General features: G+C 55.1%; 18 protein-coding genes and 11 tRNA genes (1 of these 29 cut by a window edge). 28 read left to right on the top strand and 1 reads right to left on the bottom strand.

Going from position 1 to position 55,954, the window contains the following annotated elements:
• Positions 1 to 152: 152 nt before the first annotated feature.
• The 20 genes from DNH61_RS06675 to DNH61_RS06585 all read left to right on the top strand — a co-directional run bounded on the left by DNH61_RS06675 (position 153) and on the right by DNH61_RS06585 (position 13,811).
• Positions 153 to 228 (top strand) — tRNA-Asn (locus tag DNH61_RS06675).
• 3 nt (positions 229 to 231) lie between these two features.
• Positions 232 to 307 (top strand) — tRNA-Thr (locus tag DNH61_RS06670).
• Positions 308 to 314: 7 nt separating this feature from the next.
• Positions 315 to 389, top strand: a tRNA-Glu gene (locus tag DNH61_RS06665).
• 25 nt (positions 390 to 414) lie between these two features.
• Positions 415 to 490 (top strand) — tRNA-Val (locus tag DNH61_RS06660).
• A 3-nt stretch (positions 491 to 493) separates the two neighbouring features.
• A tRNA-Gln gene (locus DNH61_RS06655) sits at positions 494 to 568 on the top strand.
• 5 nt (positions 569 to 573) lie between these two features.
• Positions 574 to 646 (top strand) — tRNA-Lys (locus tag DNH61_RS06650).
• 7 nt (positions 647 to 653) lie between these two features.
• A tRNA-Leu gene (locus DNH61_RS06645) sits at positions 654 to 736 on the top strand.
• A gap of 128 nt (positions 737 to 864) precedes the next feature.
• Positions 865 to 1,152, top strand: coding sequence for an HXXEE domain-containing protein (locus tag DNH61_RS27215; protein ID WP_425452224.1), 288 nt, complete (start codon positions 865 to 867; stop codon positions 1,150 to 1,152).
• Positions 1,153 to 1,603: 451 nt separating this feature from the next.
• Positions 1,604 to 1,678 (top strand) — tRNA-Gly (locus DNH61_RS06640).
• 10 nt (positions 1,679 to 1,688) lie between these two features.
• Positions 1,689 to 1,765, top strand: a tRNA-Arg gene (locus tag DNH61_RS06635).
• Positions 1,766 to 1,781: 16 nt separating this feature from the next.
• Positions 1,782 to 1,858 (top strand) — tRNA-Pro (locus DNH61_RS06630).
• A gap of 9 nt (positions 1,859 to 1,867) precedes the next feature.
• Positions 1,868 to 1,941 (top strand) — tRNA-Gly (locus DNH61_RS06625).
• A 259-nt stretch (positions 1,942 to 2,200) separates the two neighbouring features.
• Positions 2,201 to 5,008, top strand: a complete 2,808-nt coding sequence (gene ppc, locus DNH61_RS06620; protein WP_111145877.1) for a phosphoenolpyruvate carboxylase — start codon at positions 2,201 to 2,203, stop codon at positions 5,006 to 5,008.
• Positions 5,009 to 5,189: 181 nt separating this feature from the next.
• On the top strand, positions 5,190 to 5,747 hold the full coding sequence (gene sigW / locus DNH61_RS06615; protein ID WP_425452222.1) for an RNA polymerase sigma factor SigW: 558 nt from the start codon (positions 5,190 to 5,192) through the stop codon (positions 5,745 to 5,747).
• A 123-nt stretch (positions 5,748 to 5,870) separates the two neighbouring features.
• Positions 5,871 to 6,506, top strand: a complete 636-nt coding sequence (locus DNH61_RS06610) for a zf-HC2 domain-containing protein (protein ID WP_111145875.1) — start codon at positions 5,871 to 5,873, stop codon at positions 6,504 to 6,506.
• A 172-nt stretch (positions 6,507 to 6,678) separates the two neighbouring features.
• A complete protein-coding gene (gene cdaA / locus DNH61_RS06605) occupies positions 6,679 to 7,512 on the top strand; it encodes a diadenylate cyclase CdaA (protein ID WP_111145874.1) in 834 nt (277 codons plus the stop codon).
• Complete coding sequence (locus DNH61_RS06600; RefSeq protein WP_111145873.1) at positions 7,505 to 8,956, top strand: CdaR family protein; 1,452 nt, start codon at positions 7,505 to 7,507, stop codon at positions 8,954 to 8,956. The genes cdaA and DNH61_RS06600 overlap by 8 nt, the downstream gene beginning before the upstream one ends.
• Positions 8,957 to 9,011: 55 nt before the next feature.
• Positions 9,012 to 10,367, top strand: a complete 1,356-nt coding sequence (gene glmM, locus DNH61_RS06595) for a phosphoglucosamine mutase (protein ID WP_111145872.1) — start codon at positions 9,012 to 9,014, stop codon at positions 10,365 to 10,367.
• A gap of 663 nt (positions 10,368 to 11,030) precedes the next feature.
• The gene (glmS, locus tag DNH61_RS06590; protein ID WP_111145871.1) at positions 11,031 to 12,863 is read left to right on the top strand and encodes a glutamine--fructose-6-phosphate transaminase (isomerizing); all 1,833 of its coding nucleotides are present in this window, start codon (positions 11,031 to 11,033) and stop codon (positions 12,861 to 12,863) included.
• A gap of 312 nt (positions 12,864 to 13,175) precedes the next feature.
• Positions 13,176 to 13,811, top strand: coding sequence for an FMN-dependent NADH-azoreductase (locus tag DNH61_RS06585; RefSeq protein WP_111145870.1), 636 nt, complete (start codon positions 13,176 to 13,178; stop codon positions 13,809 to 13,811).
• A gap of 154 nt (positions 13,812 to 13,965) precedes the next feature.
• Here DNH61_RS06585 and DNH61_RS06580 read toward each other — a convergent pair whose 3' ends face one another.
• Complete coding sequence (locus tag DNH61_RS06580; RefSeq protein WP_111145869.1) at positions 13,966 to 14,757, bottom strand: helix-turn-helix domain-containing protein; 792 nt, start codon at positions 14,755 to 14,757, stop codon at positions 13,966 to 13,968.
• Between the two features lie 235 nt (positions 14,758 to 14,992).
• Here DNH61_RS06580 and DNH61_RS06575 point away from each other — a divergent pair, with 235 nt between their 5' ends.
• From DNH61_RS06575 to DNH61_RS06535, 8 genes are all read left to right on the top strand, one after another.
• Complete coding sequence (locus tag DNH61_RS06575; RefSeq protein ID WP_111145868.1) at positions 14,993 to 16,114, top strand: glycoside hydrolase family 88 protein; 1,122 nt, start codon at positions 14,993 to 14,995, stop codon at positions 16,112 to 16,114.
• Between the two features lie 103 nt (positions 16,115 to 16,217).
• Positions 16,218 to 17,360, top strand: coding sequence for a DUF2264 domain-containing protein (locus DNH61_RS06570; protein WP_111145867.1), 1,143 nt, complete (start codon positions 16,218 to 16,220; stop codon positions 17,358 to 17,360).
• A 752-nt stretch (positions 17,361 to 18,112) separates the two neighbouring features.
• Complete coding sequence (gene ectB, locus DNH61_RS06560; protein ID WP_111145866.1) at positions 18,113 to 19,396, top strand: diaminobutyrate--2-oxoglutarate transaminase; 1,284 nt, start codon at positions 18,113 to 18,115, stop codon at positions 19,394 to 19,396.
• Between the two features lie 395 nt (positions 19,397 to 19,791).
• Positions 19,792 to 34,806 (top strand): non-ribosomal peptide synthetase, encoded by a 15,015-nt coding sequence (locus DNH61_RS06555; protein WP_111145865.1) that lies wholly within the window; start codon positions 19,792 to 19,794, stop codon positions 34,804 to 34,806.
• 41 nt (positions 34,807 to 34,847) lie between these two features.
• Entirely contained in the window at positions 34,848 to 38,159 is a 3,312-nt protein-coding gene (locus tag DNH61_RS06550) for a non-ribosomal peptide synthetase (protein WP_111145864.1), read from the top strand.
• Complete coding sequence (locus tag DNH61_RS06545) at positions 38,149 to 39,975, top strand: ABC transporter ATP-binding protein (RefSeq protein ID WP_111145863.1); 1,827 nt, start codon at positions 38,149 to 38,151, stop codon at positions 39,973 to 39,975. The genes DNH61_RS06550 and DNH61_RS06545 overlap by 11 nt, the downstream gene beginning before the upstream one ends.
• Entirely contained in the window at positions 39,972 to 41,705 is a 1,734-nt protein-coding gene (locus DNH61_RS06540; protein ID WP_111145862.1) for an ABC transporter ATP-binding protein, read from the top strand. Before DNH61_RS06545 ends, DNH61_RS06540 begins: the two co-directional genes overlap by 4 nt.
• Before the next feature lie 39 nt (positions 41,706 to 41,744).
• A protein-coding gene (locus DNH61_RS06535) for a non-ribosomal peptide synthetase (RefSeq protein ID WP_111145861.1) crosses the window boundary here: on the top strand, positions 41,745 to 55,954 show its 5' portion. It continues 4,723 nt past the right edge of the window; 14,210 of the gene's 18,933 nt are visible here — the first part of the coding sequence; its start codon is at positions 41,745 to 41,747; its stop codon lies off the right edge, out of view.

Below are 55,954 nucleotides of genomic sequence, written 5' to 3'. Positions count from 1 at the left end.
CGGGGTGGAAGCGCAGCAATGCGTGCAGCTGACGAATACTAATCGGTCGAGGGCTTATCCTATTAAGAACAAACAAACCAGCTAAGTTCTACAACTTCATTCGCATCCGGTTTTCAGGGTGTAACACCCTGAAAGTAACAACTTTATATTGTTCCCTGATAGCTCAGTTGGTAGAGCACTCGACTGTTAATCGAGTTGTCACAGGTTCGAGTCCTGTTCGGGGAGCCATTTGCTCTCATAGCTCAGTAGGTAGAGTGCATCCATGGTAAGGATGAGGTCACCGGTTCGATCCCGGTTGAGAGCTCCAGTCTTGTGGCCCGTTGGTCAAGGGGTTAAGACACCTCCCTTTCACGGAGGTAACAGGGGTTCGAATCCCCTACGGGTCACCATTTCAGTTTCACTTGTATTAGTTAAGGACGCTTAGCTCAGCTGGGAGAGCATCTGCCTTACAAGCAGAGGGTCGGCGGTTCGATCCCGTCAGCGTCCACCATGTTGGGGATTAGCCAAGCGGTAAGGCAACGGACTTTGACTCCGTCATGCCTAGGTTCGAATCCTAGATCCCCAGCCATTTTTGAGCCATTAGCTCAGTTGGTAGAGCACCTGACTTTTAATCAGGGTGTCGTAGGTTCGAGTCCTACATGGCTCATGTTTATGCGCGTATGGCGGAATTGGCAGACGCACCAGACTTAGGATCTGGCGGGAGACCGTGGGGGTTCAAGTCCCTCTACGCGCACCATACATACAAATGTACTCACAACCTTTTAGGGTGTGAGTTTTTTGTTGTTATAAGGGTTTAATTTTGGACTACACAACATTAAGCAAACAAACAGAGGATTACGTTCGTTTAAGTAGCTTGCAAGTTGGATATGGAGTTTCTGGAACGTAAACTCCTACACCTTTGCCAAGAGGGACGTTATAATTTTTCGTCATGTCTGTAATTGTGTTCCTGAAAGCTCAAATCGCCGAAAGTTCATGGAGTTTGGTGCTTTTTATCAGTTTTTTTGTTTTGGTTTAGCTTATCATGCAGCTCATCTATTACTAACGTTGGTTATACGGAAAAATACTCCAGGGTTATACACAGGTTTATTTCTTGTAACTCCCTACATGACTTATTACTTTACCGTCTTTATAAAACTGCACTCAGCTGCTTAAAATGGCTTTAAAGAGATGTTATGGCACCTGAGGGCCCCAATATCGGGAGAGGCCGCTCAGAGCCTATAGAAAGCCTTCTGAGAAGCCAATCATGACGTCTAAGGTATAAAAAGACCTCTAAGACTTGTTAAGAGGCTATTCCACAGACACAGTTTTCAACTTAATTGAGATTTTGCTCCTTAACTTTGTTGAGTAAGGGGTATAACAACAGCGTGTCCCGGTAACAATTGACTTAGCGGGAGAGCAGGATTCCCCAGTCAGCATCATTTCCTTAAAAATTCGAGTCAGCGAAAGCGAATTTATAATAGACGGAAAATCCGCGTCAATACAGGATTTTTTAGAACTCCAAAAGAAAAAGTAAAACTTTTTTTAAAAAACAGTTGCATTTAGTTTGAGGAGGTGGTATATTATCAATTGTCGCCTCTGACAAAACGTTATGAGAGCAACACAAGCGGAAGTGGCTCAGCGGTAGAGCATCGCCTTGCCAAGGCGAGGGTCGCGGGTTCGATTCCCGTCTTCCGCTCCATTATAAATAAGTGCCCTTAGCTCAGCTGGATAGAGCGTTTGACTACGAATCAAAAGGTCGGGAGTTCGAATCTCTCAGGGCACGCCATTAAGCTTTACAATGTCGGGACGTAGCTCAGCTTGGTAGAGCACCTGGTTTGGGACCAGGGGGTCGCATGTTCAAATCGTGTCGTCCCGACCATATCATCACGCGGGTGTAGTTCAATGGTAGAACTCCAGCCTTCCAAGCTGGTAGCGTGGGTTCGATTCCCATCACCCGCTCCACTACATATGCTCAAGATCCTGAGAAGAAATCAGGATCTTTTTTTGTTTTTCAGTTCATAGTATTGAATAAATATACATATACAAGCTGCTGCAGATTTTCTAATTTTCCTTGCTGTTAAGCGGCTTGGTAACTATAAAGCCTTGAATATCAAGGCTTTTTCATACGACCAAAAGGCGAAAGGACTTCAACCTTGTTGTAATTTGTAGTATGATAAAGAAAGTATGTTTTTACGAAAGTTATGAAGTCAGGAGGAAGGGTATGTCCGAACAGGTGGTTTCACAACAAGCGGCGAGCCGTCCGCAAACTAGCAATTTGCTGCGGAGGGACGTCCGGTTTCTAGGAAATATATTGGGCGAAGTGTTGATCCATCAGGGCGGACAAGAGCTGTTTAACGAGGTAGAGAAGATCCGTGAGATGAGCAAGGCGCTTCGTGCGGAGTTCACCACAGAACGGTATGAAGCATTCAAACATGTGATTGAGTCGCTTAGCCCGGAGATTCGTCATCAGGTCATTCGTGCGTTTGCTATTTACTTCCAGCTCGTTAACATTGCCGAGCAGAATCATCGGATCCGCAGAAAACGGGATTACGAGCGCTCGGCAGGAGAAGCTGTTCAGCCGGGGTCAATTGAAAGCGCAGTTCAAGATTTGAAGGAAAACAACATTCCGGTTGAAGATGTTCAGACCATCATGTCCGAAATATCGCTAGAACTGGTTATGACAGCTCATCCGACTGAAGCCACGCGCAGAGCGGTGCTGGATATTCACAAACGGATGGCAAACGATGTTATGGAGCTCGATAATCCGACACTTACATTCCGTGAGCGGGAGAAGCTTCGTGAGAAGCTGTTGAATGAAGTGCTGACCCTATGGCAGACGGACGAGCTGCGGAGCCGCAAGCCAACCGTAATTGATGAAGTGCGTAATGGATTGTTTTATTTTGATGAGACGCTCTTCGATGTGCTCCCAGAGGTATATGAGGAGCTTGAACGGTGTCTGGATAAATACTATCCGGGAGAACACTGGCATGTTCCAGCCTATCTCAGATTCGGTTCCTGGATCGGCGGAGACCGTGACGGTAATCCTTCCGTAACATCAGATGTCACTTGGGAAACACTGACACTCCACCGTAAGCTGGCTGTGAAGAAGTACCGGGAAGCGTTCCGGGAGCTTATGCAGCTGCTGAGCTTTAGCACCACGATTGTAGATGTATCCGATGAGCTTCTGAAGTCGATCGAAAAGGATAAGCAAGTCCTGGATACAAGCAAATGCAAAGAACTGTGGCGTAACGAAAAAGAGCCATACCGCATTAAGATTGGCTTCATGCTCGAGAAGCTCGCCAACACTCTCTCGGACGAGAAGAAGGGCCAGCTGCAGCGCTACAATAATCCGGAGGAACTGAAGCAGGACCTGCTGGTCATTGACCGGAGCCTGCGCCAGCACTTTGCTGATTATGTTGCAGATACACAGATTCGCAAGCTGATCCGGCAGGTTGAATTGTTCGGCTTCCATATGTCAGCGCTTGATATCAGGCAGCACAGTAAAGAACACGAGAATGCCATGACGGAGATTTTGAGTCAGATGCATATAGTGGATGACTATTCGGCTATGGATGAGGAGGCTAAGATTGAGCTTCTCAATAAGCTGCTGAACGATCCGCGGCCGTTGACAGCCAGTCATCTGGAGTATTCGGATTCGACCAGAGAGTGCCTGGATGTATATCGCACGGTATACCGGGCGCAGCAGGAATTCGGCGAGCATTGTATCTCAAGCTACCTGATCAGCATGACACAAGGCGCGAGTGACCTGCTTGAAGTTATGGTGTTTGCGAAGGAAGTTGGCTTGTTCCATAAGGATGCCAACGGCAATGTCAGCTGCACCCTGCAGTCTGTGCCGCTCTTCGAGACGATTGATGATCTGCATGCGGCGCCGGACATCATGAAGCGGCTGTTCGAGCTTCCGATCTACCGGGCGGCTGTTACAGCACGTCAGGACCTGCAGGAGATCATGCTGGGTTACTCCGACAGCAACAAGGACGGCGGGGTAGTAACCGCTAACTGGGAGCTGCGGGTAGCGCTTAAAGAGATTACGAAAGCGGCTAAGGCCTATAACGTAAAACTCAAGTTTTTCCACGGCCGTGGGGGCGCACTTGGCCGGGGCGGCATGCCGCTGAACAGAAGTATTCTTGCTCAGCCGCCTCATACGATTGGCGGTGGCATTAAGATAACTGAGCAGGGTGAGGTTCTCTCATCCCGGTACGCTATGCAGGGCATTGCATACAGAAGTCTGGAGCAGGCCACATGGGCGCTGATCACAGCAGCGAAGCAGGCAAAGTTCCCTGAAGCGAGACTGGGCAACTTTGACCGTTTTGAGGAAATGGCCAAGTCGATATCCGAACTGGCACAGGTGAAATACCAGGATCTGATTTTCCGTGATCCGGATTTCCTTACCTTCTTCAAGGAATCCACGCCGCTGAACGAAATCGGTGAGCTTAACATCGGTTCCAGACCTTCGAAGCGTAAAAACAGTGACCGCTTCGAGGATCTCCGGGCTATACCTTGGGTGTTTGCGTGGACGCAGAGCCGTTATCTGCTCCCGGCCTGGTATGCGGCAGGTACGGCAATGGTTCAATACGCTGCCGGCAGTGAAGAGAAGCTGAGCCTGCTGAAGCAGGCGTATAATGAGTTTCCGTTCTTCCGCTCGCTCATCGACAATCTTCAGATGGCTCTTGCCAAGGCAGATCTTCACATTGCCGAGGGCTATGCGGGTATGATCCAGGAAGATTCGGTCCGCAGCCGCATCTTCAGTCTGATCGAGCAGGAATATGAGCTTACTTCACAGATTATCCTGCAAATTACCGGTCAGGATGAAATTCTCGATAATGTGCCGGTGATCCAGGAATCCATTAAGCTTCGTAATCCTTATGTAGATCCCCTGAGCTATCTGCAAGTGCAGCTGCTGAAAGAGCTGCGTGCACTTCGGTCTGCGGAAGAGGATGACGCTGAACTGCTGCGGGAAGTGCTGTTGACAATCAACGGCATTGCAGCTGGTCTTCGGAATACAGGCTGATTGGACAGATGAACATTTATAGATTACACACCGGGTATGAATGGTTCTCCATTCATCCCGGTTCTTGTATTACAGCCGAATTTCTAATACGATTCTTGCGTATTGAAGTGTACGGTATTGCCGAACGGTCGGCCAAGATCCGGCCATGCGGCACGTCTGGAGGAACGATGGTGTGATATCCATGGAAGCGCGACTGGCGCGGCTGGCTTTGAAAGGCGATCAGCGGGCTTTTGCCGAGATCGTCGGGCTATATCAGGACAAGTTGTACCATATGGCATATCGGATGCTTAACAACCGGCAGGAGGCCGAGGATGCGGTTCAGGACACCTTCCTGCGCGTGTATAAGAATCTTGACCGCTACGATGAGAATATGAAGTTCTCGACATGGATTTATCGGATCGCGACTAACCTGTGTATAGACAGGCTGCGCAAGCGCAAGCCAAGCTATTCGCTTGATGCCGAGTCGAATGACCATGAAGGGCTGGATGGCTACTCTATGATTCCGAGTGACAACCGGACGCCAGAGAGCGAGACACTGCTATCTGAAGTGCAGCAGACGATACATAAAGCGATAGATACCTTGCCAGCCAAGTATAAGACTGTGATGATTCTCCGCTATCTGCAGGAGCTGTCGCTTCAGGAGATTGGGGATGTGCTGGATATGCCGGTTACAACCGTCAAGACAAGAGTTCACCGGGGAAGAGAGTTTTTACGTAAGCGGCTGGATCGGGAATTGTAATGATTTATCGCTTTTCTAAAATTTTCTTAAAAGCTTTTCTAAAAAAGTTGAAACGGTTGCCTTCCTGGCACGTATCGTATAGCACAAGCTTGTGTTCAGCAAACTAGGAAAGGACTGGCTGCCATGAATTGCAATGTCGCCACGTCATGGATTCACGACTACTTGGACGGCGAGTTGCCGCGGGAAGAAGCGATTCAACTGAAAGCCCACTTGCTCGCTTGCCCGGCATGCAGGTCCCGATTTGAACAGCTTGAACGAACGGAGGCGTACGTTCAGGCGGCGTTCTCTGCGGATACGAGAAGCCTGGCTGGCTCAGAGGCCTATAATGCGGCCGCGCTTACAGACCGGATTATGGGAACCCTGCCGGCAGCGCCACAGAAGCGCTCATGGACCCGCTGGCTCCGAAATCATCCGGCAATAGCGGTAGCGAGCGTTTTTGCTATGGTCATGCTGTCAAGCTTCATCACAATGTGGGAGCAGCATGGAGAGCTTGTTGTACGCGGAACAGACCTCGACCAGGTTGTGATCACGGGTAACAGAGTCATCGTCCCTGAGGGGGCGCGTGTTAGCGGCGATCTAACGGTGGAGAATGGTATAACCGAAGTCGCAGGAGAAATACAGGGCAACTTGACTGTCATCGACGGGACGTTGAATATGGCGTCTACTGCCAAGATTATCGGAGAAGAGAAGACCATTAACCAAGCACTGGATTGGGTATGGTACAAGTTGAAACGGACGGTAAATGATCTAGCATCATGATAAATAACAGCCTCCCGGACAATTCGGGAGGTTTTTTTTCTATATATGAGCTACAATAGTGATTAAGGGATGCCTTGGGAGGATTTCAAGCGGTGAATCCCGAATGTAAAACCAATGGTTCTTAATACAGACAGATGCAGATGCAGGTGCAATCGCCATAGGAGGCGGGTGTGTGAATTATTTTGCAAATTTGACTTGGAATGAATGGATTAAGGATATCATCGATGTTGGCATTGTTAGTTACATCATATATAAGTTGATTCTGCTAATCCGGGGAACCCGGGCCGTACAGCTGATTAAGGGCATATTCGTACTGGTTGCCACTTGGGCGATCAGCACCTGGCTGAATCTCTATACGCTCAAGTGGCTGATGAACCAGATGTTCACGTTTGGTGTCGTAACCGTGCTGATTATCTTTCAGCCGGAGCTGAGGCGTGCGCTGGAGCAGTTGGGAAGGGGCAAGCTCTTTGGCCGGACAACCTATGTCGATCGGGATATCAGCGACCGGATAAGTGAAATTATTAAAGCCGTGAATTATTTATCTGCCAGAAAGATTGGCGCATTAATTGTTTTTGAACGGGACACCGGCCTGAATGAATATATTGAATCTGGCATCTCGATGCAATCCAGGATCAGTTCGGAACTGCTCATTAATATCTTTATCCCGAACACGCCGCTTCATGACGGGGCGGTAATTATCCGAGGGAACCAAATTATGGCAGCCGGCTGTTATTTGCCGCTCTCCGAGAATCCCTTCATCAGTAAGGAGCTTGGGACCAGACACCGGGCGGCTATCGGGGTGAGTGAGGTTTGCGATGCGATCTCCGTCGTTGTGTCCGAAGAGACTGGTCAGGTATCGCTGGCAGTCCACGGCATGGTCGTGCGCGACATTAAGGAAGAGTCATTGATCTCGAAGCTGTTCGAAGAATTGAGCCCGAAGCGGGCAGCCGAGCGGGTTAAACCGAAAATGTCCTTCTGGAAACGGAAGGGGGATCAGAATGGATAAATGGCTGAATCATCCGACGTCACTGAAGATCATTTCCCTTGCCCTGGCACTGCTGCTGTGGGCGGTTGTGCATTTTGATCCAGAATCACCTAGTACAGTCACAGCAACAACAGATACCAAAATCTACGAAGCCGTCACCATTCATGCGGAAGGGCTGGATGAGAAGGCTATGGCGCTAAGAGTCATGGAGCCTTCGGTTGTGCGCATGATGGTAGAGGGAAGCCGATCAGACCTCCTGTCTGCATCTCCGGATGCATACAAGGTATGGGTGGATTTAAGCGGACTGTCTGAGGGTGAACACGAGCTTACCCTGCGTTATGAGCTGCCTTCGCGGGTTAGGCTGCGTGATATTTCACCATCAAGAGTTAAAGTTGAGTTAGTATCTGTGCAGACGAAGGAATTTGTAGCTGAGGTCAAAACAAGCGGACAGCCTGCGAATGGGTATAAGGTCGGCACACCGATCGTGAAGCCAAACAGCCGTGTGTTTGTCACACTGCCGAAGGACCGGCTGGACAGAGTGGCGATGGTTGGCGCTATCGTGAACGTAGATGGAGTCGACGAGAATCTCGTTGAGAAGAAGGTGCGTCTAGCTGCTTATGATGCAAATGGCAAAGAAATCAGTGATGCAGTTCTTAATCCGAATGTTGTAGAGGTAGAGGTTCCAATAACACTGCCTTTCAAATCACTGCCGCTGCAGCTCAGTTATACAGGTAAACTGCAGAATGGCTTAAGCATTGCATCCATACAGCCATCAGTGGATACTGTGACCGTATACGGACCGCAGGAGGTACTTGATCAGCTTGAATTTTATGATGGTGCGGTCATTAATCTGGCTGCCGTTAAGGAATCAGGCACAATCCCGCTGGAGCTGAAACCGACGAATGGATTAACGGCGGTAGAGCCTAAACAAATTGAAGTGAATGTGGAACTGGAGCCATCTGAGACGGTAACCCTTCCACAGCTTGAAGTAACAATGGCAGGGTTATCAGAAGGACTTGAAGCAGCATTTGCAGAGCCTGCAGACGGCACGATTGATATTCAGGTTACCGGAGCACCAAGTGTTCTCGCAGAACTTACAGCCAAGGATGTGCAGGTGATCGCGGATTTGAACGGCCTTCCGCCAGGCCAGCATGAGGTCCGGTTGGATGTTCACTTGCCTTCGTCTGTAACGCCAGGCTTCGCTCAGCCGCCCGTTGTGAGCATTCATATAACGGACCCTGCGAAGGAAGCGTCGGCTGAAGCAGAACCGCAGGAGCCCGCTCCAGAAGGAGAACAAGCTGAACAGCCGCAGGCGGAAATGGAAGGCGGCAGCCAAGCTGAAGGCGGAGAAGCTGCCGGTACAGGGAACTCAAGCGGGAAAGCTGCTGACGGAACAGGAGAGGCAGCCGCTGAACCGAGACAAAATGGGACTAATGAAGGGCAGGAATCCGGCAACGCGGGTTGAATAGAATGATAAGGTAAACAACGCCTTTCATGACAAAAGGAGATTGGATCTGACAATGGGGAAATATTTTGGAACTGACGGTGTGCGCGGTGTCGCGAATCGTGAGCTGACACCGGAGCTTGCTTACAAGATCGGACGCTGTGGCGGATATGTTCTGGCGGGGAAAGTGGATAAGCCAAAGGTAATTATTGGTCTTGATACTCGGATATCAGGTCCGATGCTCGAAGCGGCGCTAACGGCAGGACTGCTGTCGATTGGCGCGAGTGTGATCCGGATCGGTGTTGTCTCTACACCGGCAGTGGCTTACTTAACTAGACTTCTCAGGGCGGATGCGGGCGTAATGATTTCGGCTTCTCACAACCCTGTTGCCGATAACGGCATCAAGTTCTTCGGTGCGGATGGATTCAAGCTGTCCGATGAGACCGAACTTGAGATAGAGCGTTTAATGGATGCCGAAGCCGATGAGCTGCCGCGTCCAGAAGGCGCAGGAATTGGTTCGGTCACTGTCGATGACAAGGCCAAGTACCGCTACCTGGACTACTTGAAGACAACGGTAGAGCAGTCCTTCAAGGGCCTCAAGATTGTTCTGGATTGCGCTCATGGGTCGGCATATGAGCTGGCTCCAACTGTATTCCGCGAGCTCGGAGCCGAAATCATCACGGTTGGTGCAGAGCCGAACGGCTTGAACATCAACGATGGCGTAGGCTCCACTCATCCTGAATATTTGAAGGAGCAGGTTCTTGCGCATGGTGCAGACCTGGGCCTGTCATTTGACGGGGATGCGGACCGCCTGATTGCCATTGACGAGCAGGGCGAGGAAGTGGATGGCGACTTTATTCTCTGCATATGCGGCGATGCGATGAAACGCAGCGGCAAGCTGAAGCATGATACAGTTGTAACGACGGTTATGAGCAATATCGGATTCTTCAAGGCAGCAGAAGGACTGGGTCTAAAATCGGCACGAACAGCTGTGGGCGACCGGTACGTGATGGAGGAGATGCGCCGGGGCGGGTTTAACCTGGGCGGTGAACAGTCCGGCCATGTTATTTTCCTGGATTACAATACGACCGGAGACGGCATTCTGACTGCGCTGCAGCTTGTAGACACGCTGGTGGCGTCTGGCAAGAAGCTGGGTGAGCTCAAAACACTGATGCGCAAGTTTCCTCAGGTTCTGGTCAATGTACGTGTTGGCGACAAGAGTCTGTACAAAGGCAATGCAGCCATTGCGGCAGCTGTCGAGAAGGTGGAGCTGGAGCTTGGCGACAACGGCCGGGTACTGGTTCGCCCATCCGGTACAGAATCACTGATCCGCGTGATGGCGGAAGGTCCTGACAAGGATCAGATCGAAGGCTATGTCAATCAGATCGTAGAAGTGGTAAAGGCGGAGCTGGGTGCTGCTGCGGCAGTATAAGGCCCCCGCCTGATTCGGACACCCCTCTGCATGTGTACTCATGTGCATAGGGGTTTTCATTTGCTCCGCTAAATGACAGCGAACGATAGCCAGGGGGATCTGTTTTCAGAAAAATAGGTCTAATTGCGCATCATATCAGCTGTTATATCTTGTTTGTTCGACCAGGACTGACAAAAATCTTGGTTGCGCCCGAAGCGGAAAATGAATATGATAGGATAAGTGATTCGAGAAGGAAAGGCAGGGTAGAGGTTGACCATAAAGCTTCATAAGCGCCAGAGCTTGTGCGGGTATCATGGAAGGGTAAGCAGGTTGGCCCGACTGATGATACGGCAAGCTGACGAGGTGGAGGTGTTCGAATTGTTCGGCGGGGACCTCCCGGCTATTCATTCAAGCCGTAAGCTGAAACGCAAAACGTCCGGGCGACCGGGTGGACAACGAATCAGCGGAATGCCAGCTAGGTAAGTTACGATACGGAATCGTTAAATTATATGCATTTCTCGAATGTCCCCGCTGCCGTGGAGCATGGTTAGGACAGCTGGTTGTTGCGCACCGGAACACGTTCGGGAAATAACAATTGAATGTATGTCTTAAGCAGCTATGCACGGTATCCGGGACTTCGGTATGTTCACACAAAAAAACCGAACAAGCGGAGGTCTATTAAACATGTGCGGAATAGTTGGCTATATTGGTAAGAGAGATTCACAGAGCATCTTGATCGAAGGTCTGAAGAAGCTGGAGTACCGAGGCTATGATTCGGCAGGTATTGCTGTATTTACGGAACAGGGACTGGTTGTGAAGAAGTCGAAGGGCCGTCTTGCGGTTCTCGAGGAGAAGCTGACAGGTGCACCGCTCGAAGGCTCTGTAGGGATCGGGCACACACGCTGGGCGACACACGGCAAGCCGTCGGATGAGAACTCTCATCCCCACACGGACAATTCCTTCAAGTTCTCCGTTGTTCACAACGGTATCGTAGAGAACTACCTGGAGCTTAAGGAAGAGCTGATGATGGACGGACACAAGTTTGTATCCGAGACGGATACAGAGGTCATCTCTCATCTGGTTGCTTCCGAATACGACGGTGACATCGTCAAAGCCGTTCAGCGTGCGGTGAAACGTATGCGCGGCGCATTTGCGCTTGGCGTGCTGACCGAATACGAACCTGATCGTCTGGTTGCTGTTCGTTTTGCCAGCCCGCTCGTTATTGGTATCGGAGAAGGCGAGAACTTCATCGGCTCCGACATTCCGGCCATTCTGGAGCATACACGTGATGTGTATATCCTGAACGACGGCGAAATGGCCATTCTGACACGCGGTGGTGTCGAGCTGATGACGACTGAAGGCGAAATTATTTCCAAGGAAATATTCCGTGTCGATTGGGATCTGATTACCGCGGAAAAGTCCGGTTTTGACCACTTTATGCTGAAGGAAATTCATGAGCAGCCAAAGGCTTACCGTGACACGATGCGCGGCCGTATTTCGGATGATTCCCGGAAGGTTGTGCTGCCAGAAATCGGCATGACACACGAGCAGATCAAGGGGATCAACCGTGTGCATATCGTTGCCTGCGGGACGGCCTACCATGCCGGCCTGATCGGCAAGACGGTTATCGAGTCGCTGGCTCGCATTCCGGTGGAGACGGATGTCGCTTCGGAGTACCGTTACCGCAACCCGATCATCACGCCGGACACGCTGGTTATCGTAGTCAGCCAATCGGGTGAAACCGCCGATACGCTTGCGGCACTGCGTGAAGCTAAGCGCTGCGGAGCTCGCGTGCTTGCAATCACGAACGTAGTGGGCAGCTCGGTAGCCCGCGAAGCGGATGATGTTATTACAACCTGGGCTGGACCGGAAATCGCGGTTGCGTCCACGAAAGCATACACGTCACAGCTTGTGGCATTCTATCTGCTGGGCCTGTATCTGGCACAGACGATTGGCACACGTGATGAAGAGTTCATTGCGGGTGTGCTGGGTGCAATGAACGAGCTTCCAGAGCAGGTTGAGCTGATTCTGGAGCAGTCTGAAGTATTGAAGAAAATCGCCGAATCGATGGCGAAGCACAGCAGCCTGTTCTTCATCGGCCGCGGCCTGGACTGGGGCGTTGCGCAGGAAGGCTCGCTCAAGCTGAAGGAGATTTCTTATATCCACTCCGAGGCTTATGCGGCAGGCGAGCTGAAGCATGGCACGCTGGCTCTGATCGAAGAAGGCACACCGGTTATCGCACTGGTAACGCAGGAGGATCTCTACGAGAAGACGCTGAGCAATATCAAGGAAGTAACGGCCCGCGGAGCTTATGTGCTGGGTGTAACTAACCAGAACAACCAGCTCGAAGTAGGCAAGTCCGTTGACGAGCTGTTCGCCATTCCGAACACGCTGCCGCTGCTGACACCGGCCCTGTCGGTTGTACCGCTGCAGCTGATCTCCTACTACGCATCTCTTGCACTCGGCCATGACGTCGACAAGCCGCGTAACCTGGCGAAGAGCGTTACGGTTGAGTAGGAACAGGGGTTCAGAGCGATTTGTTAACAGCTAATAAACCCCCGCTTCCTGCTTATTATAACCCTGCACAAAGCTTATAAAGTATGACTACAAGTCGAGTTGATTTCAGGAATTCGTTCCTGATTTCACTCGGCTTTTTTTATATGAATTCGCTTGTTGATGCATTAAACCACTGGCGGTCGCCTAAATTTCTTGTGCTTGCACGCAGTAAATCTATACAAAATTTACTGTGCGGATGAGCATTAAAACCAGTCTTATTGTTCATAATAAGAGAGTAATATGACTTGATAACAGAAGGGAAATAAACAAATAATGGCAAAAGTATTATATATTACAGCACATCCACATGATGATACTCAGTCTTATAGTATGGCGGTAGGTAAGGCTTTTATCGATACTTATAAACAAGTAAATCCAAGTGACGAAGTGATCCATATTGACTTATATAAAGAAAATATTCCACAAATTGATGCAGACATTTTTAGTGGATGGGGAAAGCTTCAATCAGGTTCAGGTTTTGAAGAGCTATCCGAACAAGAGAAAGCGAAAGTGGGTCGTCTTGGGGAATTAAGTGACCAATTTGTCACAGCTGACAAGTATGTTTTTGTTACACCGCTCTGGAATTTCTCTTTCCCTCCGGTCATGAAAGCATATCTAGACTCCGTATCAGTTGCAGGTAAATCATTTAAATACACAGAGCAAGGACCAGTAGGATTATTAACCGACAAGAAAGCCTTACATATCCAAGCGCGCGGTGGTATTTATTCTGAAGGCCCCGCAGCAGAAATGGAAATGGGGCATCGTTACCTTGGTATTATGATGAGATTTTTTGGTGTGCCGTCTTTCGATGGAGTCTTTGTGGAAGGACACAACGCTATGTCTGATAAAGCACAGGAAATCAAAGAAAATGCAATTGCTCTTGCAAAAGATGTAGCACATACTTTTTAGCTACATCAATTTTGAAATAAGCAGGCATCAAGCAAGTAAGTCCCGATGAGATATCATCGGGGCTTATTATATTTGGGGGTGAAACCGCGTTGTCAGTCTCCAAAATCAGGTTAGATATACGCTTAGAAGCTTCATTTGTCAGATCTTCGTATAATTACGGGTGCTGCCTCGATTTATATTGACTGGGGGTTACACCTACGTATTTCTTAAATTGACGCATGAAATGAGATTCATTTGCGTAGCCGCACATTTTGGAGACAGCGGCTACGGATAATAGACTGCTGTCTAAAAGAAATTTGGCATATTCCAGTCTGCTTTTGATAATGTCCACAGTCACGGGGCATCCAAATAAATCTTTATAGATGTGTTGGAAATACGACTTGCTCAAATTTAATTGTGCAGCAAGCGAGTCTACGGATTGCTGAATTTGTGGGGTGAGATAGATCTGATTGCGAAGTTCGCTGAACTCGGAAAGGTAACGGTTGGATAACTCGGGAAGTGCGGCTCTTTGCTGCTGCATATTGCTTAGCTTAAGGAAAAATGACTTTAAATCAGCGTCAATAATTTGCTCGCACAGCGGTCCTCCCTGAAAATTAATATGATGCAAATCGAATATGTATTTGGACAAGTGAAGCGGGTCCACTGCTCTCATTGGCGTATCGACCGGGATATCTAGATGCGATAGTAAATCTGCCAGATCCTCATCGCCATTACAATGGAACCAGTCGTTGATGAAGGGCTTCTCCAGGTCGCAATAAAGATAACTGGTGGAGGGGCGAATCAGAATATAGGAGTTTCTGTCGACGACATAAGACTGGTTGTTGATGATCACATTTGTCTTGCTCTTGAAAAGCACAAAAGCATAGTGTTCGATCCCATTTGGACGATCGATCGTAACGCCATCCGGATGCGTAAAATTGTAGCCCCCTTGGATAATTTGAAGCATGAAACTCCTCCTTTTCAATATCGCGGTGGATGTCAATTATTATATCTCAAAAAGCATATAAGATCAGTAAATTGCTATTATCGTTTATTTACTTGCCGCATCATGGGAGCCTATAATTAATGAAATAATGTAAGCCCTTACCTGGACAGGAGCGGCCGATCCATGCTGATCGATCATGCTTGGTTTGATTACATCATCTAATTGATTACATCATCTAATAAGGGGTGGAAAAGAAATGGTAACGGAAACGAACACGACGTATTTTACTGAAGTATGGAGCAAGCTTGAGGAGAAGGTTGACCGAATGGCTTCACAACTGGGTGACCGTTGTCCCCACGCAGCAGGAGCAGACGGTAAATACGACGATAATCCAGCTGGATGGTGGACCTCGGGCTTCTGGCCGGGCATTCTGTGGCTGATGTACGATATAAATGGAAAAGCCCATCTGCGGGAGCTCGCTTGGAAATGGGATGAAACGATAGAAGCGGTCATGAATACGAGCCTTAAATTAGATCATGACGTGGGCTTTCAATTTCTGAATACGGCGGTTATGAAATATTGGATTACAGGAGACAAAGAGGCTCAGCGCCGCGGAATTGCCGCCGCTAATTACTTGGCCGGCCGATTTAACCCTGTGGGGAATTATATCCGTGCCTGGAATGATAACTTATCCGGGTGGGCCATTGTAGATTGCTCCATGAATTTGTCCCTGCTGTTCTGGGCTTCGGAGGAAACCAAGGACCCCCGGTATAAGCATATTGCGATGAAGCATGCCGATACGGTGCTGCAGTGTTTTATCCGTCCGGACGGTTCATGCAATCATATCGTCAATTTCAATCCCGAAACTGGAGAAATGGTGGAGTCGATAGGCGGGCAAGGTTATGGGCCGGAATCAGCTTGGAGCCGCGGGCAGTCGTGGGCACTTTACGGAATGGCCAATACCTACCGGTATACGAAAGACATTCGATACCTGGATGCATCCAAGAGGGTAGCCCATTATTTCCTTGCCTCATTGCCTGAAGATCATGTTCCGTACTGGGACTTCCGTGTTCCGAACCAGGAAGGTGAGCCGCGAGATACTTCAGCCGCGGCGATTGCGGCCTCAGGGCTGCTGGAGCTTGCAGAGCTGGTCCCTCAGGAGGAGTCTTCCTTGTACTACCGGAGCGCGTGCAGAATCCACGAGGCACTGACGGAGCAGTACGGCACTTGGGATATGCCGGACCATGAGGGTATTCTGCTTGGCGGTACCAGTCATAAGCCGGCCAACGCGAATGTGAACGTCTCGCTGATCTATGGGGATTACTACTATGTAGAAGCTCTCGCCAAATTGAAAGGCTGGAAGCGTAAAGTATATTAGAAATAGAGTGTCGTTAAAGTTTCGAGCGAAGTAACCAGTAGACAACGTACAGCGCTGGTATATCCCAGTGCTGTGCTTTGTTTTGCAAAAGGAGAGATCAGGGATGGAAGGAAAAGCGGATCGTCAATATTGGATCGATACGATGCTGCAAATCGTATCACCAGTGCTGGAGTCATGCTCACGCAGACAATTAAAAGCGAATATGCCCGTTCATGGGAAATTGGAGGACAGGCCATCGTATACCTATCTTGAAGCGGTCGGTAGGTCCTTGATGGGGGTGGCCCCCTGGCTGGAGGGGCAGGCACAGGACTCGGAAGAGGAGCGGACAAGAGCGCATTATGCGTCACTTGCTCGAAAGACGATTGAATCGATAGTCGATCCGGACTCCCCTGATTATTGTAATTTCACAGATGGCCATCAGCCTATCGTTGATGCGGCATTTCTGGCTCACGCGATTTTAAGAGCCCCCAACGAGCTGTGGGGAAAGCTGGATGAGCCGGTTCAGCAACATGTCGTACGCGCACTTGAACAGACCAGAACCAGGAAGCCTTTTTTCTCCAACTGGCTCTTATTTGGTGCGATGATTGAGTCGGCTTTGTTCAAGATGGGAGCCGCATGGGACCGCATGCGGGTAGACTTCGCTTTAAAGCAGCATGATCAGTGGTACCTGGGAGATGGCATGTACTCGGACGGACCAGAATATCACGCCGATTATTATAACAGCTACGTCATTCAACCGATGCTGGTGGATATTATAGAGACCGTAGGGGACCTGGAACCAGATTGGACGGCTCTCCGTGAGCCGATTCTTAGAAGAGCAGTGCGATACGGAGATATTCAGGAGAAGCTAATTTCTCCTGAAGGCGCTTTTCCTGCCTATGGCCGTTCTATTACGTACCGTTTCGGCGCCTTCCAGCATCTAGCCCAGATGGCACTGCAGCATCGGCTGGCCGATCATATACATCCCGCTCAGGTGAGGTGCGCGCTTGGCAAAGTGATTCGCAGGATGATGGAGGTTCCCGGTAATTTCGATGATAATGGCTGGCTTCAAATTGGATTTTGCGGTCATCAGCCCGATCTCGGGGAAGTGTATATATCAACCGGCAGTTTGTACCTGTGTTCGGCGGTATTTCTTCCGCTCGGCTTGCCGGAGGAGGATCCGTTCTGGAGCGGGGAGCCTTTGCCATGGTCTTCATGCAGGATTTGGACCGGCGGGCCAGTACCGATCGATCGGGCTCTTGTTTGAAGGACAAAATAGACCGGATGGCTTCACAGCTGTAGGAGATATGGTCCTTCAGCATTTTATACAGCCGGACGGGTTGTTTCGCTAATTTATGGTGACTGCTTCTATGTCGAGGGTTCACCAAATTAATGGGTTGGAATCGTATGGTTTATCATATAACGCTGTAGGTAAGAGGCACAAGGAGCCCACCGTTTCTTCAGAAGCGGTGGGCTTCTCATCGTTTTCGACCAGGCCATGCACATTCAGTCACGTTTCCAGCAGGCTCCCGGAAATTCGTCGGGTTCATGTTAATTTATCGCAAAGCGCAAGGATTCGGAGCATCGGAAGAGAATGTGTACGAGGAAGATCTCCCAAATTTTCCGTAACACCGCCTGAATGTCTACACGCGTCGAATTCCTCAATTGACAGCAAACCATTCCCAGTGTTTCTTCTATATTCACTATTTTAAAGAAAAATGTTAACACATTATGTTGGATAGGTCGATTTTAACTAAAGATTTATTATACATTATATGAAATTTTGATATAATCTTACATGGGGCTAGTTTCCTTCTATGTTACCAAATGGAATCGGAGGTTTTATTATCTTTATTTAAGCTGTGCACGTGAGACGAGTCCACTGGCTACCCAGCAAGCTGGCATGCGGGAATCGACAATTGCGCCAAATGACAGCCAAGAATATGTTGCTCCATGACATCAGAAGGTTCAGAACGGATGAACCCAATCTTATTCCAATTCCGATGGGGGATGAAGCGCATGAGCATTTTTGAAAAGCTGGAATCCAACGTAAGATCTTACTGCAGAAGCTTTCCGATGGTATTCGACCGGGCAAAGGGGGACCTGTTATATTCTGAGGATGGAAAGGCATATATTGATTTTTTTGCAGGTGCAGGCGCACTGAATTACGGTCATAACAATGATTATATCAAGGACCGGATTCTCGATTACTTGACCTCCGACCGGATTATGCACGGTCTGGATATGTACACAAAGGCCAAGCGTGAATTTATCCAGAGTTTCTCAGAGCGGGTCCTGGAGCCGAAGAAGCTGAATTACAAGCTTCAATTCTGCGGTCCGACGGGGACGAACGCGGTGGAGGCGGCCCTGAAGCTCGCACGCAAGGCGAAGAAGAGAACCGGGATATTCGCATTCATGGGCGGCTTCCACGGCATGTCACTCGGCAGCCTGTCGGCGACAAGCTCCAAGTCCATGAGGGAAGGGGCAGGGCTTCCGCTAGGCGGAATCACGTTCATGCCCCACCCGAGCGGGGCTCGCGAGGGAATGGATACGCTCGGCTATATTGAGGATATCCTGACTGATTCGCACTCCGGAATCGACAAGCCGGCCGCCATCCTGCTTGAAACGGTACAAGCCGAAGGCGGAGTTTACGTCGTCGACGAGCAGTGGCTGCGCGGGCTGCAGCAGCTTTGCCGCAGGCACGATATCCTGCTCATTACCGACGAGATTCAAGTCGGCTGCGGCCGGACAGGCGAATTCTTCTCCTTCGAACGCGCGGGGATCGAGCCGGATCTCATTACCCTGTCGAAGTCGATCAGCGGGTATGGACTGCCAATGTCCCTCTTGCTGCTGAAGCCCGAACTGGATCTCTGGACACCGGGCGAGCACAATGGCACCTTCCGCGGCAACCAGCTCGCTTTTGTAGCCGCCAAGGCCGCTCTCGAGTTTCGGGACAAAGCCGCCCTGGAAGCCCAGGTGAAGCAGAAGGAAGAGTTTGTGCGCTCGTTCCTTGATCAAGAAATCAAGCCTCTGCATTCGTCTATTGACATCCGCGGACTCGGCCTGATCTGGGGCATTGACGTCTCGGGCTTCACGGACGAAGCCGGGGCGAAGCGTATGACGGAGATCTGCTTTGAGAACGGGCTCATCATTGAAAGAGTCGGCAGAGGAGACCGTGTGCTGAAGATCATGCCTCCGCTGACCGTCTCGATGGAGCATCTGGCCGCCGGCTGTGATATTATCAAGTCCAGTATGCAGCATGTGATCTCCCAGGAGACCCGCGATTTACTGGTAACGACTTAAGATCGGCCAAGCCCGTTGGCCGTCCCGGACAGAGGTACGGTACTACCTTCCGGGGATCATACGGGGCGTTCTTTGAGCCTTATGCAGCACCATCGCTACATCTAATCGTCAGGAAAAGCGCACAACCCCGCAGCCGGATCTTTTATTTATCCATACCAGGTCTGCGGGGGAATACATAAACCGTACATTGAGTGTATCCATACCCCTTAAACATAGGTTTCGACAAAGGCAGCTTCGGTGCTGAATCGGGAGGTATGACCAACCCCTGCTGGCCGGCCGGAACCCAACAGCAAGCCTTACATCGATTGGAGGAACATCCCTTGTTCACCCCCAAATCCAATTCCAACCCCAATGTTATACCAAAGCCCGTCAAAAGCCATTGACATTGTTGTCACATGTTGAAAGGCGGGAGCAAGGCTGGAGCTTTGCTGCGGCATAAGCTCCGCCTGATTGCTTTTACCGATGAAGAGAGGGGAACGATCCAGGTGGCTTTTGATAAAGAAACGTTGTTTTGGAACGAGAAATTCAGTAGCGACGATTATACCTTAACGCGGCTGCCTTACAGCAAAGCGCCAAGCTCTCTGGTGCCCATTGTGAAAACCGTCGGCGGTACGCTTTCGGAAGAAGCAGCACAGCGTGTGCTTCAAATGAGCAAGGGTGCTCCGCTGGCCGCTTTTATGATTTTGCTTGCCGGTGTTCAGTCGCTCTTACATAAATATACAGGCGCTTCTGACATTCTGGTCGGCATGCCGGTTGTACGGAAACGGGAAGAGACGCGCCGCTCCGTTAATCATACGGTCATTTTGAAAAACTCGCTTTCGGCGGGTGCGACTTTTAAAACGCTTTTGAGCGAGCTGAGGACTTCCTTGCCGGAAGCGATTCAGCATCAGCATATTCCGTTCTTGAAAATGACGGAGAAGCTGGACCTGCAAGCTGCAGACGGGATACCCGTCGTTCATACGCTAGTCTCTCTGAAGGAGCTGCATCTGGACGAAATCGGGCAAAACGTGGTCACGTATTGCTCCTTTGCATTCAGCTTAACCGGCGGATCGATACAGCTAGCGCTGTCCTATAACGAGCACTTATATGACGCTGAGTTCATGACTCGGGTCGTCGGCCATCTGGATCGCCTGCTGGCCGTGGGGCTTCACGAGTTGGAGCTGGACATCGTTAGGGCAGACATGCTGCCCGAGGATGAGAAATTTCAATTGCTCCGTAGCTTTAACGATACCGAGAAGGACTATCCCCGTGACCGGACGATCCATCAGCTCGTGGAGGAGCAGGCGAACCGGGTGCCTGAAGCGACGGCGGTTGTCTATGAGGGGCGCCGGCTTTCGTATGCGGAGCTGAACGAGCGGGCGAACCGGCTGGCTCGGACGCTCCGATCGGTCGGTGTGCTGCCCAATCAGCTGGTAGGCTTGATGGCCAGGAGATCGCTGGAGACGGTCGTTGGCATTCTGGCAGTTCTGAAAGCTGGCGGTGCCTACGTGCCAATCGACCCGGAATACCCGGAAGAACGCATCCGCTACATTCTCGAGAACTCGAATACGCAGCTGCTGCTGACTCAGAGGGAGCTGCTGCAGCAGGTAACGTTTGAAGGAAGCGTGGTGGCGCTGGATGACGAGCAGGCCTACAGCGGCGATGGCTCGAATCTGGACCCGGCCAGCGGTCCGGACGATCTGGCTTATGTCATCTATACATCAGGCACGACGGGCCAGCCCAAAGGGGTCATGCTGGAGCATCGCGGGCTGGTCAGCCTGAAACTGACGTTTGCCCATACGCTTCACACGACCGAACAGGATCGAGTGCTGCAATTCGCCAGCCTGTCGTTCGATGCGTCGTGCTGGGAGATGTTTAACGCTCTGTATTTCGGGGCTGCCTTATATATCCCTTCAACCGAGACGATTATGGATAACCGGCTGATCGAACGTTTCATGAACGAGCATGCCATTACAATCGCGACTTTGCCGCCAACTTATGCGGCTTATCTAAATCCAGACCGCCTGCCCAGTCTGAGCAGGCTCATCACGGCGGGCTCCGCCGTTTCAGCCGAATTCGTGCAGCAGTGGAAAGGCAAGGTACAGTACTATAATGCGTACGGTCCGACAGAGGCTTCGATCGCCACATCCGTGTGGGCGGCGTCTGCGTATGACACCGAACGCACAGCGATTCCGATCGGACGTCCGATCTGGAACCATCGCCTGTATATACTGGGCGCACAGAATCAGCTGGCGCCTATCGGAGTGGAGGGAGAATTATGCATCGCGGGCGTCGGCCTCGCCCGGGGATATTGGAACCGGCCGGATCTGACGGCGGAGAAATTCATCGAGCACCCGTTTGAGCCGGGAGAGAGACTGTACCGGACGGGCGACTTGGCCCGCTGGCTGCCGGATGGAAATATAGAGTACTTGGGCCGGATCGACCACCAGGTGAAAATCCGCGGATTCCGGATCGAGATCGGCGAGATTGAAGAGCAGCTTCTGAAGATCGACTCCGTGCAGGAGACGATTGTAATCGCGCGGGAAGGCAAAAGCGGGCAAGAACTGTGCGCTTACCTGGTCGCAGGCCGCCCGCTTGCGCTAGGCGAACTGAGAAGCACGCTGGCGCAACAATTGCCGAATTACATGATACCGGCTCATTTTGTTCAGCTACAGCAGATGCCGCTCACGCCGAACGGCAAAATCGACCGCAAGGCTTTGCCCGCTCCGGAAGGAAACGCGCTGACCGGCGGCGCTTACACAGCTCCCCGCAATGAAGCCGAGCGGACGCTTGCCGATGTCTGGCAGGCGGTATTGAACACCGATCGCGTCGGGATAACGGATCATTTCTTCGAGCTGGGCGGAGACTCGATTAGGTCCATTCAAGTATCCTCGCGGCTTCATCAAGCCGGGTACAAGCTGGAAATCCGGGATTTGTTCAAATATCCGACGATTGCACAACTCAGTCTGCATGTGAAACCGATTGGACGTACCATCGATCAAGGTGAAGTAACGGGTGAAACGGCGCTGACGCCGATTCAGCATTGGTTGTTCGAGAGCTCCTTTGCGGACCCGCATCATTTCAACCAGTCGGTGATGCTGTACCGGAAGCAACGTTTCGACGAAGAGATGGTGCGTCAGGTGCTGCAAAAGCTCGCCGAGCATCATGACGCCTTGCGGATGGTGTTCCGCAAGACGGAACAAGGGTTTAGAGCGCTGACCCGTGCCATTCAGGAAGGCGGGCTGTTCACGCTGGACGTGTTCGACTTCAGGGATTCGGAGAATACCGCGCAGGCTGTGGAAGCGAAGGCAGCGGACATGCAAGCGGGTATCGATCTGGAGAACGGGCCCCTCGTGAAGGCGGGACTGTTCCGGTGCGCGGACGGCGATCATTTGCTGCTCGCGGTTCATCATGCCGTGGTGGATGGCGTGTCTTGGCGCATTTTGATGGAGGATTTCGCTCAGGGCTACGAGCAGGCCGGCTCAAGAGGGGAGATTCGCTTCCCCGCGAAAACGGATGCCTACCGTACTTGGTCCGAGCAGCTGTCCGCTTACGCGCAAAGCCCGGAGATGGCAAAGGAACGGGCCTACTGGCAGGCTGTGGAACAGATTGCGGTTCCGGCCTTGCCGAAGGATCTGGAGGCGGACGTCACGACGCAGCAGGACAGCGAATCGCTGTTCGTCCGTTTGACTCCTGAAGAAACGGAACTGCTGCTGAAGCGGGTGCACCGGGCCTACAACACCGAAATGAACGATATTTTGGTAACGGCGCTCGGCATAGCCGTTCACAAGTGGACGGGACACGAACGGGTGCGGATCAATCTCGAAGGACACGGACGTGAATCGATTGGAACGGATATCGACATCACGCGCACAGTCGGCTGGTTTACGACCAAGTTTCCAGTTGTCCTGGAGCCGGAAAAAGGCCGGGATTTGGCCTATCAGATTAAACAGGTCAAGGAAAGCTTGCGCAGCATTCCGAACAAGGGGCTTGGGTACGGCGTATGCCGCTATCTCTCCGAATCGGAGGATGGCTTTGTTTGGGGCGCAGAGCCGGAAATTAATCTGAACTATCTCGGCCAGTTCGACGATGATGTCAACCAGGACGAGATCGGCCTATCTACTTATTCCAGCGGCAGCCCGGTCAGCGACCGGCAGGCCCGCAGCTTTGTGCTGGATATCAACGGCATGGTGCAAGACGGCGCTTTATCGCTTGATCTCAGCTACAGCCGGAAGCAGTATCGCAAGGAAACGATGGAAGCCTTCGCCGAGCGGCTTGAGCAAAGTCTCCGGGAGCTCATTACTCACTGCGCAGGCAAAGAAGACACCGAACTCACGCCGAGCGACGTGCAGTTTAAAGGCTTGACCATTGCGGAATTGGAGCAGATCGTCCAGCGCCCGGACCATCCGGGGGAAATCGAAAACATTTACTCGCTTACACCGATGCAGAAGGGCATGTGGTTCCACAGCGCGCTTGACCGGCAAACGGCCGCTTACTTCGAGCAGACGCGGTTTACGATGCGGGGAGCGCTCGACGTCCAGCTTTTCGAGAGGAGCTGGATGGAGCTTGCGAAACGTCACCTGGTGCTGCGGGCGAATTTTGTGAAGGGACCGGCGGGCGAGCCGCTGCAAATTATATACCGCGACAAGCCGGTCGGCTTTGAATATGAAGAGCTGCTTCATCTGAAGGCGGACGAGAAACAAGCGTATGTGGATAAAAAGACCGAGGCTGACAAGCTGCGCGGCTTCGACCTGGAGCATGACGCGCTCGTTCGGGTTACGATCCTGCGCACCGAAGAGCAAAGCTATCATGTGCTGTGGAGTTTCCAGCATATTCTCATGGACGGCTGGTGCCTGCCACAGCTGACGAAGGAGCTGTTTGAGACGTACTCGGCCTTGGCATCCGGCAAGCAGCCAGCGGGAGATAAGGGCTCGGATTATGGGGCCTATATCGAATGGCTGGAGAAACAGGACGATCAGGCGGCATCCGGCTATTGGACGGCATTCCTGGCAGGTTATGAAGGGCAAACCGTACTCCCGGGACAAAAGGAACCGGCGCCAAGCGGCAGATTTACGGCTGATCATGTCACCGCCGAGCTGGGCAAGGACTTGACCGAGCGGATGGACCGGGTGGCGAAACAGCGCCTGGTTACAGTCAATACGCTGCTGCAAGCCGCTTGGGGCGTGCTGCTGCAAAAATATAACGGAACAAACGATGCCGTATTCGGCAGCGTCGTGGCCGGAAGACCGGCGGAAATCCCGGGCATCGAGTCCATGATCGGGCTGTTCATCAATACGGTGCCGGTCCGGGTCACGAGCGAAGCGGACACCATGTTCGCCGACCTGATGGCGAAGCTCCAAGAGCAGGCGCTGGAGTCCGGGCGCTATGATTACTATCCGCTGTATGAAATTCAAGCCCGCAGCGTGCAAAAGCAGAACCTGATCAACCATATTATCGCTTTCGAGAACTATCCGGTGGACGAGCAGATGGAGCAGGCGGGCGACCAGCAGCACGGCGGCCTCACGATCGCTGACGTTCAGATGGAGGAACAGACGAACTATAACTTCAACGTGACCGTGGTGCCTGGAGCCGAGATCGAAATCCGGTTCGACTTTAACGCCGAAGTGTTCGATAAAGACAGCATCGAGCGGCTCAAGGGGCATCTCGTCCACTTGCTGGAGCAGGTGACGGATAATCCGGAAATTACCGTGGGCGAGCTGGAGCTTGTGACGGAGGCGGAAAAAGCCGACCTTCTCGGACGTTTTAACGACACGACCACGGAATTTCCGCGCGGGAAGACGCTCATTCAATTGATCGAAGAGCAGGCGGAGCGCATCCCGTATGCAGCCGCCATCTCCTTGAATGAGCAGGAGCTGACCTACCGCGAGCTGAACGAACGCGTCAACCGCCTTGCCCGTACCTTGCGCAGCCATGGGATATCAAAAGGCTGTCTGGTCGCCATTATGGCTGAGCGTTCCATCGAAATGGTGGTGGGCATGCTGGCGGCACACAAAGCCGGCGCGGCTTACGTGCCGATTGACCCGGAATATCCCGAGGAGCGTATCCGTTTCCTGATCGAGGATTCGGGAGCGCAGGCTCTGCTGACGCAAAGCCGCTTGCAAGGGCGCCTGGCGGGTTCGGACTCCGTGATCCTACTGGATGACGAGTCCTTCTATCACGAGGATGGCACTAATCTAAATCCGGGCACCGAAGCGACGGATCTGGCCTGCATTATCTATACGTCAGGCACGACGGGCAAGCCGAAAGGCAACCTTGTTTCGCACCGCAACATCGTACGAATCGTGCGAAATACGAATTATATCGACATTACCGATCGGGATCATGTCCTGCAGCTTTCGAGCTATTCGTTCGACGGAGCGATCTTCGATATATTCGGCGCTTTGACGAACGGAGCGCGGCTGGTGCTGGTTCCCCGCGAGACGCTGCTGGAAATCAGCCGGCTGGCGGACCTTATCCAGCGCGAGCGCATCTCGGTCATGCTGATTACGACGGCTTACTTCAACGTCCTTGTAGATGTGAACGTCGACTGCCTGCGGGATGTCCGGGCGATTTTGTTCGGAGGAGAGCGCGTGTCGGTCGGCCATGTACGTAAAGCGCTTGCCCATATCGGACCGGGCAGGCTTAACCACCTCTACGGCCCGTCGGAGAGCACGGTGTACACCACGTACCTTCCGGTCGACTTCGTCGATGAGTCGGCGGTCACCGTCCCCATCGGACGGCCGATCAGCAATACAACGGTGTATATCGTCGACAGCCGGAATAAGCTTCTGCCGGTCGGCGTGGCCGGGGAGCTGTGCGTCGGCGGAGAAGGCTTGGTAGGGGGCTACAATAACCGGCCGGAGCTGACGGCGGAGAAATTTGTGGACAATCCGTTTGTGCCGGGAGAGCGCATGTACCGGACGGGGGATTTGGCGAAATGGCTGCCGGACGGCACGCTCGAATACGTGGGACGGACGGACGACCAAGTGAAAATCCGCGGCTTCCGCATTGAGCTGGGCGAGATCGAAGCTCAGCTTCAGAAAGTGGAGGGAATCCGGAAAACAACGGTATTCGCGAGGGAAAACGCCTCCGGCGAGAAGCAGCTTTGCGCCTATTATGAAGCGGATCGCGAGCTTCCGGCAGCCGAGCTGAAGAGCGTGCTTTCCCAGGAACTGCCGGCCTATATGATCCCGGCGTATCTGATCCAGCTGGAGCGGCTCCCGCTGACGACGAACGGCAAGGTCGACCGGAAGGCGCTGCCGACGCCGGAGGAGAGCTTGCAGCCGGGCGAAGAACGTACTCCGCCCCGTACTCCGCTGGAAGCCAGATTGGCCGGAATTTGGGCAAGCGTGCTCGGACTGGAGCACATCGGCGTTCATGACAACTTCTTTGACCTGGGCGGCCATTCCCTGCGGGCGACGACACTGGTGAGCAAGGTGCATCAGGAGCTGAACGTCGAGCTGCCTCTGCGTGACGTATTCCGCTGCCCGACGATTGAAGAGATGGCTCTCTCCATCTCCCGGACCCGTGAGCAGTCGTTCTCGTCGATTCCGCTGGCAGACGCAAGAGACTATTATCCGCTTTCCTCAGCACAGAAGCGGCTGTTTATTCTGAATCAGCTGGAAGGGGCCGATCAGAGCTACAACATGCCGGGTGTGCTGCTGCTGGAAGGATCGATTGACCGGAGCCTGCTGGAGAAGGCTTTCCGCGGGCTGATCGCACGGCACGAAACACTGCGAACCGGCTTTGAGATCGTACAAGGCGAAGCGGTGCAGCGCATTTACGAGAGCGTCGATTTTGCGGTCAAGTACAATCAGACGAGCGAGGAAGAAGCGCCCGAAGTCGTGCAGGCCTTCATCCGGCCTTTCGACTTGGCGAAGCCTCCGCTGCTGCGGGCGGAGCTCGTAGAGCTGGCAGCCGAACGTTATTTGCTGATGTTCGACATGCACCATATCGTCTCCGACGGGGTTTCAATGGACGTGTTAGTCGAGGAGCTTGTTCGTCTGTACGGCGGCGAGGCCTTAGAGCCTTTGCGCATTCAATATAAGGACTATGCGGTGTGGCAGCAGTCAGACGGGCAACAAGCGCAGTTGAAAGGCGAGGAAGCGTACTGGCTGGACCTTTACCGGGGCGAGCTGCCGGTCCTGGAAATGCCGACGGACTATCCGCGTCCGGCCGTGCAGAGCTTTGAGGGACAGACGCTGACGTCCTTCGTGGACGAGGCAACCAGCCAAGGCTTGAAGAAGCTGGCCGCTGAAAGAGGAACGACGCTGTATATGGTGCTGCTTGCGGCATATACCGTGCTTTTGCATAAATACACAGGCCAGGACGATTTGATCGTCGGAACGTCGATTGCGGGCAGAACGCACGGGGACATGCAGCCGTTGATCGGAATGTTCGTCAATACGCTGGCGCTCCGTAATTATCCGGCTTCGGAGAAGACCTTCCTGTCGTATCTGGAAGAAGTGAAAGAAACGACCTTAGGCGCTTACGAGCATCAGAATTATCCGTTCGAAGAGCTCGTCGACAACGTGCAGATCAGCCGGGATTTGAGCCGCAACCCGCTGTTTGACACGATGTTCTCCCTGCAAAACCTGGAGGATAAAGAGTTTGAGCTGGAAGGGCTGAAATTGTCCCCTTACCCTAGCGAATACGGCACGGCCAAGTTCGACCTTAGTGTGGATGTAACGGAAGAAAACGGCGGCCTGGAGTGCAGCTTTGAATTCGCGACGGCACTTTATAAAGAAAGCACGATCCGGCGACTGTCGGCTCATTTCGGACATTTGCTTGCGGATATTGTAAGCCGCCCGGATGCGAAGATCGCCGAGCTGAGCCTGCTGACGGCAGAGGAACAAGAACAAATTCTCGGCGCGTTCCACCCGGCGCAGCCGGAGGCGGCTCCAGCGGCGGCGTTCCACCGGCTGTTCGAGGAACAGGCGGAGCGCACACCGGAAGCGGCGGCCGTCGTGTACGAGAACGACCGGCTGACGTATGCGGAGCTGAACGAGCGGGCGAATCGCTTGGCAGCCACCCTGCGCGCAAGCGGCATCGGCCGGGAGACGATTGTCGGCATTCTCGCCGAGCGTTCGGTGGACCTGCTGACGGCCGTGCTGGCCGTCTGGAAAGCGGGCGGGGCATATGTGCCGCTTGACCCGGATTACCCGGCGGACCGGGTGCGGTTCATGCTCGAAGACAGCGGAGCGAAGGTGCTGCTGACACAGACGCCGCTGCGGGAGCGCGCCGAAGTCTGGCTCGGCGAAGAGGAGTTGGCGCTCTCGGCAGTGCTGTACCTCGACGACGAAGCGTCGTACAGCGCCGAGCGGGCGAACGCGCCGATTGGCTCCGGCATTGGCTCCGGCAAGCTGGCGGATGCTGTGAAGGGCGCCGATGCCGATGAAAGCCATCCGAATGCCGGCATGGGCAGCTTCAATGAAGCGCGTCCCGAGGACCTGGCGTACGTGATCTACACGTCGGGAACGACGGGCAAGCCGAAGGGCGTAATGATCGAGCACCGCAGCCTGGTGAACACGGCGGCGGGCTACCGGCGGGAATACCGGCTGGATCAGTTCCCGGTGCGGCTGCTGCAGCTGGCAAGCTTCTCATTCGACGTGTTCGTGGGCGATATCGCGCGGACGCTGTATAACGGAGGCACGATGGTGATCGTGCCGAAGGACGACCGGATCGATCCGTCCCGTCTGCACTACTGGATCAGCCAGCAGCAAGTGACGATCTTCGAATCGACACCGGCGCTAATCGTGCCGTTCCTGGCGTACGTGTACGAGCAGGGGCTGGATATGAGCGGGATGGAGCTGCTGATTACAAGCTCGGACAGCTGCAGTGTGGCGGATTACCGGACCATGCAGGAGCGCTTCGGCTCAATGTTCCGGATCATCAACGCATACGGTGTGACGGAAGCGGCGATTGACTCCAGTTTCTACGACGAGCCGCTGGGGATGCTGCCGCAGACAGGCAGTGTGCCGATCGGCAAAGCGCGGCTGAATGCGAAATTCTACATCGTGGATGCGCATCTGGAACCGGTACCAGTCGGGGTGCTGGGCGAGCTGGTTATCGGCGGAGTCGGAGTAGCACGCGGGTACTTGAACCGTCCGGAGCTGACGGAAGAGAAGTTCGTCGACAGCCCGTTCGCCGCGGGCGAGCGTCTGTACCGTACGGGAGACTTGGCGCGGTGGATGGAGGACGGCAACGTAGACTTCATCGGCCGGATCGACAACCAGGCGAAAATCCGGGGCTATCGGATCGAGACGGGCGAGATCGAGTCGCAGCTGCTGCGGGTGGAAGGCGTACGCGAAGCGGTGGTGCTGGTTCGAAGTGACGCGAACGGGCAGAAGGCGCTGTGCGCGTATTACACGCCGGATACCGGAGCGGAGCTGGCGGTGAACGATCTGCGCAGCGCGCTAGCGCAGGAGCTGCCGGGCTACATGATCCCGTCGTACTTCGCGCGGCTGGAGCGCCTGCCTCTGACGCCGAACGGGAAAATCGACCGGAAGGCGCTGCCGGCGCCGGAAGGGGAAGCAGGAAGCGGAACGGCGTACGTCGCACCGCGCAACAAGCTCGAAACGAAGCTGGCGGCGATTTGGCAGGAGGTGCTGGGGCTTGCAAAGGCGATTGGCGTCCACGACAACTTCTTCGAACTTGGCGGTCATTCCCTGCGGGCGACGACGCTGGTCAGCAAGATTCATAAAGAGCTGAACGTGGATCTGCCGCTGCGCGACGTGTTCCGCCATTCCACGATCGAGAGCATGGCGGCCGCCATTTCCCGGCTGGATGAACAAGCATTCGTTGCCATTCCGGTGGCGGATGACCGGGAGGTATACCCGCAATCTTTTGCTCAAAAACGTCTCTTTATCCTGAATCAACTGGAAGGTGCGGAGCTTAGCTACAACATGCCGGAAGCGATGCTGCTGGAGGGTGCTTTGGACCGGGCAAGGTTCGAGGAAGCGTTCCGTATACTCGTGGAGCGGCATGAGACGCTGCGCACCGGATTCGAAATGGTGGATGGCGAAGCATCGCAGCGGATTTACCAGGACGTCAACTTTGCCGTGGAGTTCTACCGAGCGGATGAGCAGGAGGCCGAAGAGACGGTTCGCCGTTTCGTCCGTCCGTTTGACTTGGCGAAGCCTCCGCTGCTGCGGGTAGGCCTTGTCGAACTGGCTCCGGAACGCCATATTCTCATGTACGACATGCATCATATTATTTCTGACGGTGTCTCGATGGAAATCCTGGTTGAAGAATTCGTCCGCTTGTACGGCGGCGAGCAATTGGAGCCTCTGCGCATTCAGTACAAAGACTACACCGTCTGGCAGCATTCGCAGGAGCAGAAGGAACGGCTTCAGCGTCAGGAGGCGTACTGGCTGGACATGTTCCAAGGCGAGCTTCCGGTGCTGGAAATGCCGACTGACTATCCGCGTCCAGCCGTGCAGAGCTACGAAGGTCAAACGCTGGAATTTTTCTTAGACGCTTCAAAAACGGACGGCCTGAAGCAGCTGGCCTCGCAAACGGGCACGACGCTGTTTATGGTGCTGCTTGCGGCGTATAACGTCCTTTTGCATAAATACTCAGGTCAGGAAGACGTAATCGTCGGTACGCCGATTGCCGGAAGGAATCATGGAGATGTGCAGCCGCTCATCGGGATTTTCTTAAACACGCTGGCTATCCGCAGTTATCCGGCTTCGGAGAAGACCTTCCTGTCCTACCTGAACGAAGTCAAAGAAACGACCCTCCATGCCTTCGAGCATCAGAACTATCCGTTCGAAGAATTGGTGGACAAGGTGCAGGTCACCCGTGATTTAAGCCGCAATCCGCTCTTCGACACGCTGTTTACGATGCAGAATACGGAGGACGAGGAATTTGAGCTGGAAGGGCTTCGCCTGGTTCCTTATCCGAGCGCGCTGGATACCGCGAAGTTTGATATCAGCCTGGATGTGGGCGAAGAGAACGGCGGCTTGGATTACAGCTTCGAATATGCGACGGCTCTCTACAAAAGGGAGACGATCGAACGGCTGGCGAAGCATTACGAGCAGCTGCTCGAAACGATCGTAAGCCGTCCGGATGCGAAGATCGCCGAGCTGAGCTTGCTGACGGCAGAGGAACAAGAACAAATTCTCGGCGCGTTCAACCCGGTGCAGCCGGAAGCGGCTCCAGTGGCGGCGTTCCACCGGCTGTTCGAGGAACAGGCGGAGCGCACGCCGGAAGCGGCGGCCGTCGTGTACGAGAACGACCGGCTGACGTATGCGGAGCTGAACGAGCGGGCGAACCGCCTGGCGGCCACGCTGCGCGCAAGCGGGATTGGCCGGGAGACGATCGTCGGCATTCTCGCCGAGCGTTCGGTGAACCTGCTTGTGGCTGTGCTGGCCGTCTGGAAAGCGGGCGGGGCGTATGTACCGCTCGATCCGGATTACCCGGCGGACCGCGTGCGGTTCATGCTCGAAGACAGCGGAGCGAAGGTGCTGCTGACGCAAACGCCGCTGCGGGAGCGTGCCGAAGCCTGGCTTGGCGAAGAGGAACTGGCTCTGGCGGAGGTGCTTTACCTTGACGACGAAGCGTCGTACAGCGAGGAGAGGGCGAACGCGCCGATTGGCTCCGGCATTGTCTCCGGTAGTCTGATGGATGATGCTGTGAAAGGCAGCGATGCCGATGAAAGCCACCCGAATGCCGGCACCGACAGCTTCCATGAAGCCCGTCCAGAAGACCTGGCGTACGTCATCTACACGTCGGGAACGACGGGCAAGCCCAAGGGTGTAATGATCGAGCACCGCAGCCTGGTAAATACGGCGGCGGGCTATCGGCGGGAATACCGGCTGGATCAGTTCCCGGTGCGGCTGCTGCAGCTCGCAAGCTTCTCGTTCGATGTGTTCGTGGGAGATATCGCGCGGACGCTGTATAACGGAGGCACGATGGTGATCGTGCCGAAGGACGACCGGATCGATCCGTCCCGTCTGCACTACTGGATCGAGCAGGAACAGGTCACCATCTTCGAATCGACGCCGGCGCTGATCGTTCCGTTCCTGGCGTACGTGCATGAGCAGCAGCTGGACATGAGCTCCATGGAGCTGCTGATCACGAGTTCAGACAGCTGCAGCGTGTCGGATTACCGGATCTTGCAGGAGCGTTTCGGCTCAACAATCCGGATCATCAACGCATACGGCGTGACAGAAGCGGCGATCGACTCCAGCTTCTACGATGAGGATCTGGCGAGGCTTCCGCAGACAGGCAGTGTGCCGATCGGCAAAGCATGGCTGAATGCAAAATTCTACATCGTGGATGCGCACCTGAATCCGGTGCCGGTCGGGGTGCTGGGCGAGCTGGTCATCGGCGGAGCCGGGGTGGCGCGCGGGTACCTGAACCGTCCGGAGCTGACGGAAGAGAAGTTTGTATACAGCCCGTTCGCCGCGGGTGAGCGGCTGTACCGCACGGGAGACTTGGCGCGCTGGATGGAAGACGGCAACGTGGACTTCATCGGCCGGATCGACAACCAGGCGAAAATCCGGGGCTACCGGATCGAGACGGGCGAGATCGAGTCGCAGCTGCTGCGGGTGGAAGGTGTGCGTGAAGCGGTAGTGCTGGTTCAAAATGATGCGAACGGTCAGAAGGCGCTGAGCGCGTACTACACAACGGATACCCGAGCGGAGCTGGCAATGAACGATCTGCGCAGCGCGCTGGCGCAGGAGCTGCCGGGCTACATGATCCCGTCGTACTTCGCGCGGCTGGAGCGCCTTCCGCTGACACCGAACGGAAAGATTGACCGGAAGGCGCTGCCGGCACTGGAAGGGGAAGCGGGAAGCGGAGCGGAGTACGTCGCACCGCGCAATGAGCTGGAAGCGAAGCTGGCGGCGATTTGGCAGGAGGTGCTCGGGCTTGCGAAGGCGATTGGCGTTCACGACAACTTCTTTGACCTTGGCGGCCACTCCCTGCGGGCGACGGCGCTGGCGGGCAAGGTATTCAAGGAATTAAACATCAATCTGCCGCTGCGCGACGTATTCCGTCACGCGACGATTGCGGCGATGGCCGAGGCGATCGCCCGGATGGAATGGCAGGAGCATGAGACCATTCCTCAAGCGGAGGAGAGAGAGTATTACCCTCTGTCCTCCGCGCAGAAACGGCTGTTCATTCAGCACACGCTGGATGGAGCAGATCAGCTGTACAACATGCCGGAGCTGGTGCAGGTGGAAGGCAAGTTTGATTTAGACCGGATGGAAGCCGCCTTGCGGCAATTGATATCGCGCCATGAATCGCTGCGCACCGGTTTTGAAATCGTGAAGGGCGAAGCGGTTCAGCGGATTTACCCGCAGGTCGAATTTGTTATTGAGCATTATCAAGCGGGCAAAGAGGATGCGGTTCAAATCGAGCAGATCGTCCGCAGCTTCGTTCGTCCGTTTGATCTCGGCAAGCCGCCGCTGCTGCGCGCAGGGGTCATCGAGCTGAAGCCGAACCTGCATATTCTCTTATTCGACATGCACCATATGGTGTCCGACGGCGTGTCGATGACGATTGTGACCGATGAGTTCTCGAGCTTCTACGCCGGGGAAGAACTGCCGCCGCTGCGCATTCAATACAAGGATTATGCCGTTTGGCAGCAGTCGGAGGCCTACCGGGAGCGGATCGGGCGGCAGGAAGCCTACTGGCTGCAAACCTTCGAAGGTGAGCTGCCGAAAGCGGACCTGCCACTCGACTACGAACGGTCTGCGGCTCGCAGCTACGAAGGCGCGCATCTGGAGTTCGAAGTTGAACCTTCTCTCTCTGCGCGGCTGCATAAGTTGGCTGCCGAGCGTGAAAGCACGCTGTTCATGGTGCTGCTTGCGGCTTACACCGTACTGCTGTCCAAGTACATCGGGCAGGAGGACTTGATCGTGGGCACCCCGGTGGCGGGAAGAACGAACGCCGACCTGGAACCGGTCATCGGGATGTTTGTCAATACGCTGGCAATCCGCAATCGTCCGTCGGGCGGCAAAACGTTCTTGTCCTACCTGGAAGAAGTGAAGGAAACGGCTTTAGGAGCTTTCGAGAACCAGGATTATCCGTTTGAAGAGCTCGTGGAGCGTTTGAATGTGGAGCGTGAGCCGGGCCGCTTCCCGCTGTTCGATGCCGTCTTCGACCTGCAAAATATCGAAGAACGAGACGCCGAGCTCGAGGGAGTCAGTCTGAAGAATTACGAGCTTGACGATATGGAAGAAGCGAAGTTCGATCTGACCCTGTTTATGTATGAGAACAAAAACAACGGGGCGCTGAGCGGGGGATTCTTCTACGCCGCCAGGCTGTTCAAAGAATCGATGATCCGCTCCTTGATCGAGGATTACCTGCGGGTACTGTCTCAAATTGCGGAAAATCCGCAGCTCGAGTTAAGCCGGATTGAATGCCGTAAACCGGCGTCAGGCGCAAAGAGTACCGTCGATACGATTGAATTCGCGTTCTAATCCTATAAGCGCAGGTCACTTCATTTTTAGGGGAGGTACGAATGAAATCTTTGTTTGATAAGGAAGAACGGTACTGGAGCGGCAAGTTTGACGCCGATGACAGCCTGAGCTTTCTTCCCTACAGTCAATCCTCCAAATTATCCGCGGGCAGGGAAGCTGCGGCCGAGCCGGGCTTGGTTCACCGTTCCCTGCCGGGCGAACTCTCGGAGAGAATCATTCGCCTTGCGGGCGGCTCGGACCTCGCTTTGTACATGATTGTTTTGGCTGGAGTGAAGAGCCTGCTGTTCAAATATACCGGACAGGACCATGTGCTGGTCGGCATGCCTTCTTACAGCGCAGACCCGGACGGGACGCCGCCGCCGCATGACATCTTGGTGATCAAGACGTCCGTTAACCGTCAGACAACGCTGAAAACGCTGCTCGGAGGCATTAAAGCCTCCATCGGCGAGGCGCTGGAGCATCAGCACCTGCCTTTTCGGAAAATGGTAGGGCCGCTCCATCTGGACTATACGGGGGACGGCCTCCCGGTCATCAACACCGTCGCATCCTTCGCCCCGATCCATCCGGGACCGCCGGGTCACCGGGTGGCGGCCGATACGGTTTTTCACTTTGACCGCCTACACGACGACTCCATCGAGCTGGAAATAAGCTTTGATGGGCTGAGGTATGAGCGGGCATTTGTGGAGCAGGCGGCCGACCATCTTGTTCGGCTCCTGTCCGAGCTATTAGTTCAGCCGGATCTGGAGCTCGGACAAGCCGATATGCTATCCCTGGACGAGAGGGAGACGCTGCTGAAGCGATTTAATGACACCGAAGCCGGGTACGATCGGGAGCAAACGATACACGGCTTGTTCGAAGAGCAGGCGGAGCTTTACCCGGACAACGTTGCCGCTGTCATGAATGAGCGGCAGCTGACCTACCGCGAGTTGAACGAGCGAGCGAACCGCCTTGCTCGGAAGCTGCGGGAAAACGGAGCAACAGCGGATCAGCTGGTCGCGATTCTGGCTGAACGCTCGCTCGATATGGTTATCGGCATACTGGCGATTCTCAAAGCGGGCGGAGCCTATGTGCCTGTCGATCCCGAATACCCGGAGGAGCGCATCCGCTTCATGATCGAGGATTCGGGCGCGCCGCTGCTGCTGATTCAACAGCATCTGCACGAGAAGACTGACTTCGCAGGAACCCGCCTCGAATTGGACGATTTCGTGTGGGGCGAAAAAGGGACGGACGCCGACGATGCGCTGGACGCTTCAAACCTGGAACCGATTTCCGGGCCGGACAGCCTGGCTTATGTCATCTATACGTCGGGAACGACCGGCAGGCCGAAAGGAACGCTGATCGAGCATAAGAACGTCGTGCGCCTCCTGTTCAACGATAAGAACTTATTCGACTTCGGGCCGTCCGACACGTGGACGCTGTTCCACTCGTTCTGCTTTGATTTCTCCGTCTGGGAAATGTACGGCGCGCTGCTGTACGGAGGCAAGCTGGTCATCGTACCGCCGCTCACGGCGAAGAATCCGGCCGATTTCCTGGCGCTGCTGGGCCGCGAACAGGTCACGATTCTCAACCAGACGCCAACGTACTTCTACCAGCTGCAGCGTGAGGCCTTGGCGGACCATCCGCACATTCTGCGGGTTCGCAGCGTCATCTTCGGGGGCGAAGCGCTCAGTCCGCTGCTGCTGAAGGGCTTCAAGACGAAGTACCAGGAGACGAAGCTGGTCAATATGTACGGCATTACCGAGACGACGGTCCACGTGACCTATAAGGAAATAACATGGATCGAAATTGAGGCGGCGAAAAGCAATATCGGCAGGCCGATCCCGACGCTGAAAGTGTACATTCTGGATGAAAACCGCCGCCCTGTGCCGATCGGCGCAGCGGGCGAAATGTACGTGGCCGGGGAAGGCCTAGCGAGAGGATACCTGAACCGTCCGGATCTGACGGCGGAGAAGTTCGTCGATTCCCCGTTTGCGGCAGGGGAGAAGCTGTACCGCTCAGGCGACTTGGCGGCTTGGCTGCCGGACGGCAGCATCGAATACCTGGGCCGGATTGACCATCAGGTCAAAATTCGCGGGTACCGGATCGAGCTGGACGAGATCGAGACGCAGCTGCTGAAGATCGGCGGCGTGCAAGAAGCTATCGTGCTCGCCCGCGACGATGCGAACGGCCAAAAGCAGCTTGTCGCCTACTTTGTGGCGGACCGGACGCTGACGGTCAGCGAACTGAGAAGCTCGCTGGCCCAGGGAATGCCAGGGTACATGATCCCGTCGTTCTTTGTGCAGCTGGAGCGCATGCCGCTGACCCCGAACGGGAAGACCGACCGCAAAGCGCTGCCCGCTCCGGAGGAAGCCGCGGCCGGAGGAGCGGAATATGTCGCGCCTAGAACGCTGCTTGAAATGAAGCTCGCCCGCGTCTGGCAGGATACGCTTGGCGTCCCGCAGGTCGGCGTAAAGGATAACTTTTTTGAGCTCGGCGGCAATTCGTTAAGTCTGATGAGACTCGTTCAAGCTGTTTACGATGAAACGGGCATCGAGATACCGCTGAATCGCCAATTCCACCATGTAACCGTAGAAGCGATGGCTCTCGGCGAGGGGGATCTCGGCCTGGGGAAAGGTGGAGACTCCTTCATGAGGCTGAATAAAGCAGGAGATCTGAACGTGTTCTGCTTCCCTCCGGGCAGCGGCTTCGGCATCGGTTACCGGGAGCTCGCAAGCAGGCTGGACGGCCGGTTCGTGCTCTACGGCATTGATTTTATCGACGATGAGGCCAATTACGAGGCCATGCTGAACCGTTATGTGGACGAGATCGTCCGCATCCAGCCGGAAGGCCCTTACGTGCTGCTCGGCTACTGCTTCGGAGGCAACCTGACGTTCGAGGTAGCCAAAACAATGGAGAAAAGGGGGTATTCCGTAACGGACGTGCTTATGGTGGACTCGTGGATTAAGGACACGCTTACGCCTTCCGATACGTCGGCGAAAGAGCTTGAAGAAACGCTTGCTGATTTTGACGAAGAAGAGAAGGAATTAATGAGCAACCCGCTCGTGCGGGAACGTGTTCACCGGAAGGTCCAAGCGACCTTGGCGTACGAAGCCCAGCTTATTAATTCGGGCACGATCCCGGCCCGGATTTACGAATTGATTGCGAAGGACAGCGAAGCGTTCCGCCTGGAGCACCAACTGCCGTCCTGGCGGGGGGCGACGACGCAAGCCTACGCCGATTACCGGCTGGAGGGTGCGCACGAGGAATTGCTGGAACTCGCGCGCGTGGACGAAACGGCCGCCATCATCCGGGACATCTTAGAGCAGGTCAAGCGGCAGATCGAAGCGGAGGCCGGGGTACTGCATGGAAGCTGACCGCCAGCCGTCTGTTCGAGAACATGGCACATCGGCGCCTTCCAAGCGCCAAACCGCTTACGCGACATGGAAAGCTTTCAGCTGGCTGATGTCCTATGTAAGCCGGCACAAAGGCTGGATGATCGTCGGTACCTTGTCCGCGATTGCCGCCGCCGTGATTGAGATATGGACGGGAAGCCTGATCGAGCAGCTGACCGCCCAGGCCGAGAAGGGGGCGGGGCCAGACGTTCTGCAAATCGTGTACACGGTCTTTGGGGTCATCTTGATCGGCGTGCCGGCGAAATTCTTCATGAGCTTCGGCGTGGAGCGAAGCAGCGCCTCTGCGGTGCAGGATATCCGCAGCCATGTCATGCGCCATATCGGCAAACTCCCGGTATCTTATTTGGAAAAGCAGCACTCCGGCGATGTCTTGTCGCGGATCAACAACGACCTGCAGCTCATCCAGCAGTTTATGATCCGGGACCTCGCCCAGTGGTTTTATCATCCGCTGCTGTTCATCGGCTGTTTCGCTTATTTGATCTACCTCCAACCGGAACTGATGCTGTACAGCCTGCTGTTATTTCCCGCAGCGCTGCTGGTCTCCCAGTGGATCGGCAAGCAGCTCGAGCGGTTGACGGAGGAAGCCCAGGCGAACATGGGCCGAATGAACGTCAACCTCCAGGATACGCTCGGGGGTATGGCTATTGTAAAAAGCTACCTGCTGTCCGGCATGTTATCACGCTCCTACCAGGTGCTGCTGCAATTGACGGCCCAGAAGAAGCTGGCCGTGAAAAAGCGGGAAGCCTGGGTTAACCCGCTGCTGTCCACGCTGATGATCAGCCCGATCATTTTCGCCGTCAGCTACGGAAGCTATTTGATCTACAAAGGGGAGCTGGGTGCGGGAGAGCTGATCGCCTTCCTGTACTTGCTGAATTTGTGTCTGGAGCCGCTGGAGCATATTCCTGAGCTCATCACGCGGACGTTCGAAATGGCCGGTGCCTTGAGGAGGGTCTCCGAAATCGTCGAGCAGCCGACCGAAACGGACAATGGCCGTCCGCTTCCGAAAGCGGGCGCCGCCCCCATCGAGTTTCGGGATGTAACCTTCGGGTATGAGGAGAGCTCCCCGATTCTGCGGAATCTTAGCTTCTCGGTGCCGGAAGGGAAGACGATCGCGCTTGTCGGAGCGAGCGGCGGAGGGAAGAGCACGGTGTTTAAGCTGGTATGCGGCTTTTATGGGCTTCCAGAGGATCAGGGCGAGATCCGCGTGTTCGGCAGTCTGATCAACGGCGCCGATCCGGAGCAGCTCCGGGCGCATTTTTCCGTGGTGACCCAGGATTCTTATTTGTTTAGCGGCACGATCGCCGAAAATATCGGCTACGGACGGGAAGAAGCGTCGATGGACGAGATTATCGAGGCCGCCAAAGCCGCTCAGGCGCATGCCTTCATTATGCAGCTTCCGGGCGGCTACCAGACGTATGTCGGAGAACGCGGCGGCTTTTTGTCCGGCGGGCAGCGCCAGCGCATTGCAATGGCCCGGGCTTTTCTGAAGGATGCTCCCGTTCTGCTGCTGGACGAGCCGACGTCGGCTCTTGATCCGGAGTCGGAAAGCGCGGTTCAGGAAGCGCTGGGCGTATTGATGAAGCAGAGAACGACGATGGTTATTGCCCACCGGCTTTCTACCGTACAAAACGCCGACGAAATTTGGGTCATGGAGCAAGGGAACATTGTGGAGAAGGGCACGCACGAGCAATTGCTGAAGATGAAGGGACTGTACGCCCAGTCGTACGACCAGGAATTTACCGGGTCTGCCGAAAGCAGGGAGGTGGCGTACACATGATGAAGGGCGGAAGGCTCTCGCAAGTAAAAGAACTCGGCTACTTGCTGACGTTTATGAACCGCAAGCGCAAAACCCAGTATGCCATTGGCCTGGCCGTGACGGCGCTCACCCAGACCTTGTTCCTGATCGCCTTCAGCCTGGTCGTACATAACCTGGTTGATTTCGCCGTGTCCCGGGATACGTCCCTGATGGTGGAAGCCTTTATTATTTTAGGCGCAGCCCTGTTCCTGGAAAACGTGGTATCCCCCTGGTTCATTTACTTGTACCAGCGCAGTGTCGAGCTGACGGTGCTGAATATCCGCGAACGTCTTTATGACAAGCTGTGCCGGCTGCGGCCGAGATACCTGGAGCAGACGCACCATGGGGATTTGCTGTCGCGGGTGAACAACGACGTAACGACCGTTGAGTTTACATTCTCGCAGATTTATTTCGTTTTGCTGCTTCAAGTGGTCTTTTGCATCGGCTCCATTATCTCCATGGTGTTGATCGATTGGCGGTTTGCCGGCGTATCCTTCGTCATTTTGCTGCTGTCCTCCGTGGTCAGCCTGAAATTTGCGCGGGATATTCGCGTCTTGTCCGAACAAGGCTTGCAGACGCTCGGTAAAATGACGGAAAAATTCAAGGATTTTATGGGCGGCATTCAAATTGTGAAGCTGTTCCGCATCCGCACGATCTACGGCCAGTACGAGGCGTTGAACGAACAAATGACGCAGACGCTCCGGCAAACCGCGCAGAAGAACGGCATGCAGGCTGCGGTGAACCATTTTATCAGCTACGTCACGTTCTGCGGCATCATCGTCATCGGCAGTCTACTTTATGCTTACGGACTGATGGGAATGGGCAGCGTCGCCGCCCTGGCGGTTCTGCAGGTGAATCTGACGCACGCCTTGCTGAACTTGGGAATGGTTCTGTCGATGACTCAAAATTCGCTCGCCGGCGCTCACCGGATTCAAGAGGTGCTTAGAGAGGAAGAAGAACCGGAGCGTTTGGGACTTCCTCACAGCGAGCTCGTGTCGGAGGCTGCGGTGGAGTTTCGCGATGTGGAGTTTTCCTATCAGGCGGATAAAAAGGTGCTTGTGGGCATGTCCATGCAGGTGTTACCCGGCCAGGTCGCCGCGATCGTCGGGGCCAGCGGAAGCGGCAAAAGTACGCTGATCAAGCTGCTGCTCGGCTTTTATCCTGTGGACAGCGGAGAAATCCTGCTTCAGGGCAAACCGTTCGGCCATTACACGCTGAACGAAATCCGGGGGCAGATTGCATATGTTCCGCAGGAGCCGTTCTTGTTTACCGGCACGATTGAGGAAAACATCCGTTACGGCAACCCGGATGCAGCGCATGAAGAAGTGATCAAAGCAGCCAAAGCGGCGTACGCTCACCATTTCATTCAGGAACTTCCTGAGCAGTATAAAACGCCGGTGGGAGAGAGAGGAGCGTCGTTGTCGGGCGGACAAAGACAGCGGATTGCGATCGCCCGGGCGATTCTCAAGGATGCCCCGATTCTGCTGCTGGACGAAGCGACCTCCGCGCTGGATAACGAATCCCAGCATTGGGTACAGAAGGCCCTGAACGAATTGATGAAGGGGCGCACCACCATTCTAATCGCCCATCGTCTCAGTACCGTTGAACATGCGGATGTGATTACCGTCATGAACCAAGGGACGGTCGTCGAGCGGGGCCGCCACCAGGACCTGCTGGCGCTCGGAGGTTATTACGCCCGGCTGTACGGCTAGACCCGCCATTAAGAATCTCTAAACGGGGAGTGTGTCGATGTGATAGAGAATACCAACGAGCACTATGGATTAACGCAAGCCCAGCGCCGAATATGGCTCATGGAAATTATGAATCCGGGAACGTCCATCACAACGCTTTCCGCGACCTACCAGATTACGGGCGAGATCGACATACAGCTTCTGGAGCAAGCGGCGGCGGAGATCGTCAAAACGTATGACGTTTTCCGAATCCGCATTAGCGGAGATTTGCAAAATCCAACGCAATGGTTCGACGAGCCGGACAATGCCAAGGCCAGGATAAGCCGCCTCGATATAGAAACAACCGAACAATTCTATGCATGGGTGAAAGAAGTAAGTGAAAAACCGGCCAGCGTGTTCGATGAACACCTCCACCAATTTACAATTATCCATTTCGCGAACGGCCAAGTATGGCTCAACCTGACAGTCAACCATATTATCGCCGACGGCTTGTCCGTCAATGCTTTGCTGCATGCGGTGATGGAAAAATACCTGAAGCTGCGGGCAGGCATCTCCAGCAGTTACCAGGCCCCTTCCTATCTGGATTATATCCCCGCGGAGCGTGAATATGAGCAATCGGAGCGTTATCAGAAAGGCAAGGAATACTGGCTGACGAAGTACAGCACGCTGCCAGAAACGACCGGCATTAAATCGTACCCGCCATTCTCGGTCGGCAGCGAATCCAACAAACTGGCCATCTCGCTTCACGGTGCCCGGTATGAACGCATTCTGGCCTTCAGCGAACAATATCAGGTCAGCATATATACATTATTTCTGTCCGCCATGTACGCCTTACTGTACAAGCTGACCGACAGCACCGATATTCCGGTCGGCACGGTTTTCGCCAATCGCACCAGCAGGAAGGAAAAAGAAACGATCGGCATGTTCGTCAGTACTGTAGCTACGCGGATTCGTCTGAATCCAGAGGAGCACGTGCTTTCTTTGATCCAAACGGTTTCCAAGGAAAATATGGCGGATCTGCGGTACCAGAAATACCCTTATAACCAATTAATCCAGGATTTGCGCGAGCAGCACGGCCGCAACGATCTTTCGGGGCTGTTCCGCACGTCGCTGGAATATCTGCCTTTGAAGATCGTGGAGTATGAAGACATCAAGGTGCGCCTGGAGGCTCACTTCGCCAGGCACGAGATGGACGATCTGCTGCTGCGGTTCGACCATATGCTGAATGAGGGCCATGTCATTCTCCATGCCTCCTATCGTACCGGCTTATTCGAGACGGCCGAGATTGAACGGATTATGCAGCAGTATGTAACCGTTCTGGACCAGTTTCTTCAGAATCCCGAACTGCCGGTACGCGAGATTTCGCTGCTGAGCGATGAGGAGAGAAACCGCATTTTGAACGTTTTTAACCCGCCGGTGACAGAGCTGAGCGAGGGAGAAGCGTTTCATCGGTATGTTGAAAAGTTTGCCCGGGACATTCCGGATCATCCGGCAGTCGTCTACATGGACAAACAGCTGACCTACGGCGAATTGAACGAACGCGCCGAGCGGCTGGCTTCTCTCCTCCGCGAACAAGGCGTGGGCAGGGAGACGATTACGGGGATCTGGGCGGAGCGTTCGGTAGAACTGCTGGTCGGGGTGCTCGCCGTGTGGAAAGCCGGCGGAGCCTATGTGCCGCTGGACCCCGATTACCCGGCGGAGCGGATTGCGTACATGCTCAGCGACAGCAAAGCATCGGTGCTGCTTACGCAGCGTCATCTGATGGAGCGGGCCGGCAGCTGGCTGGCCGATGACCAGCTGCAGCTTCAAGCTGTCTATGCCATGGACGATGAACAAATTTACAACGGGGATGCCTTATCCGTGCAATTCGAACCTGCCGACAGCGCCCCGCACGATTTGGCTTATGTGATCTACACCTCGGGTACGACAGGACGCCCGAAAGGCGTCATGATCGAGCACGGCAGTCTCTTGAATACGGCGGATGCATACCGCCGCGAGTACCGGCTCGATCAGTTCCCGGTGCGGCTGCTGCAGCTGGCCAGCTTCTCGTTTGACGTGTTCGTCGGAGACATCGCGCGGACGCTGTATAACGGAGGCACGATGGTGATTGTGCCCAAGGATGACCGGATTGATCCAGGCCGCTTATACGGCTGGATTCGCGACCAGAACATTACGGTATTCGAATCGACGCCTGCGCTCATCCTGCCCTTCATGCAGCATATCTATGAAGAGGGGCTGGACGTCAGCTCCCTGCAGCTGCTGATTACAAGCTCGGATGCCTGCAGTGTTACCGACTACCGATTGCTGCAGGAAAGATTCGGCGGACAATTCCGCATTATCAACAGCTACGGCGTTACCGAAGCGGCCATTGACAGCAGCTTCTACGATGAACCGCTGGACAAGCTGCCGCCGTCGGGTCATGTGCCAATCGGCAAAGCTTGGCTGAACGCCCGGTTTTACATAGTCGACGCCGCGTTAAAGCCGGTCCCTGTTGGGGTTCCGGGGGAGCTTGTCATCGGCGGCGCCGGGGTGGCGCGCGGGTACTGGAATCGTCCGGACCTGACCGCCGAGAAGTTTGCGGACAGCCCGTTTGTGCCGGGCGAGCGTCTGTACCGGACAGGCGATTTGGCCCGCTGGCTGGAAGACGGCAGCGTCGACTTTATCGGCCGGATCGACTATCAGGTGAAAATTCGCGGATTCCGGATTGAACTTGGCGAAATTGAAACGGCTCTGCTTCGATTCCCGGGCGTCAAGCAGGCTGTGGTGACCGACCGTACGGATGAGCAGGGGCAGAAGTATTTGTGCGGCTACGTGGCGGCGGATGCTTCCTTGCAGCTGAGCGATCTGCTGAACCAATTGAAGCAAGAGCTGCCGGCCCATATGGTCCCTGCCCGGATGGTCGTGCTTGATAAGCTTCCGCTGACGCCGAACGGCAAAATTGACCGTAAAGCGCTGCCTGAACCGGCCGGAGAGGTAGAAGCAATTTGTGAATATGTGGCTCCTCGCACAACGCTGGAAACAAGACTTTCTCTCATTTGGCAGCAGGTGCTGGGTCTTGCGCGAGTTGGAGTCCACGACGATTTCTTTGAACGGGGTGGTCATTCCTTGCGGGCCTCCACGCTGGTTTCCAAGATTCGGAGAGAGCTGCAGGTCGAGGTTCCGCTGCGTGACGTTTTCCGCTATACCACCATCGAACAGCTGGCCCAAAGAATCGGCGCTTTAAAGCAGCAGGAGACGTATGAGATTACAAAGGCGGCTGAAGCCGAGTACTATCCCGTTTCATCCGAGCAAAAGCGTCTGTACGTCCTGCGCCAGCTTGACGGGGCCGAGCGCAGCTACAATATGTCTGCGGCGCTTCTTCTCGAAGGCAAGCTGGACCGCACGCGTGTCGAAGACGCGTTCCGGGCGCTGATTCAGCGCCATGAGACGCTGCGTACCGGGATCGAGCAGGTTCAAGGCGAGCTTGTCCAGCGCATCTATGACGAAGTGGAATTTGCTGTCGATTATTTCGAGGCGAGCGAACGGGAAGTGGACCAGGCAGTGGAGGCTTATTATCGGCCGTTTGATCTGACCAAGCCGCCGCTTCTTCGCATCGGCCTGATCGAAGTCGCCGAGGATCGCCACATTCTGCTGTTCGATATGCACCATATCGTCTCGGACGGCATTTCGACTGCGCTGCTCTTCGACGAGTTCAGCCGCCTGTACCGGGGCGAGGAGCTGGCCCCGCTGCGCATTCAATACAAAGATTATGCCGTTTGGCAGCATTCCGAAGCTTACGGACAGATGCTTCAGCCGCAGAAGGAGTACTGGCTGGAACAGCTGTCGGGCGAGCTGCCGGTCTTGGAGCTGCCAACGGACTTTCCGCGGCCTGCGGTGCAAAGCTTTGACGGCCGGACCGTGAAGTTTTATATCGGGAACGAGAGGACGGAGAAGCTGAAAGAGCTGGCGGCACGGACGGGGACAACCCTGTATATGGTGCTGCTGTCGGCTTACTCCATCCTCATGCATAAATATTCGGGTCAGGAAGATCTGATTGTCGGAACGCCGATTGCCGGAAGAACGCAGGAAGAAGTGCAGCCGGTCGTGGGGATGTTTGTCAACACGCTGGCCATTCGCAGCCGTCCGGAGCGTTCTAAGCCGTACCTTTCGTACCTGGAGGAAATCAAGGACATCACGCTCGGGGCTTTCGAACACCAGAATTATTTGTTCGAAGATTTGGTGGAAAGTCTTCACATTCCACGCGCGACCGGCCGGAATCCGCTCTTTGATACGTTCTTCTCCCTGCAAAATACGGAGAACGAGCAGATTGTCATCGAAGGGCTGCAGCAACAGTTTTATCCGCTGGAAAACCGGACATCCAAGTTCGAGCTGCTCCTGGACATTTCGGAGCTGGACGGTCAGCTCGAATGCCGGTTGGATTACGCTACGTCTTTGTATAAACAGGAGACCGCGGAGCGGTTTGCCCGACATTATGACAAGCTGCTCGAATCCATCGCAGCAGCACCGGACGGGGATATTGCCTCGCTGGACATGCTCACGGAGGAAGAAATCCGCGAGCTGGTGCACCGTTTCAACGATTCGGATGCCGACTACCCGCGGCAGCAGACCATTCACGGCTTGTTCGAAGAGCAGGCGAAGCTTTACCCGGACAACGTGGCGGCCCTCATGAACGAGCGGAAGCTGACCTACCGCGAGCTGAACGAGCGAGCGAACCGCCTTGCGCGGAAGCTGCGGGAGAACGGAGCAGCAGCGGATCAGCTGGTCGCGATTCTGGCCGAACGCTCGCTCGATATGGTCGTAGGCATCCTGGCGATTCTCAAGGCGGGCGGAGCCTATGTGCCTGTCGATCCCGACTACCCGGAGGAGCGCATCCGCTTCATGATCGAGGATTCCGGCGCGCCGCTGCTGCTGATTCAACAGCATCTGCACGAGAAGACTGACTTCGCAGGAACGCGCCTTGAATTGGACGATTTCGTGTGGGGCGCAAGAGGGGCGGACGCCGACGATGCGCTGGATGCTTCAAACCTGGAGCCGATTTCCGGGCCGGACAGCCTGGCTTATGTCATCTATACGTCGGGAACGACCGGCAGGCCGAAAGGAACGCTGATCGAGCACAAGAACGTCGTGCGCCTCCTGTTCAACGATAAGAATCTGTTCGACTTCGGGCCGACCGACACGTGGACGCTGTTTCACTCGTTCTGCTTTGATTTCTCCGTCTGGGAAATGTACGGCGCGCTGCTGTACGGAGGCAAGCTGGTCATCGTACCGCCGCTCACGGCGAAGAATCCGGCCGATTTCCTGGCGCTGCTGGGCCGCGAACAGGTCACGATTTTGAACCAGACACCAACGTACTTCTACCAGCTGCAGCGTGAGGCCTTGACGGATCATCCGCACGGTCTGCGGATTCGCAGCATCATCTTCGGGGGCGAAGCGCTAAGTCCGCTGCTGCTGAAGGGCTTCAAGACGAAGTATCCGGAGACGAAGCTGATCAATATGTACGGCATTACCGAGACGACGGTCCACGTGACCTATAAGGAAATAACATGGGTCGAAATTGAGGCGGCGAAAAGCAATATCGGCAAGCCGATCCCGACGCTGAGGGTGTACATTCTGGATGAAAACCGCCGCCCTGTACCGATCGGCGCAGCGGGAGAAATGTACGTGGCCGGGGAAGGCCTTGCGAGAGGATATCTGAACCGTCCGGATCTGACAGCGGAGAAATTCGTCGATTCCCCGTTTGCGGAAGGGGAGAAGCTGTACCGCTCGGGCGACTTGGCGGCTTGGCTGCCGGACGGCAGCATCGAATACCTGGGCCGGATCGACCATCAGGTCAAAATCCGCGGGTACCGGATCGAGCTGGACGAGATCGAGACGCAGCTTCTGAACGTCCAGGGCGTGGAAGAAGCGGTAGTGCTCGCCCGTCAGGACGGCGGGGGCGAGCAGGCGCTTGTCGCCTACTTTGTGGCGGACCGGACGCTGACGGTCAGGGAACTGAGAAGCTCGCTGGCTCAGGGAATGCCGGGGTACATGATCCCGTCGTACTTCGTGCAGCTGGACCGCATGCCGCTGACGTCCAACGGCAAAGTGGACCGCAAAGCGCTGCCGGAGCCGCAGGGCGGCTTGCAAACAGGCGTCGAATACGCAGCGCCTCGCAACCGGACCGAGTCCCAGCTTGTGAAGATCTGGGAGGACGTGCTGGGCTGCTCCGGCATTGGAGTCCTGGACAATTTCTTCGAGCTTGGAGGCCACTCCTTGCGGGCGACGAACCTTGTCAGCAAGATACAGAAGGAAATGAACGTGGAGCTTCCGCTGCGCGATGTATTCCGCTATACGACGGTAGAGTCGATGGCCGGAGCTATCGCCAGCATGGAAGAAACACGGCACAGCTCGATTCCAAAAGCGGAAGAGCGCGCGTACTATCCGGTTTCCTCCGCGCAAAAAAGGCTGTACGTCCTGCACCGGCTGGATGACTCGGAGCTGAATTACAACCTCCCAAGCGCTTTGCAATTGGAAGGGGCTTTGAACGAGGCCAAGGTGGAAAAGGCGCTGGCTGCTTTGGTGGCCCGGCACGATATGCTGCGCACCGGTTTTGAAATCGTGGATGGGGAGCCGGTTCAGCGTATTCATCCGCTCGCAGCCTTCAAGGTTGAGAAGCTCCAAGCAAGCGAAGATCAGATTGCGGCCATTCTGGAAGGCTTCATTCAGCCGTTTGACTTGACCCGGCCGCCTCTGCTGCGCGCCCTGCTGGTCGAGCTTGCGAAAGAGAAATTCCTGCTCGCGCTGGATATGCATCATATTGCTTCCGACGGCCTTTCCATGGATGTGCTGCTGCGCGAATTCGTACGGCTTTACAATGGGGAAGAATTGCCGGAGCTGCGGATTCAATACAAGGATTACGCCGTTTGGCAGCAATCCGAGGAGCAGCGCCAGCGCATCAGACGGCAGGAGGAATACTGGCAAGGGGTATTCAGCGCCGAGCTTCCGGTTCTTGAGCTGCCTCTCGACTTCTCCCGCCCGGCCGTCCAGCAGTTTGACGGTCAAACGCTCACATTCACGCTGGATGCGGAGAAAAGCGAAGCGCTCAAACGGCTTGCCGGCGATTCGGGGGCGACGCTGTACATGCTTCTGCTGGCTGCGTACTCCATGCTGCTTCATAAATACTCAGGACAGGAAGATATCGTAGTCGGCACTCCGATTGCCGCCCGTTCTCACGCCGACCTGCAGCCGATTATCGGCATGTTCGTCAATACGCTGGCCCTTCGCTTGGGTCCGGCTGCGGAGCGGACGTTCCTGGATTATTTGCAGGAAGTGAAGGAAACGACGCTTGGAGCCTACGAGCACCAGGACTATCCGTTCGAGGAGCTGGTGGAAGCTCTTCAGGTGAGCCGGGATTTAAGCCGGAATCCGCTGTTTGACACCATGTTTTCTTTGCAAAAGCATGAAAGCTTGGATCTAACCCTGGAAGGCTTGCAATGGTCGCTGTTCGACATCGAGGAAAAGACGGCCAAGTTTGATTTGAGCTTAGATATCGTGGAAGAAGGTAACGAGCTGGTTTGCAAGCTTGAGTACGCTGCCTCGTTGTTTAGACACGAAACGATGGCACGGCTGGCGGGTCATTACGAGCAGCTGTTGGCGTCGATCCTGGCTCAGCCGGATGCGCGGATTGCGGATTTGGATATTGTGACGGACAGCGAGAGGCATGAGCTGCTGGTCGGGTTTGATGTGTCATCTTCGGCTCTTGCGAAGCAATCGGCCGCAGAGGGTGCAGGCTTGGAAGCGGCTGAGTCGTGGAGAGAGAGAACGTTTCACGAGCTGTTCGAGGAGCAGGCGGAGCGCACGCCGGGAGCGCTGGCGGTTGTCTACGAAGACAGCAGGCTGACGTATGCGGAGTTGAACGTCAAGGCGAATCGTCTGGCGTATGCGCTGCGGGCGCACGGGGTGAAGCCCGAGCAGGTGGTCGGCATTCTGGCCGGCCGCTCGGCAGAGCTGTTGATCGGGGTGCTCGCCGTATGGAAAGCGGGCGGCGCTTATGTGCCGCTCGACCCGGACTATCCGGCGGAGCGGATCGAGTATATGCTCGCCGACAGCGGGGCATCGGTGCTGCTCACGCAGACCCGCCTGCTGGAGCAGGCGGAAGCTTGGCGCAGCAGCGGAGCTCTAGCCCTGCAAACGGTGCTTGCGCTTGACGACGCCGCAACGTACAGCCTCGAAGCGGTGCAAGCGGCTCTGGGCGGACAAGCTTGGGGCGAAGCAGGCGCAGCGCCGGAGGCTTTGGCGGAGGCGGAAACGGCTGCTGCTGAAACGTCCGCCACGGCAGAAGCTGAGAAGGACGTCCATGCGGCGGATCTCACATCGAATCCGGCGAATGTGAACAAGCCGGGCGATTTGGCTTATGTCATCTACACCTCCGGTACGACGGGCCGTCCGAAGGGCGTGGCGGTGGAACACCGCAGCCTGGTGAACACCGCGGCGGGCTACCGGCGGCACTACCGCTTGGATCAGTTCCCGGTCCGGCTGCTGCAGCTCGCCAGCTTCTCGTTCGACGTGTTCGTCGGCGACATAGCGCGGGCGCTGTACAACGGCGGCACGATGGTCATCGTGCCGAAGGACGACCGGATCGATCCCACCCGCCTTTATGGCTGGATTCGAGACTATGCCGTGACGGTGTTCGAATCGACTCCGGCGCTGATCGTGCCGTTCATGGAGCATGTGCATGCCGAGGGCCTGGACCTCAGCTCGATGCAGCTGCTGATCACAAGCTCGGATGCGTGCAGCGTAGCGGATTACCGCACCTTGCAGGAGCGCTTCGGCTCACAGTTCCGTATTATTAACAGCTACGGAGTAACGGAAGCGGCGATAGACACCAGCTTCTATGACGAGCCGCTGGAGAAGCTGCCGAAGACGGGCAGCGTGCCGATCGGGAAAGCGTGGCTGAACGCCAGGTTCTACATCGTGGACGCGAATCTGAAGCCGGTGCCGGTCGGGGTGTTGGGCGAGCTGGTTATCGGCGGAGCAGGTGTGGCCCGGGGTTACCTGAACCGCCCGGATTTGACGGCGGAGAAATTCGTAGACAGCCCATTTGCCGCTGGGGAACGGCTGTACCGGACGGGCGACCTGGCGCGCTGGATGCCGGACGGCAACGTGGACTTTATTGGCCGGATCGACAATCAGGTGAAAATCCGCGGCTATCGGATCGAGCTTGGTGAAATTGAAGCGGCCATGCAGCATGTCGCGGGCGTGCGTCAAGCGCTTGTCATCGACCGGACGGACGAGCGGGGGCAGAAATATTTGTGCGGGTATGTCACAGCGGATTCCAGCTTCGATTTGGAAGGACTAATGGCCCATCTGGATGCCGCGCTGCCTTCCCATATGGTGCCGTCGCGCATCATGCGACTGGATCAAATGCCGCTTACACCGAACGGGAAGATCGACCGTAAAGCGCTGCCTGTGCCGGAAGGAAGCATTCGTGCCGAGGCTGCATACACGGCGCCTCGCACGCCTGCCGAGCAAGCACTTGCGTCGGTCTGGCAGTCAGTGCTGGGCGTGGATCAGGTCGGCACGACGGACAATTTCTTTGCGCTCGGCGGCGATTCGATCAAGGCCTTGCAGGTATCGTCCCGTCTATTGCAGACGGGGTACAAGCTGGTCATGAAAGATTTGTTCCATTACCCGACGATTTCCGCCCTTAGCTTGCAGCTGCAAGCGGCGGAGAGAACGGCAAGCCAGGCTGAAGTGACAGGAGAGGTCATCTTGACGCCGATTCAGCGCTGGTTCTTTGAACAGAATCCGGCCGACGTGCATCACAGCAACCAGGCGTTCATGCAGTTCTCCAAGCAAGGCTTTGACGAAGAAGCTGTACGCCAGGCGGTGCGTCAGCTAGTCGTACATCACGATGCTCTCCGTACAGTTTTCCGCCAAACCGGGGACGGCTATGCCGCCTGGAACCGGGGCGCCGGGGAGAACGAAGCGCTGTTCGATCTGGAAGTTGCCGATTTCAAGGGAACCCGCGACGTGAAAGAAGCGGTAGAGGCGAAGGCGAACGATATTCAAGCAAGCATCGATCTGGTAAACGGCCCGCTGGTGAAGCTCGGCTTGTTCCGCTGCGACGACGGCGACCACCTGCTCATCGCAATCCATCACTTGGTCGTAGACGGCGTATCCTGGCGGATTCTGCTTGAGGATTTTGCTGCCGGCTATGAGCAGGCGCTGCAAGGGCAGCCGATCCGTCTGCCGCTCAAAACAGATTCATTCCAAATGTGGGCGAAACAGCTCGTAGATTATGCGAACGGCCCGGCGATGGAAACCGAGAGAGAATATTGGCAGCATATCGAGCAATTGACCTATGAGCCGCTTCCGAAGGATTTTGAACAAGGCAGATCCAAGCTGAAGGACAGCGGGCTCGTGACCGTCCGCTGGACGGCGGAGGAAACGAAGCAGCTGCTGATAGAGGCACACCGTGCTTACCATACGGAAATGAATGATTTGCTGCTTACCGCCCTTGGCCGCGCAGTACAAGCTTGGAGCGGCCGGGAACGCGTGCTGGTAAATCTCGAAGGCCACGGCCGGGAAGATATTGTGCCGGATATGGACATTACGCGCACGGTAGGCTGGTTTACAAGCCAATTCCCAGTCGTTCTGGAGCCGGGTTACGCAGAGACGCTCGGACATCAGGTGAAGCAGGTTAAGGAAAGCCTGCGCCGCATTCCCAACAAAGGAATCGGCTACGGCATCCTGCGTTATTTGTCTGCGCCGCGTGACGGCGAGCGCTTCGCTTTGGAGCCGGAGATCAGCTTTAACTATTTGGGTCAGTTCGACCAGGATTACGAAAGCAGCGGCTCGCAGCCGTCTCCGTTCAGCCCTGGCTTCGATTCAAGCCCGAATGCAGAGATGGATTTTGTCCTCGATATCAACGGTATGGTGTCGGAAGGCGTGCTGGAACTCACGATCCGTTATGGGGAAACTCAGTATAAGCGAGAAACGGTAGAGCGCCTGGGCACTCTGCTTCAATCGAGCTTGCGTGACATCATCAGCCATTGCGCGTCAATCGAGAGGCCGGAGCTTACGCCTAGCGATGTTCTGCTACAAGATATGACGGTGGAGGAACTGGAGCGGCTGGCCGAACATACGGCGGCTCTCGGCGAACTGGAGAATGTGTACACCTTGACTCCGCTGCAAAAAGGAATGTTGTTCCACAGCCTGCTGGATGCCGATTCGGAAGCTTACTTCGAACAGGTGACCTTTGATCTGTATGGAAGTCTGAATGCCGAAGCCTTCACCCAAGGATTGAATACGCTGGTGCAGCGGAATGAGGCGCTGCGGACCAACTTTATTACCGGCTGGAGAGACGAGCCGATTCAAGTGGTATTCCGCGAGCGGAAGTGTGAAGTGTACTTCGAAGATATTCGCCCGGTAAGCGATGAAGACCCGGAGAAGACGATAGCCGATTTCGTCAGCGCCGATAAAGCGAACAAGTTCGATCTGGCCCGGGGCTCGCTGATGCGCGTGACCGTTTTGCGCACGGGTGACGAGTCCTACCATGTGATCTGGAGTCACCATCATATCTTGATGGACGGCTGGTGCATGTCCTTCATGATCAAGGAAGTGTTCGACACCTACTTCGCGTTCCAGGAGAAGCGGGCGCTGGAGCTTCCTCCAGTTACTTCGTACTCCCGGTATATCGAATGGCTGGAAGCTCAAGATGCCGCGAAGGCTTCGCGTTACTGGTCCGAGTATTTGGCGGGTTATGATCAGCAGACCAAGCTGCCGCAAGAAAAAACGCAGCAGAAGCAGGGCGCTTTTGAAGCGGCTGAAATCGATGTCGAGCTCAGCAAGGAACTGACCGGGCAAATCGAGCGGGTGGCGCGCCAGCAGCAGGTGACGCTAAATACATTCATGCAGACGGTATGGGGACTGGTTCTGCAGGTGTACAACAACAGCGAGGATGTCGTATTCGGCTCCGTCGTATCCGGGCGTCCAGCGGAAATTCCGGGCATCGAAAGCATGATCGGCCTGTTTATTAATACGATCCCGGTCCGTATTCAAGGCAAAGCCGAAGAGACGGTAGCCGATATCTTGAGAAAAACCCAGGATCAAGCGCTGGCATCGGGAGCTTACGAAACGTTTCCGCTGTACGAAATCCAGTCGCTGAGCGAGCAAAAGCGCGACTTGATCAACCATATCATGGTCTTTGAAAACTATCCGATGGAAGAACAGATTGAGCAGGTCGTTGGCGGAGACGCAGAAGCGCTGAAGATCGCGAATATCCAGTCGCCGGAGCAAACGAACTACGACCTAGACATTACCGTCATTCCGGAAGAGCATATTTTGCTGCGGTTTACGTACAATGCGCTGACTTTCAGAGAGGAAGACATCAAGCAGATCTACGGTCATTTTACCCGGGCACTGGAGCAGGTTGCGGCTAACCCGAAGATGCGCGTGAATCAGTTGGAGCTTGTGACGGCGGAGGAAAAAGAGCAAATTCTCGGCGCGTTCAACCCGGCGCAGCCGGAAGCGGCTCCTGCGGCTGCGTTCCACCGGCTGTTCGAGGAACAGGCGGAGCGCACACCGGAAGCGGCGGCTGTTGTGTATGAGAATGACCGGCTGACGTATGCGGAGCTGAACGAGCGGGCGAACCGCTTGGCGGCCACGCTGCGCGCAAGCGGCATCGGACGGGAGACGATCGTCGGCATTCTCGCCGAGCGTTCGGTGGACTTGCTGACGGCTGTGCTGGCCGTCTGGAAGGCGGGCGGGGCGTATGTGCCGCTCGACCCGGATTATCCGGCGGACCGCGTGCGTTTCATGCTCGAAGACAGCGGAGCGAAGGTGCTGCTGACGCAGACGCCGCTGCGGAAGCTCGCCGAAGCCTGGGTTGGCGAAGAGGAGCTGGCGCTGGCGGCGGTGCTGTACCTGGACGACGAAGCGTCGTACAGCGGGGAGCGGGCGAATGCGCCGATGGTCTCTGGCATGGTCTCCGGCAAGCTGACGGGTACTGTGGAACAGAGCGATGAGCGTCTTATGCAGGTCGGCACGGGCAGCTTCCATGAAGCCCGTCCGGAGGATCTGGCGTATGTGATCTATACGTCGGGAACGACGGGCAGGCCGAAGGGCGTAATGATCGAGCACCGCAGCCTGGTGAATACAGCAGCGGGCTACCGGCGGGAATACCGGCTGGATCAGTTCCAGGTGCGGCTGCTGCAGCTTGCAAGCTTCTCGTTCGATGTGTTCGTGGGAGATATTGCGCGGACGCTATACAACGGAGGTACGATGGTGATCGTGCCGAAAGACGACCGGATCGATCCGTCTCTTCTGCACTACTGGATCGCGCGGGAGCAGGTCACCATCTTCGAATCAACGCCGGCGCTGATCGTTCCGTTCTTAGCGCACGTGCACGAGCAGCAGCTGGACATGAGCTCCATGGAGCTGCTGATCACAAGCTCGGACAGCTGCAGCGTGGCGGATTACCGGATCTTGCAGGAACGCTTTGGCTCATTGTTCCGGATTATCAACGCCTACGGTGTGACAGAAGCGGCGATCGACTCCAGCTTCTACGACGAGGAGCTGGCGAAGCTGCCGCAGACAGGCAATGTGCCGATCGGCAAAGCGTGGCTGAATGCGAAATTCTACATCGTGGATACGCACCTGAATCCGGTGCCGGTCGGGGTGCTGGGCGAGCTGGTTATCGGCGGAGTCGGAGTAGCACGCGGGTACTTGAACCGTCCGGAGCTGACGGAAGAGAAGTTCGTAGACAGCCCATTCGCCGCGGGCGAGCGTCTGTACCGCACGGGAGACTTGGCGCGGTGGATGGAGGACGGCAACGTGGACTTCATCGGCCGGATCGACAACCAGGCGAAAATCCGGGGCTACCGGATCGAGACGGGCGAAGTCGAAGCGAAGCTGCTGAGCGCAGGCGGCGTGAAGGAAGCGGTCGTCGTTGTCAGGGAAGATCAAGAAGGCCAGAAAGCTCTGTGCGCTTATTATACAGCGGAAGAAGGTTTGACGGCGGCGGACCTGAAGCGGGCGATTGCCAGCGAGCTGCCGGGATACATGATCCCGTCCTACTTCGTGGAGCTTGAGCGCCTGCCTCTGACGCCGAACGGAAAGATCGACCGGAAGGCGCTGCCGGCGCCGGAAGGAGTAGAAGGCGGAGGCCGCGAATACGTGGCGCCGCGCACCGAGCTGGAGGCGAAGCTGGCCGCGATTTGGCAGGATGTGCTTGTTCGGGAGAAGGCGGTAGGCGTAACGGACAACTTCTTCGACCTCGGCGGACATTC

It is taken from the genome of Paenibacillus sambharensis, assembly GCF_003233845.1.
Lineage (GTDB): Bacteria > Bacillota > Bacilli > Paenibacillales > Paenibacillaceae > Paenibacillus_I > Paenibacillus_I sambharensis.
Note: the sequence above shows the minus strand (reverse complement) of the source record. Positions and strands in the feature narration are given on the sequence as shown.

Coding starts and splice junctions, on each gene's coding strand:
- ppc (WP_111145877.1), top strand. CDS start 2,201: ATGTCCGAACAGGTGGTTTCACAACAAGCGGCGAGCCGTCCGCAAACT.
- sigW (WP_425452222.1), top strand. CDS start 5,190: ATGGAAGCGCGACTGGCGCGGCTGGCTTTGAAAGGCGATCAGCGGGCT.
- DNH61_RS06610 (WP_111145875.1), top strand. CDS start 5,871: ATGAATTGCAATGTCGCCACGTCATGGATTCACGACTACTTGGACGGC.
- DNH61_RS06600 (WP_111145873.1), top strand. CDS start 7,505: ATGGATAAATGGCTGAATCATCCGACGTCACTGAAGATCATTTCCCTT.
- glmM (WP_111145872.1), top strand. CDS start 9,012: ATGGGGAAATATTTTGGAACTGACGGTGTGCGCGGTGTCGCGAATCGT.
- glmS (WP_111145871.1), top strand. CDS start 11,031: ATGTGCGGAATAGTTGGCTATATTGGTAAGAGAGATTCACAGAGCATC.
- DNH61_RS06585 (WP_111145870.1), top strand. CDS start 13,176: ATGGCAAAAGTATTATATATTACAGCACATCCACATGATGATACTCAG.
- DNH61_RS06580 (WP_111145869.1), bottom strand. CDS start 14,757: ATGCTTCAAATTATCCAAGGGGGCTACAATTTTACGCATCCGGATGGC.
- DNH61_RS06575 (WP_111145868.1), top strand. CDS start 14,993: ATGGTAACGGAAACGAACACGACGTATTTTACTGAAGTATGGAGCAAG.
- DNH61_RS06570 (WP_111145867.1), top strand. CDS start 16,218: ATGGAAGGAAAAGCGGATCGTCAATATTGGATCGATACGATGCTGCAA.
- ectB (WP_111145866.1), top strand. CDS start 18,113: ATGAGCATTTTTGAAAAGCTGGAATCCAACGTAAGATCTTACTGCAGA.
- DNH61_RS06555 (WP_111145865.1), top strand. CDS start 19,792: ATGTTGAAAGGCGGGAGCAAGGCTGGAGCTTTGCTGCGGCATAAGCTC.
- DNH61_RS06550 (WP_111145864.1), top strand. CDS start 34,848: ATGAAATCTTTGTTTGATAAGGAAGAACGGTACTGGAGCGGCAAGTTT.
- DNH61_RS06545 (WP_111145863.1), top strand. CDS start 38,149: ATGGAAGCTGACCGCCAGCCGTCTGTTCGAGAACATGGCACATCGGCG.
- DNH61_RS06540 (WP_111145862.1), top strand. CDS start 39,972: ATGATGAAGGGCGGAAGGCTCTCGCAAGTAAAAGAACTCGGCTACTTG.